The sequence below is a fragment of the Rhizobium sp. UFLA01-1127 genome (assembly GCF_059803845.1).
Window position 1 is genome coordinate 1 of the sequence record NZ_JAUQTZ010000021.1, and the last position, 55771, is coordinate 55771.

Here is a 55771-nt window from a genome sequence, read left to right on the forward strand (position 1 = left end):
GAGGCCGCCAATATGGTGCTGACACCGGAATTCCGGATGGGGCGGACGCCGCTTGCCATTAGCCATCTCTATATATCAGCGGTCGAACATCCTGCCGTGCGCGAAGGCGGGCGGTTTGCCAAAGACAACATCAGCGAAATACCCGTGACATCAGAGGGTGCCGTCGATCTTGCTGCGCTGGAGATCATGCTCGCCGCCCATGATAAGGCGAGCGGCCTGCCGATGGTCGCCATCATGCTCGCGAACAACGAAACCGGAATTATCCAGCCTGTCGGCGATGCAGCTAAGCTCGTTCAGGCAGCGGGCGGTCTCTTCGTGGTGGATGCTGTTCAGGCGGCCGGCCGCGTTCCGCTCGATATCAATGCGATCGGTGCGGATTTTCTGATCGTGTCGTCGCACAAGATCGGTGGACCAAAGGGGGTGGGTGCGCTTATCTCGCGCGGCGAGGTGCTGATGCCGAAGCCGTTGATCCACGGCGGTGGCCAGGAAAAGGGCCATCGTTCGGGCACGGAAAACACGCTTGCCATCGTCGGATTCGGTGCCGCCGCCGAGGCCGCAGCCCTAGATCTCGATGCTCGCAATGCGGCGATCGCTTCATTGCGCGCCCGGCTGGAAGAAGGCATGGAGCTTGTAGCGCCGGATGTCATTATTCACGGCAAGGGCGGCGCACGTGTTCCCAACACCAGCTTCTTCACCTTGCCGGGCTTGAAATCCGAAACCGGCCAGATCGCCTTCGACCTCGAAGGCGTGGCGATTTCTGCCGGTTCGGCCTGCTCGTCGGGCAAGGTAGGCGAAAGCCATGTGCTCGTGGCGATGGGATGCGATCCCAAGCTTGGGGCGCTGCGCATCTCGCTGGGGACGACCACGACCGAAGCGGATATCGATCGCGCAATCGCTGCTTTTGCCCGCATCGCGGCAAGGCGCAAGCTGGCGGGTGCGGCGGCCTGACGGGCATAATTTTGCGGAAACCGAAATTTCCGCTTGCCAATCGGGGTGAAAAGTCCCTTTTGGCCGACTACATAGGGGGCAGACATAAGTCTGCCGCAACGTTGACAAGCTGCCGGACCTTGGATCCGGCGAGATTGGAGAACGAAATGCCTGCAGTCCAGGAAACGGTCGATCAGGTTCGCCAGATCGACGTGGACCAGTATAAGTATGGTTTCGAGACTACGATCGAGGTGGAAAAGGCTCCCAAGGGCCTCTCCGAAGACATCATCCGCTTCATCTCCGCCAAGAAGCAGGAGCCGGATTGGATGCTGGAATGGCGCCTCGAGGCCTATCGTCGCTGGCTGACGCTCGAAGAGCCCAAGTGGGCGCGCGTCGATTATCCGAAGATCGATTTCAACGACATTCACTATTACGCCGCGCCGAAGAAATTCGCCGGCCCGAAGTCGCTCGACGACGTCGATCCGGAACTTCTGAAGACCTACGAGAAGCTCGGCATTCCCCTGCGTGAACAGGAAATTCTCGCCGGTGTCGAAAAGCCGAAGATCGCGGTCGACGCGGTGTTCGATTCCGTTTCGGTCGTGACGACCTTCAAGGAAGAGCTGAAGAAGGCCGGCGTGATCTTCATGTCGATCTCCGAAGCCATCCGCGAGCATCCGGAGCTGGTGCGCAAATATCTTGGTTCCGTCGTACCGACCTCGGACAATTTCTATGCAACGCTGAATTCGGCCGTCTTCACCGACGGTTCGTTCGTCTTCGTGCCGAAGGGCGTCCGTTGCCCGATGGAACTGTCGACCTACTTCCGCATCAACGAGAAGAACACGGGCCAGTTCGAGCGCACGCTGATCATTGCCGAAGAAGGAGCCTACGTTTCCTACCTCGAAGGCTGCACGGCGCCGCAGCGCGACGAAAACCAGCTGCATGCAGCCGTCGTCGAGCTGGTTGCGCTCGATGACGCCGAGATCAAGTATTCGACGGTGCAGAACTGGTATCCGGGCGACAAGCACGGCAAGGGCGGCATCTACAACTTCGTTACCAAGCGTGGCGATTGCCGCGGCCATCGCTCCAAGATTTCCTGGACGCAGGTCGAGACCGGCTCCGCAATTACCTGGAAATATCCGTCCTGCATCCTGCGCGGCGACGACAGCCGCGGCGAGTTCTACTCGATCGCGGTTTCGAACGGCCATCAGCAGGTCGACAGCGGCACCAAGATGATCCACCTCGGCAAGAACACGTCGAGCCGCATCATCTCGAAGGGTATCGCAGCCGGCGTCTCGCAGAACACCTATCGCGGTCAGGTCTCGGCGCATCGCCGCGCAACCAATGCCCGCAACTTCACGCAGTGCGACTCGCTGCTGATCGGCGACAAGTGCGGCGCGCATACGGTGCCCTACATCGAGGCGAAGAACTCGTCCGCGCAGTTCGAGCATGAGGCGACGACCTCGAAGATTTCCGAAGACCAGCTGTTCTACTGCCTGCAGCGCGGCATTCCCGAGGAAGCGGCGATCGCGCTGATCGTCAACGGCTTCGTCAAGGAAGTGCTGCAGGAGCTGCCGATGGAATTCGCCGTCGAAGCGCAGAAGCTGATCGGCATCTCGCTCGAGGGCAGCGTCGGCTGACGTCCACGAAACAGAATTAGCTTTGGCGCGTCAGGCGCGCCGCACACTCATTCCTGCGATAGGATACTAAAATGCTTGAAATCAAGAACCTGCATGCCCGCATCGCCGAAGACGGCACCGAGATCATCCGTGGTCTGAACCTGACCGTGAAGGCAGGCGAGGTCGCCGCCATCATGGGGCCGAACGGCTCCGGCAAGTCGACGCTGTCCTACATTCTTTCCGGCCGCGAGGACTACGAAGTCACCGAGGGCGACATCCTCTATAACGGCGAGAGCATTCTGGAACTCGACGCTGCCGAACGCGCTGCCAAGGGTATCTTCCTCGCCTTCCAGTATCCGGTGGAGATCCCCGGCGTTGCCACCATGCAGTTTCTGAAGGTAGCGCTGAACGAACAGCGCAAGGCGCGTGGCGAAGACGAGCTGACGACGCCGGATTTCCTGCGTCGCGTCAAGGACGCCGCTGCCAAGCTGCAGATCAACATGGACATGCTGAAGCGCCCGCTGAACGTCGGCTTCTCCGGCGGTGAAAAGAAGCGCGCCGAAATCCTGCAGATGGCACTGCTCGAGCCGAAGCTTTGCGTACTCGACGAAACCGACTCCGGTCTCGACATCGATGCGCTGAAGATCGTTGCCGACGGCGTCAATGCGCTGCGCTCCCCGGATCGCGCCGTGATCGTCATCACACATTACCAGCGCCTGCTCGACTATATCGTTCCGGACACCGTTCACGTCCTCTACAAGGGCCAGGTGATCAAGTCCGGCGACAAGACGCTGGCGCATGAACTTGAAGCCAACGGCTATGCGGACATCATCGGAGCTGCAGCCTGATCGAGGCGGAAAGGACACGTCGATGAACATTCAGACGACGAACCGCCTGACATCAGCCGAAACGGCGCTGATCGAGGCGTATAACGACCAGATGGGCGATCTGCCCGGCGACGGCGAGGTTTTCGCCGTTCGCGATCGCCTGCTGGACGAGCTGAAGACGGCCGGCCTGCCGACGCGCCGTGTCGAGGCCTGGCATTATACCGATTTCAAGAACCTGCTGCGGCTGGTGCCGAGCGATATCGGCAAGGGTCTGGTAGAGGCACTGCCGGCGACGGTCGAAGGCTCTTCCGTTCTTGCCGTTCTCCAAGGAAAGGCAAGCGAAAAGGGTGCCGTCAAGAATCTGGCGGTGGGACCTTATGCCGACAGCCTGATCAACGGCACGGCTGCAGCCGGGCTCGAGGCGCTCGGCAAGGATGACGCTATCGGGCGCATCAATGCAAGCTTCGTCCGCGACGGCTATGTCATCGACTTCCCCGATGGCACGGAACTCGAAGCGCCGCTGGAAGTGCAGTTCATCCATGCCGGCGGACAGATCCATAGCCGCTTGCCCGTTTCCTTCGGCGCCGGCGTCAAGGCAACGGTCATCGAGCGTCACCAGGCGGTCGAAGGAGCTGCCGCGCTTGTATCGTCGGTGAGCGAAATCAAGATCGGCAAAGGTGCTGAAGTCACTTGGATCGTCCTGCAGAAGCAGGGGGCCGAGGACACGCATCTCGGCCAGATCCGTGTGGATCTTGGCGCCGACGCAAAGCTGAAGCTCTTCGTCATCAATGCCGGCGGCAAGCTGGTGCGTCAGGAACTGCATGTGAAGGTGACGGGCGAGGGCTCCGATCTGACGGTGCGCGGCATCAACCTGCTGGGCGGCGATAGCCATACGGATGTGACGCTGGTGCTCGGCCATGACGTTCCGCATACCGGCTCGACCGAGATCGTCCGCAACGTGGTCTTTGATCGTGCTCGCGGCGTGTTCCAAGGCATGATCCGTGTGGCGCCCGATGCGCAAAAGACCGACGCTCGCATGGCCTGCAACACGCTTTTGATGTCGGACGAGGCAGAATTCTCCGTCAAGCCGGAGCTCGAAATCTTTGCCGATGACGTTCAATGCGGCCATGGTGCGACGGTCGCCGATATCGACGAGAACCATCTCTACTATCTGATGGCTCGCGGTATTCCGAGAAACAAGGCTCGGGCGATGCTGGTCAACGCCTTCGTGGCCGAGATCGTCGAGGAACTGGAAGACGAAGCCTTGGTCGAGGCGCTGGAAGGCGTTATCTCGGCCTGGCTGGAAAAGCACGCCTGATTGGAGGCAAAGCTCGTGGACAAGATCGTGCCGGCAACGGCCTATGACGTGGAAGCCATTCGCCGGGATTTCCCGATCCTGGCGAAGACGGTGCATGGCAAGCCGCTTGTCTATCTCGACAACGGCGCATCGGCACAGAAGCCGCAGGTCGTCATCGACGCCATCTCGCATGCCTATTCCAACGAATACGCGAATGTGCATCGCGGCCTGCACTTCCTGTCCAATGCGGCTACGGAAGCCTATGAAGCGGCACGCGAGAAGGTGCGCCGCTTCCTGAATGCGCCGTCCATCGACGATATCGTCTTCACCAAGAACTCGACGGAAGCGATCAACACGGTCGCCTACGGCTGGGGCATGCCGAAGATCGGCGAGGGCGACGAGATCGTCGTCTCCATCATGGAGCATCACTCCAATATCGTTCCCTGGCATTTCATCCGCGAACGGCAGGGTGCGAAGCTTGTATGGGTGCCGGTTGACGATGAAGGTGCATTCCATATCGAGGATTTCGAGAGGAGCCTGACGGACCGCACCAAGCTCGTCGCCATCACGCATATGTCGAACGCGCTCGGCACGGTTGTTCCGGTGAAGCAAGTCTGCCGCATCGCCCATGAGCGCGGCATTCCCGTCCTGATCGACGGTTCGCAGGGCGCGGTGCATATGCCCGTCGACGTGCAGGATATCGATTGCGACTGGTACGTCATGACCGGCCATAAGCTGTATGGTCCCTCGGGTATCGGCGTGCTCTACGGCAAGAAGGAGCGGCTCGCCGAGATGCGGCCTTTCCAGGGGGGCGGCGAGATGATCTTCGACGTCACCGAGGAAAACGTCACCTACAATGATCCGCCGCATCGCTTCGAAGCGGGAACGCCGCCGATCGTTCAGGCGATCGGCCTTGGCTATGCGCTCGACTATATGGACGGTATCGGCCGGGACGCGATTGCACGGCATGAGGCCGACCTTGCCGCCTACGCGGCGGAGCGGCTGCGCGATATCAATTCGCTGCGCGTCATCGGCACGGCCCCCGGCAAGGGCGGCATCTTCTCCTTCGAGCTTGCGGGAATTCACTCCCACGACGTCTCGATGGTGATCGATCGTCAGGGTGTAGCGGTTCGTGCCGGCACGCATTGCGCCCAGCCGCTCTTGAAACGCTTCGGCGTCACCTCCACATGCCGTGCATCGTTCGGCATGTACAATACGCGAGCCGAGGTGGATGCCTTGGCTGACGCACTGGAATATGCACGGAAATTCTTTGCCTGAGGAGGCAAGTGATGTCACTCGACGAAAGCGAACAGAAGATCGACGTACGCGAAGGGATCGTGCATTCCAGCATTCCCGAAGATGAACTGGCGCGCCTCAGCGACGACATCATCTCTGCGCTGAAAACGGTCTATGACCCGGAAATTCCCGCCGATATCTTCGAACTTGGCCTGGTCTACAAGATCGATATCGAAGATGACCGCATGGTGAAGATCGTCATGACGCTGACGGCACCCGGTTGCCCGGTTGCCGGCGAGATGCCGGGCTGGGTGGAAAATGCCGTCGGCGCCGTCGAAGGCGTTTCCGGTGTGGAGGTCAGCATGACTTTCGACCCGCCGTGGACGCCGGATCGCATGTCGGAAGAAGCGCAGGTTGCCGTCGGCTGGTATTGAAGCCTCAGGCCGCCGGCTTTACATTGAGACTCGAAGCACCGGATCTTGACCCCGGTTGCGGAAGGAGAATGAGCCCATGGGCTTTTCAGTCATGAGCATGACGGACGCGGCAGCAGCCCGCGTCAAGGCAATCGTCGAAAACTCCGGTCCCGATGCCAAGGGCGTTCGCGTCGGCATCAAAAAGGGCGGTTGCGCCGGCATGGAATATACCATCGACCTGGTGACAGAGCCGAACCCAAAGGATGACCTGATCGAGCGCGATGGCGCGAAGGTCTGGGTCGAGCCGTCGGCAGTGCTTTATCTGCTGGGTACGGAAATGGATTTCGAAACCACAACCTTGCGCTCGGGCTTTATCTTCACCAATCCGAACCAGACATCCGCTTGCGGCTGCGGCGAATCCGTCGAGCTGAAGCCCGCCGATCTCGCTGCCCTCGCGGCTCAGCGTCGGGCCGCCCAGCCCGCTTAAAGCAGATATCGCTGTATTTCCCCTCGCAGCGTTTCCTGCTCTGAGCGCCGCAAGGCTAGGTTTCTGCCCCTTCCTGATCAACCGGCTGAGCTGGACAAAGCCGACAGGCGAGCGAGGGGATTTTATGGCGACATCGGGCATGGGTCTTATACATTGATCACAGTGATGGCGGCTAATGCTGGCGCTGTGGCTGCAGTAAACACGCGGCCGGCACCGGCGTCAGCCTGAGGCCGAGCGCTTTAACGACTTTCAGGATTGTTGCGAATTCCGGATTTCCATCACCGCTGAGCGCGCGATAGAGCGCCGAGCGGTTCATACCGACGTCCTTGGCGAGCTTGCTCATGTTGCGCGTGCGGGCGACTTCGCCCAAAGCCTTGGCGATCGACGCCGGATCGTCCGTTTCGAAGGCGGCTGCGATATAGCTGTCGGGGTTGTCCGGGCTCAGGGAATTCTCTTGGTCCATGTCATATGCCTTTCCGTATGAGCCAATCGCGGATGATGCACGATCTCGTGCTGATGAAGATCGTGACCGGTCGCCAGCAAATGCGCGATGACATCCGCGCCGGCATTTTCAAATTGATTTTTCATGATTTTCGCATCGCCAAGCTCGCCGCTGATGGAGCTCGTCGGAAATGCCCAAGCACGGGCTCATCCCTGCCGTTCCCATGCAGGAGAAGCAGCTGTGCGAAAGAACGTTCCGCTCGTCCGGCAACGAAATGAAATTCCGGCTGTTCCGGCATAAGTCTGAATTCCAAGGCCCCATTGTCGCGTCATCAAAAACGCCGCGCGTCCTTTCGGACGCGCGGCGTTTTCATAGACAAGTTTCGCGATAGATTTATGTCTATTGCAAGCGAAGCGACTGAACCGCTTCGCTTTTTCAAAAAATCCTATTCCGCGGCCTCGGCGTAGGATTCCAGCGGCGGGCAGGTGCAGATCAGGTTGCGGTCGCCATAGACGTTGTCGATGCGATTGACCGGCGACCAATATTTGTCCACGCGGAAGGCGCCGGGCGGGAAGCAGGCCTGTTCGCGCGAATAGGGACGATCCCATTCGCCGACGAGGTCTTCCACCGTATGCGGAGCGTTCTTCAGCGGATTGTTGGCCTTGTCCATCCGTCCCTGTTCGATGGCGCGGGCTTCCTCGCGGATTGCCAGCATCGCTTCGCAGAAGCGGTCGAGCTCGGCCTTGGTTTCCGATTCGGTCGGCTCGATCATCAGCGTGCCGGCGACTGGCCAGCTCATGGTCGGCGCGTGGAAACCGCAGTCGATCAGGCGCTTGGCGATATCGTCGACCGTCACGCCGGCGCTTGCGACCAGCGGGCGCGTGTCGATGATGCACTCATGCGCGACGCGGCCGTCCTTGGACTTGTAGAGCACGTCATAGGCGCCCTTCAGCCGCGCGGCGATATAGTTGGCGTTGAGGATCGCCACCTTCGTCGCTTGCGTGAGACCTTCGCCGCCCATCATCAGGCAGTAGCTCCAGGAGATCGGCAGGATGGAGGCCGAACCGAAGGCTGCCGCCGATACGGCACCGCTGCGGCCGTCCGTTTCCGGGTGGCCGGGCAGGTGAGGCGACAGATGCGCCTTGACGCCGATCGGACCCATGCCGGGACCGCCGCCGCCATGCGGGATGCAGAAGGTCTTGTGCAGGTTCAGATGGCTGACATCGGAGCCAATATCGCCCGGACGCGAGAGGCCGACCATGGCGTTCATGTTGGCGCCATCGAGGTAAACCTGGCCGCCATGCTTGTGCACGAGATCGCAGATCTCCTTCACCGTCTCCTCGAAGACGCCGTGCGTCGAAGGATAGGTGATCATGCAGCAGGAGAGGCTATCGGCGTATTGTTCAGTCTTGGCGCGAAAATCCGTCATGTCGATATCGCCATTGTCGCTGACCTTGACGACCACGACCTTCATGCCCGCCATCTGCGCGGACGCCGGATTGGTGCCATGCGCGGAGGTCGGGATCAGGCAGATGTCGCGGTGACCCTGGCCATTGGCGATATGGTAGTTGCGGATGGTCAGCAGGCCGGCATATTCGCCCTGCGCGCCGGAGTTCGGCTGCATGGAGAAGGTGTCATAGCCGGTGATGGCGCAGAGCTTGTCCGTCAGATCGTCGATCATTTCGCGGTAGCCGACCGCCTGGTCGGCCGGCACGAAAGGATGGATGTCGGAGAATTCCGGCCATGTGATCGGCAGCATTTCCGCCGTGGCGTTCAGCTTCATGGTGCAGGAGCCGAGCGGGATCATCGAACGGTCGAGCGCCAGGTCGCGGTCGGAGAGACGACGGATGTAGCGCGTCATCTCGCTTTCGGCACGGTTCATGTGGAAGATCGGATGCGTCAGGTATTCGCTGGTGCGCAGCAGAGCCTTCGGCAGGCAGTAGGACGGTTCGAAATCGGCGATGCGGAAATTGCCGCCGAATGCGCGCCAGACGGCTTCCACGGTCGCCGGGCGGGTCCGCTCGTCGAGGCTGATGCCGATCTTCGTTTCGCCGACCTTGCGCAGGTTCACGCCTTCGGCAACGGCCGCGCGCAGGACGAGGCCTTGCATATGGCCGACTTCGACCGTGATCGTGTCGAAGAAGTTTTCCGGTTCGACGGTGTAACCGAGCTTTTCCAGGCCTTTGGCCATCAGGACGGCCTTTTGGTGTACCTGCTGGGCAATGGCCTTCATGCCCTGCGGACCGTGGAAGACCGCGTACATGGAGGCCATGACGGCGAGCAGCACCTGGGCGGTGCAAATGTTCGACGTCGCCTTTTCGCGGCGGATATGCTGTTCGCGGGTCTGCAGCGACAGGCGATAGGCGCGATTGCCGCGCGCGTCGATGGAAACACCGACGAGGCGGCCGGGCATGGAGCGCTTGTAATCGTCCTTGACGGCCATATAGGCCGCGTGCGGCCCGCCATATCCAACCGGAACGCCGAAGCGCTGTGAGGAGCCGATGGCAATATCCGCGCCCATTTCGCCTGGGGATTTCAGCAGGGTCAATGCCAGGAGATCGGCTGCCATGACGGCGATGGCGCCGGTCTGGTGCAGGCGCGAGATCAGGCCGCCGAAGTCGTTGATATGACCATGCGTGCCCGGATACTGGAAGATCGCGCCGAACACGTCGACCGGATCGAGATCGGTAAAGGGATTGCCGACGATGACGGTCCAGCCGAGAGGCTCGGCGCGGGTCCTGATCAACGCGATTGTCTGCGGATGGCAGGCGGCATCGACGAAGAAGGCCTTCGCCTTGGACTTTGCGACGCGTTCCGCCATCGCCATGCCTTCGGCCGCAGCGGTTGCTTCATCGAGCAAAGAGGCGTTGGCGACATCGAGACCGGTGAGGTCGCTGATCATCGTCTGGTAGTTCAAGAGAGCTTCGAGGCGACCCTGGCTGATCTCCGGCTGGTAGGGTGTATAGGCCGTATACCAGGCTGGGCTTTCCAGAATGTTGCGCTGAATGACGGGTGGCGTGATGGTTCCGTAATAGCCCTGGCCAATGAGCGAGACGAGAACCTTGTTCTTGTTGGCGGTCTCTCGCAGCCTGTCGAGCGCCTCGCGCTCCGTCATCGGGGCGTCCCAGGCGAGCGGTACCTTCTGGCGGATCGCCGGCGGCAGCGTCGCGTCGATCAGCCCGTCGAGGCTCTTGTAGCCGATCACCTTGAGCATATCGGTCATCTCCGAAGGAGACGGGCCGATATGGCGGCGATTGGCGAAATCGTATGGCTGGTAGTCGGTGAACGTGAATTCCGTAGGCGTCGTCATTACCCGATCAGCTCCTTGTAACCGGATTCATCAAGAAGAGCATCGATATCGCTCGCATTCTTCAGCTTGAGCTTGAAGAACCAGCCCGCACCCATCGGATCGGAATTGACGAGCGCCGGATCGGCGGTGATGGCTTCGTTGACTTCGGTGATCTCTCCGTCGAGCGGACAATAGACCTCTGAGGCTGCCTTGACGGATTCGACGGTTGCGGCGTCGTCGCCTTTGGAGAAGCTGGCGCCGACTTCGGGCAATTCAACGAAAACGAGATCGCCGAGCTGCTCGGCGGCATGCGTCGTGATGCCGACGGTTGCGACATCGCCTTCGACCTTCAGCCACTCATGTTCTTCAGTGAATTTCAGCATGGGAATCCTCTCTGGGAAAAAACGTTCAACGCTTGTAGGTAGGCTTGATGAAAGGCAGGGCGCTGACGGCGACGGGCAGGTATTTACCGCGTACCTCGGCGTAAACGGTGGTGCCGGATGCGGCGAATTCGGTCGGCACGTAACCCATGGCTACCGGAGCTTCGACACTCGGGCCGAAACCGCCTGACGTGACCTCGCCGATCTCCGTCTTGCCTTCGGCATCGGCGTAGAGCTTGGCATGGCCGCGCACCGGCGCCTTGCCCTCGGGCTTCAGCCCGACGCGGCGGCGTGAGGCGCCGCCGTCGAGTTCGGTAAGAATACGGCTTGCGCCGGGAAAGCCGCCTGCGCGTGCGCCGCCGGTCTTGCGGGCCTTTTGGATGGCCCATTCGAGCGCAGCTTCGGTCGGCGTCGTCGTCCGGTCGATGTCGTTGCCATAGAGGCAGAGGCCGGCTTCCAGGCGAAGTGAATCGCGGGCGCCGAGGCCGATGGGCTGCACGTCCGGATGCTCCAGCAGCCGTTTGGCGATATCCTCGGCCTTGTCGGCCGGGACGGAAATTTCAAAACCGTCTTCGCCGCTGTAGCCGGAGCGCGATACAAGGCAGGAGACATCGTGAAGGCGGCAATGGCGCACGTCCATAAATTTCATATAGGCGATATCGGCCCAGAGCTCGGCAAGCACGTCGACGGCGCGCGGCCCCTGCAGCGCAACGAGGGCGCGATCAAGTAATGTAATTTCGCAGATATCGCCGATATGGTCTTGAAGATGTTTGAAATCCTGCTCTTTGCAAGCGGCATTCACGACGACGAAAAGATAATCGTCCATATGGGCGATCATCAGATCGTCGAGGATGCCGCCCTTGTCGTCGGTGAAGAAGCCATAGCGCTGGCGATTTTCGGCGAGGCCGAGAATATCGACAGGCACCAGGCTCTCGAGTGCCAATGCCGCATCCTCATATTTGCCGGAACGGGCGCGGATGGTCACCTGACCCATGTGCGACACGTCGAACAGGCCGGCAGAGGATCGTGTCCAAAGATGTTCCTTCAGCACGCCCGGCGCATATTGCACGGGCATGTCGTAGCCCGCGAAAGGCACCATGCGGGCACCGAGCGACACATGCAGGGCATGAAGGGGGGTGGTCTTGAGGGCAGCGGTCTCGTCCAAATGACGCCTCCGGGGTTTGCGCTCGTTTCGAAGCGCAGAGCTCACAATTTCGGCGCAAACGCGCCTGACGATGAGCCCCCTCTGTCTGTTTGCCTGAGATTGTTATCCCTTCGGCGAACGCTTGCGCGCTTCTCTCCAGAGTTCCGTCTGCCCCTTGCTGGTCCTTTGGCCTGAGAGTTTCCGGGGCGGTTGCTCCTTCGGCACCGGCTCGCGCCGGATTCTCCCAACAAGGTCGATAGCCATTATCCGGTCCCGGTCAAAGATGGCAAGGGGCAAATGTCGCCGCTGAACAAATTTTTGTCGCGCCGATCAATCCTGCGTTTGGCAATGGTTGCGGGCCTTTGCAACAACCATCAGAGCGGTTATCCCTTTTTGCTCGATCAAAGAGCCGGGCAGGAGATGAAGATGAACCACAACCATATCGCCGCATTGCTGATTTCCATCACCGCATTTTCTCTGTCCCTTGATCGGGCAATGGCACAGGACAGCGGCGCGATGAAATCCATGCCGGGGATGCGTACGGATGCGGCTGCGGCACCTTCCGGCTCTGCTGGCGCCAAGCTCGGCGATCTCGACATCAGCGGCGGTTATGTTCGTGCCATGCTTCCCGGCCAGCCGGTCGGCGGCGGTTACATCACCATCCACAACGCGGGCAAGAGCGACGACAAGCTGACTTCCGTGACCTCTTCGTCCGCCGGCAAGGTGGAACTGCATGAGATGAAGATGGAGGGCGAGATCATGAAGATGCGCGAAATCAAGGGTGGCATCGCCATCCCCGCCGGCGCCACGGTGATGCTTGCGCCCAACACGATGCACATGATGTTCAAGCAGGTGAAGATGCCGTTCAAGCAGGGCGGCACGGTGCCGGTCATGCTGATGTTCGACAAGGCAGGCATGGTCGACATCAATCTGCCCGTCGTCTCGGCCAAGGGAAACTGAGCCAGAAAATCATTCGCCCCTACAATTCCGGTTTCCACTTTTCCTCGAAATGCTCTAAAGCCACGTCAAAAGGCCGGGAAATCTCCGGCCACGGGGCCAATTGTCCCGTCGTTTGAATTCGCATGATCCCGCCGAACGAGGTTTGGCGATGTCCGGGACGTGCTGCGGTATTTGAAAGAAGAAGAATGGCCGGGATTGAACATATACAGGTCGAGCCTGACGAGGCCGGCATGCGCCTCGACCGCTGGTTCAAGGTGCATTTTCCAGGGCTTGGCTTCGGGCAATTGCAGAAGCTGCTGCGCTCCGGCCAGGTGCGTGTCGATGGCGGCCGTGTGAAGACGGATGCGCGTGTGCAGCCGGGACAGATGGTGCGCGTGCCACCTCTCGATGTCGATGCCAAGGCTCTGAAGAGCGGCCCGATCGCCGGTAGCGACCTTAAACATGGTGGCGATGCCGAGCTTCTAGCGCGCATGCTGCTTCATGAAGACGACAAAGTCTATGTGCTGAACAAGCCGGCCGGCCTCGCCGTGCAGGGTGGCTCCGGCCTGACCCGTCATATCGACAAGATGCTTGAGGCATGGACGAACAAGAAAGGCGAGAAGCCGCGTCTGGTGCATCGTCTCGACCGTGATACGTCCGGCGTGCTCGTGGTCGCGCGCACTCGTGGCGCAGCGCAGAAGCTGACGGCAGCCTTTCGCGAGCGCGACACGAAGAAGACCTATTGGTCGCTGGTCAAGGGCGTGCCGCGCAAGCATGAGGACAAGATCTCCACCTGGCTGGTGAAGGAAGCGACGCCGGACGGCGACCGCATGCGCATCGCCAAGCATGGAGAGGAGGGCGCCGATCACGCCATCTCCTACTATCGCGTACTCGAGACCGCAGCGCAGAGCCTCGCCTGGCTGGAAATGGAGCCCTATACCGGCCGTACCCATCAGCTACGTGTCCACGCGCTGCATATGGGGCATCCGATCATCGGCGATCCCAGATATTTCGATGATGATCCTAACTGGGATTTTCCCGGCGGCGTCCAGAAGCGTCTGCATCTGCACGCGCGGCATATCGATATTCCGCATCCGAGTGGTGGACGCCTGCGCGTTACCGCGCCTCTGCCGCCGCATATGGTGCAGACCTGGAACCTTCTCGGCTTTGATATGGAATCGGCGGGGGAGCCGGACGACGAATGAAGCTGGTACTTTTCGATTGCGACGGCACGCTGGTCGACAGCGCGCGGCTGATCCATGAGGTTATGGCGCGAACTTTCGTCGCCTTTGGCTATAAGCGCCCGGACGTTTCGGCAACCAAGTCGATCATCGGCCTGACGCTCGATATCGCCATTGCGCGGCTGCAAGGCAAGCCGCATGTCGATGACGAAGCGATCGCGATGACGGCGCATTATAAATCGATCTTTCCCGACGTGCGGGACGAAGCCGACATGCAGACGCCTCTTTTCGACGGCATCAAGTCGCTGATCGAGACGCTTGCTGCCCGCGATGAGCTGCTGATCGGCGCGGTGACGGGCAAATCCCGCCGCGGCTTGACCCATATCCTTGAGGTCAACGATTTCACGCCCTATTTTATCGTCTCGCGCACCGCCGACGATTGCCCGTCGAAGCCGCATCCGGCGATGGTGACGGAATGCTGCGGCGAGACCGGCATGGATCCGCATAATACGATCGTGATCGGCGATGCCATCTACGACATGCAGATGGCGAAGGCGGCGGGTGCGACTGCTATCGGCGTCTCCTGGGGTTATGCTTCCGTCGAGGAACTGCTGGCAGCCGGGGCCGATGCCATCGCCCACCATCCGAACGATTTGTTGAGCCATATTCTCTGAGGTGACGCCATGCGCGACCTGTTGAACGATCTTTCCGAGGGTCTCAGCCATCCCGATCCGATCCGCCGCGCGCAGATCCAGATGAAGAAGCCTCTGCCCAAGCGCTTCTACAAGGATGTGACGATCAACGAGGAAGAGGGCGGCCGCGCCATCGCGCTTGACGGCAAGGTGATCAAAACGCCGGCAAGGCGTCCGCTGGCCCTGCCGACGGAAGCGCTTGCCAGGCTGGTGGCTGCCGAATGGGCACGACAGGTCGATGTCATCGATCCGGCGACGATGCCGGTGACGCGCCTGGTCAACACGGCGATCGATGGTGTTGCGGCCGAGAGCCAGGCTGTGTTCGGCGAAATCGTCCGATTCTCAGGCAGCGATCTCCTCTGCTATCGTGCCGACGGGCCGGAACGGCTCGTCGAGCGGCAGTCGGAGCGCTGGAATCCGGTGATCGAATGGGCTGCCCGGGATCTCGGCGCCCGCTTCATCCTGGCGGAAGGCGTCATGCATCAGGAACAGCCCGCGGAAGCAATTGCTGCCTTCTCTGCTGCCTTGCGAAAATACGATACGCCAATGGAGCTTGCGAGCCTTCACACGGTCACGACGCTGACCGGGTCGGCGATCCTGGCGCTCGCCTTCGCCGAGGGCTTCCTGCCGCTGGCCGATGTCTGGTCGCTCGCTCATCTTGACGAGGATTGGACGATCGAACATTGGGGCAGCGACGAGGAAGCCGAACACCGCCGCGCACAGCGCTTTGAGGAATTTCAGGCAGCAACCGACGTTTTTTCCGCGCTCCGCAGTTGAATATTGTTGATTTCCAGTCCTTTATATCGGTCTTCGCATCTTGCAGGTTCGAAAGTCGGGACAGGTATCATGTTGTTGTTGAGGTCGGGCGTCGCGTTGGCGCTCGCGGGATGTTTGGCACTGGCGGCATGCTCGAGCTGGTCCGTTGATCCTCCCGCTCCAACCTATGACGTTCGCAGCGCGACCGTCGTGGCCGACGAGGCCTTGCCGCCGGTTTCGCCGGCATTGGTTGCCGCAGTCAATGACCGATTGAACGCTTCGATAGCCGCAACCGGTCACAACGCGACATTGCCGCCCGTTGCGCTTACCGTCCGCCTGACCGATGTGCGCAAGGCGCGCGGTTTCAATCGTGATCGCAACAGCGCGAAGATCAATATCGATGCCGCGGCGGTGAACGGCGGCGCGGTCGTGGCCATGGCGTCTTTCGAGACCAGGACCGTCGCTCCCGATCCTGCCACGGCCGACGAGCTGATGGCGGAAGACATCGCTGCCCGCGTCCGTTCCATCTTTTCGCTGACTATGCCGCGGCTGGCGGATTGAACCGGCGGCTTCAAAGAGAGCTCGCGCCGTGCTAAGCCCGGGCAGCCATGGAGAGAGGGCAGCATGAAGGAAATCCTGCAGGAACTGGAACGTCGTCGCGACATCGCAAGGCTCGGCGGCGGGCAGGCGCGGATCGATGCGCAGCACGCGCGCGGCAAGCTGACGGCGCGCGAGCGGATCGATATCTTCCTGGATGAAGGTTCCTTCGAAGAGTTCGATATGTTCGTCGAGCATCGTTCGATCGATTTCGGCATGGATAAGAGCAAGATCGCCGGCGACGGGGTGGTCACCGGCTGGGGCACGGTCAACGGACGCACCGTTTTCATTTTTGCCAAGGATTTCACTGTTTTCGGTGGATCTCTTTCGGAAGCGCATGCGGAAAAGATCATCAAGATACAGGATATGGCGCTAAAGAACCGGGCGCCGATCATCGGCATCTACGATGCCGGTGGCGCCCGCATTCAGGAGGGCGTGGCCGCACTTGGCGGCTATGCCGAGGTGTTCCAGCGCAATGTGCTCGCCTCCGGCGTCATTCCGCAGATTTCCGTCATCATGGGGCCTTGCGCAGGCGGCGACGTCTATTCTCCAGCCATGACGGATTTCATCTTCATGGTGCGGGATACGTCCTATATGTTCGTCACCGGGCCGGATGTCGTAAAGACCGTGACGAACGAAACCGTGACTTCCGAGCAGCTCGGGGGTGCCTCGGTGCACACGACGAAATCGTCGATCGCGGATGCCGCCTACGACAATGATGTCGACACGCTTCTGCAGGTACGCCGACTCATCGACTTTCTGCCGCAATCGAATACGGGGGCACTGCCCGAAATCGAGTGCTATCAATCGGTCACCGAACCGGATAATTCGCTCGATACGCTGATCCCGGCCAATGCCAACAAGCCCTACGACATCAAGGAATTGATCCTGAAGGTTGCGGATGAGGGTGACTTCTTCGAGATCCAGGAGAGCTTCGCCAAGAATATCGTCTGCGGCTTCGGCCGCATCGAGGGTGCGACTGTCGGCTTCGTCGCCAATCAGCCTATGGTGCTTGCAGGCGTGCTCGACAGCGACGCATCGCGAAAGGCCGCTCGCTTCGTGCGCTTCTGCGATTGCTTCAATATTCCGATCGTCACCTTCGTCGATGTGCCCGGCTTCCTGCCGGGGACGGCGCAGGAATATGGTGGTCTGATCAAGCACGGCGCCAAGCTGCTCTTCGCCTATGCCGAGGCGACCGTGCCGAAACTGACTGTCATCACCCGCAAGGCTTTTGGCGGCGCCTATGACGTGATGGCCTCGAAGCATTTGCGCGGCGACCTTAATTATGCCTGGCCGACGGCGCAGATTGCCGTCATGGGAGCCAAGGGCGCGGTCGAGATCATTTTCCGCAAGGACATCTCCGAGCCGGAGAAGATCGCAGCGCATACGAAGATGTACGAGGATCGCTTCCTGTCCCCCTTTGTCGCGGCCGAACGCGGCTATATTGACGAAGTGATCATGCCACACTCGACACGGCGGCGGTTGGCGCAGGGCCTCAGGATGTTGCGCAACAAGGACCTGACCAACCCCTGGAAGAAGCACGACAATATCCCTTTGTGAGCATGTGACAACAAGTCACGGATTTCACACGGAAAATTGATTGAGTGTCAGAAGCCGTGTTTTCCCGTTTCGGGCAGGTGGCACTATTGCTTCCTTCCGGAGTCAAAACTGGAGTTCAAAATGGCGCTTTCCGATCGGCTGAATCAATATCAGCCCTATGCTCTTACTGTATTGCGTGTCATGACCGGCCTGCTGTTCATCGAACACGGCTTGCAGAAGCTTGTCGGCTTTCCGGCCGGTGGTCAATTTCCAAGCCCGCTGCCGACCTTGATCCTGGTTCAGGGAATCATCGAGGTTGTCGGCGGATTGGCGACGATCGTCGGCTTCTTTACCCGCCCGGTTGCCTTCATTCTCTGCGGCAACATGGCAGTCGCCTATTTCATGGCGCATTCGCCCAAGAATTTCTTCCCGGCCAACAATGGCGGTGACGCAGCCATCCTCTACTGCTTCGTCTTCCTGTTCCTGATCTTTGCAGGCCCGGGTCTTCTGGCGATCGACAATAGCAGGAAGTGATCTGCTTTTCGCCGGGCTCGGCTGATGTTGGGTCCGGCGAATAAATTCGTGTCTCGCGTGTTGATTCCCTTGTCGGCGCAACGGGAGCACTTTCGACAGGATCTCGTTCGCATTGCCTTTTGGAGCGGAGATCTTCATGTCACTTTTCGAGCGCTTGTCGCTTTATCAGCCCGCAGCCCTTGCAATTCTGCGAATCATTACGGCCCTTTTGTTCATCGAGCATGGCACACAGAAGCTATTCGGCTTTCCGCCAGCGCCTTTCACTATCACAACGCTGTTCTTCGTCGCGGGGATAATCGAACTCGTTGGCGGCCTCCTCATCCTGTTCGGTCTGTTCACCCGGCCGGTTGCATTTCTCCTCAGCGGTGAAATGGCGATCGCCTATTTCTTGGTGCATATGCAGATCGACTTCTTCCCGGCCAACAATCAGGGCGATGGCGCGGTGCTGTTCTGCTTCGTCTTCCTGTTTCTGGTATTTGCGGGTCCTGGAAAGTGGGCGCTGGACAATCGCCAGCGCCAATGACCTCGGTCAGGCCGTGAGCTTGAGACCGGCGATGCCTATGACGATCAAGCCGATGCAGAGCAGCCGCACCAGGGTCGCGGGATCGCCGAGCAACCATATGCCAAGCAGAACAGTACCGACGGTGCCGATGCCGGTCCAGACCGCATAGGCCGTACCCATCGGCAGGGTCTTTACGGCAAGGCCGAGCAGCACGACGCTGATGACCATGAAAATGACGGTGAGAATGGTCGGCACGGGCCGCGTGAAGCCATCGGTATATTTCAGGCCGACGGCCCAGCCGGTTTCGAACATGCCCGCGAGGAAAAGCAGGAACCACGCCATTTTGCGCTCCTTTGCGAAGAGCGAGGCCGTCCCCGCGATATCTGCGGCAGGCAAGGAGTGCCGGCCGCCGCAGTCGTCTGCGTATTTCCTATATGCCTGTGCCGACTTGGTATTTCAAGGCGGCGGGTATGCCACTTCTACTTTTCGAGCCGTTCGGCATGCCACTTCAGGTGATCGTCCATGAAGGACGAGATGAAGTAATAGGAATGGTCGTAGCGCTCGTGCATGCGCAGCGTCAGGCCTATGCCCGTGTCTTTGATCGCGTCTTCGAACAGCCACGGACGCAGGCCGTTTTCGAGGAAACCGTCAGCCTTGCCCTGATCGACGAGGATTTCGGGGAAGCGAGCGCCATCTTCGACAAGCGCACAGGCGTCATATCGGCGCCATGCGGCCTTGTCGCTGCCGAGATACTTCTCGAGGGCGGGAGCCGACCAATCGGCCGTCGATGGCTGTACAATAGGAGCGAAAGCGGAGCAGCTCTTGAAGCCTTCCGGGTTCTTCAGTGCGATCGTCATGGCGCCGTGGCCGCCCATGGAATGGCCGAATATGCCCTGCCGGCTCATGTCGGCCCGGAACTGCTTGGCGATGAGCACAGGCAGTTCCTCCGTGATGTAAGTATACATCCGATAGTTCTCGGCCCAGGGCGTTTCGGTAGCATCGAGATAGAATCCGGCGCCTTTGCCCATCTGCCAATTGGTCAGCTCGTCCGGCACGTCGTTGCCGCGTGGGCTGGTGTCCGGGCAGACGACGATCAGGCCGAGTTCGGCGGCCATGCGGCGATATTCACCCTTTTCCATGACATTGGCATGGGTACAGGTGAGGCCGGACAGATACCAGAGAACCGGTCGAGGTTCCTTGATCGCCTGTGGCGGCACGAAAACGGCAAAGGTCATCTCGCATTTGCAGGCTTCAGACTCATGCGAGAAGACACCCTGCATGCCGCCGAAAGCGGTGTTCTGGGAAATGATATTCACGGCTGGCCTCCAGGCGTCTGGTGAGTTTTTGAACGCCGGCAGAGCCGGTCGAAGGTTTCGAGAAAGGCGGAGCGGTCGCGCGGCGAGAAGGCGGCATTGTAGCCCTTGCTCTCGCCGGTTTCGCGAAGGTGTGCGCCGAGGTCGCGCATGGCGGTTGCCATGCCGATATTGCTCTTATCGAAAATGCGGCCGGTCGGTCCTGTCACCAGCGCTCCGGTCGCGACGCAGCGGCCCGCAAGCGGCACGTCGGCGGTGACAACGATATCGCCAGCGCCCGCGTGTTCGGCGATCCAGTTGTCGGCGGCATCGAAGGCGTTGGAGACGATGACGTTGTGCACCATCGGGTCCCGCGACGGACGCAATCCCGAATTGGCGACGAAGGTCACCTCGATGCCGTGGCGTTCGGCAACCTTCAGGATCTCCGGCTTGACCGGGCAGGCGTCGGCATCGACATAAATCATGATATCAAATCTTTTCAATTATATGCGGCGCTTTTCTCATGCGCCGCATACATCTTGTCGGGTGGCTTTCGGCCTCAATACAGCACGACGCTGCGGATACTTTCACCCGAATGCATAAGGTCGAAGCCCTTGTTGATGTCTTCGAGGGGCATGGTGTGGGTGATCATCGGATCGATCTGGATCTTGCCCTCCATGTACCAGTCGACGATCTTCGGAACATCGGTGCGGCCGCGGGCGCCGCCGAAGGCAGTCCCCATCCACGAGCGGCCGGTCACCAGCTGGAACGGACGCGTCGAGATCTCCTGGCCGGCGCCGGCAACGCCGATGACGACGGACTTGCCCCAGCCGCGATGGCTTGCCTCCAGCGCCTGGCGCATCACCTTGGTATTGCCGGTGCAGTCGAAGGTATAGTCGGCGCCGCCGATCTGGTCGGCCCCGCGCTTCGTCATGTTGACGAGATAGGGCACGATATCGTCGCCGACCTCCTTCGGATTGACGAAATGCGTCATGCCGAAGCGCTCGCCCCAGGCCTTCTTGTCGTTGTTGAGATCGACGCCGATGATCATGTCGGCACCGGCAAGCCTCAAGCCTTGAATGACGTTGAGGCCGATGCCGCCGAGACCGAAGACGATCGCGGTTGCCCCCATCTCCACCTTGGCGGTGTTGATGACCGCACCGATGCCCGTCGTCACGCCGCAGCCGATATAGCAGATCTTGTCGAAGGGGGCGTCCGGGTTGACCTTGGCAACGGCAATCTCCGGCAGCACGGTATAGTTGGCGAAGGTCGAGCAGCCCATATAGTGATGGATCCTGTCCTTGCCGATCGAGAAGCGCGAGGTGCCGTCCGGCATCAGGCCCTGGCCTTGGGTCGAGCGGATCGCGGTGCAAAGATTGGTCTTGCGCGACAAGCACGACGGGCATTCGCGGCATTCGGGCGTATAAAGCGGAATGACGTGATCGCCCTTCTTGACCGAAGTCACGCCTGGTCCGACATCGACGACGATGCCGGCACCCTCATGGCCGAGGATCGCCGGGAACAGCCCTTCCGGATCGGCACCCGAGAGCGTGAAATCATCGGTATGGCAGATGCCGGTCGCCTTGACCTCGATCAGCACTTCGCCGGCCTTTGGCCCCTCGAGCTGAACCGTCATCACCTCGAGCGGCTTGCCCGCCGCAACCGCAACCGCTGCTCTTACGTCCATGGTCTCGTCCCTTGCTGCTATGATTTGGTCCGCGCGACATTGCCATGGCCACACAGGGCGACTCAAGCCAAAATCAGACACTTAGCGTCGCAATTGTGAGGTTTTAGCCGAACAACCGCCGGACACTTTTCGGGAATTTACCCCGATACCCCGATTTGATCAGGCGAATTCCATGATCACAGCATCGACGGCTAGGCTTTCGCCCGGCTTGGCGTTGATCTTGCCGATAACCAGATCACGTTCGGCGCGCAGGACATTTTCCATCTTCATCGCCTCGACGATGGCGAGCGTCTCGCCTGCCTTGACCTCCTGACCCTCGGCAACGGCGATTGACACGACAAGGCCAGGCATGGGGCAGAGCAGTAGTTTCGACGTGTCGGGCGGCAATTTTATCGGCATGAGCTTGTCGAGCTCTGCCTGGCGCGGCGTAAACACCTTGGCTCTGACGGATAGGCCTTGCCAATCGATGCGCAAGCCGTTCAAGACGGAACGGATCTGCACAGTCAGTTTGCGGCTGCCCACCGTACCGGTCCAGACAGCGTCGCCGGGGCGCCAGTCGGTTGCAACAGTCATGGTCTTGCCGTCTATCCGCATGTCCATCTCGAAGGGAATGGTTACTACACCTTCGAGCAGCGCGACCGGCAGGTAATCCGCGCCGAGTTTGACGATCCAGTTTTCCCGCAACGGTCCGGCCGCGGGACGCAAACGGTCGCCATAGCGCTCGCGGCGGCTGGCTTCGATCAGGCCGCAGGAAAGAGCGACGGCTGCCAGCAAGGCTGTCTGCTCCTCGTCCGGAGCCACAGGCGCGAAACCATCAGGATATTCCTCGGCAATGAATCCGGTGGAGAGGCGGCCGTCACGCCAGCGTGGATGCTTCATCAGCGCCGAGAGGAAAGGCATGTTGTGCTCGATTCCATCGACGACGAAGCCGTCCAGGGCTTCTCCCATCGCTTCGATCGCTTTCAGCCTGGTTGGAGCCCAGGTGCAGAGCTTGGCGATCATCGGATCGTAATACATGGAGATCTCGGCGCCTTCGAAGACGCCGGTATCGTTGCGCACGACCGACGTTTCCGTCTTGCCCTCGCGCGGCGGCCGATAGCGCGTCAGGCGGCCGATCGACGGCAGGAAGTTGCGATAAGGATCCTCGGCATAGAGGCGGCTTTCGATCGCCCAGCCATCGAGCTTGATATCCGCCTGCTTGAACGGCAGCCTGTCACCCGCGGCGATGTGGATCATCTGCTCGACCAGATCGATGCCGGTCACCAGCTCCGTTACCGGATGCTCGACCTGCAGGCGGGTGTTCATTTCGAGGAAATAGAAGTTTCTGTCGCGATCGACGATGAATTCGACCGTGCCGGCACTTTGGTAATCCACGGCCTTGGCCAGCGCCACGGATTGTTCGCCCATGGCTTTGCGTGTCGCTTCGTCAAGGAAAGGCGAGGGCGCTTCTTCTACGACCTTCTGGTTTCTGCGCTGGATGGAGCACTCGCGTTCGCCAAGATAGACGACATTGCCATGGGAGTCCGCCAGTACCTGGATTTCGATATGGCGGGGATCGACGACGAATTTCTCGATGAAGACGCGGTCGTCGCCGAAGGAGCTTTTTGCCTCCGAACGGGCGCGCTCGAAGCCGTCGCGCACTTCGTCCTTGCTCCAGGCGATGCGCATGCCCTTGCCGCCGCCGCCGGCAGATGCCTTGATCATGACCGGATAGCCGATTTCGCCGGCGATCCTCTCGGCGTGATCGGCGTCGTCGATAATGCCGAGATAGCCGGGAACGGTCGACACCTTGGCGGCATTGGCGAATTTCTTCGATTCGATCTTGTCGCCCATGGCTTCGATCGCCTTCGGCTTCGGGCCGATGAAGACGATGCCTTCCTTCTCCAGCGCTGCGCAGAAGGAGGCGCGCTCGGAGAGAAAGCCGTAACCCGGGTGAACGGCCTCGGCGCCCGTCTGTTTGCAGGCGGCGATGATCTTGTCGGCAACGAGATAGCTTTCGGCGGCGGGAGGTGGGCCGATATGGACGGCTTCATCGGCCATTTCGACATGCAGGGCATCCCGGTCGGCATCGGAATAGACGGCGACCGTGAGGATGCCCATCCGGCGCGCGGTCTTGATCACGCGGCAGGCGATCTCGCCGCGGTTGGCGATCAGGATTTTCTTGAACATGCAATCTCCGCCCAAATACTCTATTCAGTCAGTGTTTTAGCCATAAATTGCGTCGGCGGTCCATGCGCAAGATATTTGCGCTCACGCCGCCTTCTCCAATCTTGACTGAACGCGTTCCCGCCAGATGATGAAGAGGCCGGAGCCGACGATGATTGATATGCCGATCCATTTGGAAAGATTGGGAAAGTCGCCGAAGACCGCATAACCGAGCAGGGTAGCGGAAATGATCTCGAAATATTGGAACGGGGCAAGCAGTGAGAGCGGCGCCAACCGGAAAGCCCTGACGACAAGCATGTGCGCATAGCCTGAAATCGAGCCCAGGATCAGCAGCAGGACAAGCCCGAGCGCCGAGGTCGGGAGGGAAGGTTCAAAATCGGCGACGCCGGCGGATGTGCCGGCAAAGAGAGCGAATGCCATGAACAAAGTGCCGCCGGCACCCGCCATGATCTGCATCGTCAGCGGCGAATCCGCTTCGCCGACGGCGCGGTTCATGAAGAGATAGAGCGCATAAAGAAAAGCGCAGGCCACAGGCAGCAATGCCTTCAGTCCGAAGATCGCAAAACTGGGCTGGATGACGATCAGCGCGCCGCCGAAGCCGATGACAATCGCAAGCCAGCGCCTCCAGCCGACCTTGTCGCCGAGAAACAGGGCCGAAAGTGCCGTCAGCATGAAAGGTTCGACGAAATAAATGGCAAAAACATCGGCCAGCGGCATGTATTTGACCGCCGCGAAGAAGAGCAGGCTGGCAGCGCCATGCAGGGCGCCTCGCAGCAGGTTCATCCATGGACGCTTTGCCGAGATTACCGACCTCCCGGCTGCGGTCACCAGCAGCGGCAGCATGCAGACGAGCTGAAAGAAGAAGCGATAGAAGGTCACCTGGCCGGGCGACATGGCTTCGAAACTCGCCATGTATTTGGCGATCGCGTCCATCGTCGGCAGCAGGATCATGGCGCTTGCCATGATCGTCATGCCTCTGAGCGGATTCTTTTGTGTGGGAACGGCGGAAGAGACGGGCATGCGCGAACATCAATCACAGGAAAGGCGTGCAATCAAGGCGCGATCAGGAGCGATGGCGAAGGGCGGAAGCGACCATCCAAAAATGTCACACTTTTCCAATTGGGACAGATCGCGAGGGCGGGATGACGCCCTTAGACCTATCTCGCGCTTTGGAAACGGCTAAAACATGAATGCGCCGCACAAAATCGCCGGCGCGACCAGGAAAGGGATCGCACCGATGTTCAAGCCAGAACAAGAGACGACCGTTTTTTCGGATGAAGGCGGCGACACGCTTGGCGGGCGCCTGTCCATGGCCCGCGATGCCGCGGGAATCAGTCTCGAAATGCTGGCCAGTCAGCTTGGCGTCAGCGAAGAGACGATGCTGGCGTGGGAATCCGACCGCGCCGAACCCACGTCATCCGCTCTCGTCAAAATGTCCGCTCTTTTCGATGTTTCTCCGGCGTGGCTCATGACCGGGTCGGGGGATGGACCGGGAGAGGACAGCGACCAGCGCGCGCTGGAAGCGGTCAGAAATGAACTTTCGCGGCTGCGGACGGCCTATCAGGAGATCGGGCGGCTGATCGAGACGACGACCCGACAACTGGAGCGGCTCGATCATCAGATCCGATTGCGAAATCTCAGCAAGGACGTGGCACACTGAGCCATGCGCAATTCGCGATGGCAGCGTCAAGTTTGCAAGCATTGGAGATAAAAAGAAAAAACCCGCCGAAGCGGGTTTTTCTGTGCCATTTGGTGCGGTCGAGAAGACTCGAACTTCCACGGGTTGCCCCACAGCGACCTCAACGCTGCGCGTCTACCAATTCCGCCACGACCGCATCGTGGTAGGCCGGATTGCTCCGGCGCGGCTGCATGTAGCAAAAGCATTCGGGGGGCACAAGAGCGATATGTCAGTTTTTTTAAATTCCTTCACAGCGCCTCCGATTGCACCCGTCAGAATACGGTGGAAACGCCTTAGATGTTTGAATTCTCGCCCGAATAGCGCCATATCTGGACAACCCGCCGGCACGCAGGATTTCCACAAGTGCGGCCTGCGGCGCGCAAAGGACCGCTGTATGCTTCGCACCGAACTTTCTCACCAAATGTTTCCCGTTCAAGGTACGCCCCCCGTTCGCTGGCGGATCAGCGACGGTCTCGTGCCCTATGAAGAGGCCGTTGCCGCAATGGAAGCGGAAGTGGCCGCGATTGCCGAGGGACAAGCGCCGGAGCTCGTCTGGCTGGTCGAACATCCGCCGCTTTATACAGCAGGCACCAGCGCCAACGCAGCCGATCTCATCGAGCCGGATCGATTTCCGGTTTTCGCGACCGGGCGCGGCGGCGAATATACGTATCACGGGCCGGGCCAGCGTGTGGCCTATGTCATGCTGAACCTGAAGTGTCGGCGGCAGGATATCCGCGCTTTCGTCGGCGCGCTCGAAGAAGTCATCATCCGCACGCTCGAATCGATGAATGTCCGCGGCGAACGGCGTGAGGATAGAGTCGGCGTCTGGGTCAGGCGTCCGGAAAAGCCGATCCTGCCCGACGGCACCATGGCGGAGGACAAGATTGCGGCGCTCGGCATCCGCGTGCGCAAATGGGTGACGTTTCATGGCCTGTCGCTGAACGTCGATCCTGATCTCGGGCATTTCACCGGTATCATTCCCTGCGGAATCTCGGCCTATGGCGTCACCAGCCTGGTCGATCTCGGTCTGCCGGTCATGATGGCGGATGTCGATATCCGTCTCCGCGACGCGTTCGAGCAGGTCTTCGGCGAAACGGCCCGCGACCGTTAAGGCAATTCCGGGAAAAGCTGGCAGATCCAGGCATTTTGCCCGATCGCCAAAGCGCCGGTTTGCATCGTGTCGCTCTCGACGGTCGCCAGGTTTCCACGACCATGATCGGCCGTCACGATGCATCAAGCTTTCACAGGATTGATTCTCGTGCTTCTTCTGTAGGCAATCCAGCCTCCGCCGGTCCGTCACGCTTCGATTCCGCCAAGCGCTCCATCTCGGCTTCCGCCTCCAGAAGATAGTGAAGCTCTTGGTCGCTGAGAATATTGTCGCGATTGTTATGCGAGGTCATCCGATTAGCTCCTTGACCTCTGCAGGCGAGAGTATGTCATCTCTCCCAGCCGTTGGCGCCTACGGGTTCGGGTAGCCAACGGTATATCGAACCTACGCCCTTCAGACAGTTCTGGCGAATCATTTCGGATCGCCGACGAGGGACAGCCATTTGCAGATCCGATAGCTGATTTTTCATTTGCCCAAGAAAAATGCCCTGGAAGGGAGAGCATCCAGGGCATAGAGAGGGGAACTGCCATAAGGAGAGTAGGGCGATGTGCCCGCACTTCAAGGTCCGAACTCACGGCAGGTTGCATTGCGCCGACAATCGCGCCTTCAACTCGCGAAACAGTGATCGTGAGTGGCAAACCGTCCCGTCCCCCGCTGCTTTTTCGGGCGGGATGACAAGAGTATCTTCATCGTGAGAAACCGGGCGAGCCGCAACTGCCTTGCCATCCGGGCGTGGAGCGTCCGCGAATCTGCTCTACGTCAGCGATACAAATTGGTGGCAAATGCATCGCTGGACCGCGAACAGCGGGACGAAGACTGGCGTCGGGCCACATCGAAGCCGTACCATTACCTGCGGTTGATTCCGGAGCGCCAATGGACCGCCACCAACGGTTGCCTATCAAGCCAAGTCACTCTTTTCGATCGCTATTTTTGTACAGTCTCCGTTCATCTTCGTCCGCATATGGTATGTTCCGTCGCCCCAAAAATCGCGCGTCGATTGACAATCGATAGGGACGATACGATTAATAGTTTCGACATTCGTCATAGAGCGGAGGAAATGCCAATGACAAGTCGTGCCATTCTGTTGATGTCTCTCGCGTCTCTCACAGTTGTAGGCTCGATGGGCCTCGCTTCTTCGGCTTCTGCGCTAACCATGAAAGAGTGCAGTGCCAAATATCAGGCCGCCAAAACCGCTGGTACCTTGAACGGCCAGAAGTGGAACGACTTCCGCGCAACACAGTGCAGCGCCGATGCCAGCGCTACGACTGCTCCGGCAACGACCGCACCAGCGGCCACAACGCCGCCCAAGACGGCGAAGACGACCGCTGCTGCCAAGGTCGACGCCAGCGAGCCTGACGCCACCAAGCCGCCGGCAGCAGAACCGGCAAAGCCTACAACGGCTGCTCCGGCCGGCGTAACCTTCCCCGCAAAGGTTGATCCGAAATATGCTACCGAGACGCCTGGCAAGGGCCGCTTCCACACCTGCGTGGACGCATACAATGCCGCCAAAGCCAGCAATTCGCTCGGCGGCCTGAAGTGGATCCAGAAGGGCGGCGGCTATTACAGCCTCTGCAATTCCAAGCTCAAGGGCTGATCTTGGATTGATCCTTTATGAGCGGGCGCCTTTCTGGCGCCCGTTTCCTTTTGCGGGGCTCAGTGCCGCATCTTCTCCCATTTCTTCACAAGTCGGTCACGCTTGAGCTTGGAAAGCCGCTGAAGCCAGAAAACGCCGTTCAGCTGGTCGATCTCGTGCTGGATGCAGATGGCCAGAAAGTCCTGCGCCTCTGCCTCGTGTACTTCGCCGGCAATATCCTGATAGCGGAAGCGGACGGATTTCGGCCTGACGACCTCTTCGGCCGATCCGGGCATGGAAACGCTGCCTTCCATGTGCCGCATGGTCTCTTCCGACGACCACAGAATCTCCGGATTGATGTAGGTGCGCACGCCGTCTTCCCGACTGAGTTCGATCACGACGACACGCTTGAGGACACCGATATGCGGACCGGTGATGCCGACGCCGGGCGCGGCCCTCATCGTATCCAGCAGGTCGCCGACGAGCAGACGCAGATCGTCATCGAAGACGGTCACCGGGGTACAAGCGGTTCGCAGCAGCGGATCGGGGAAGCGGATGATCGGGCGGGGCGGCACTTTGGTCTCCATTGGTGAAATAAAATGCGCTGAAGGAGCGGGAATACGAATGGCGCAGTCCCGCGATCGCCCGCGATAAATTGATAGGAAATATGAGCGGTTTCGTCTATCTGGTTGCTAATATTGATTTTCCTTTACAACGCCGTGCGTCACTGCAATGCGCAAAGGCGCTCCAGTATTTTAAAACTGCTGCATAATTTTATCCTTAAACTGCATTGTTAACTCTAGAATCGCCAGCCTTGGCCGTCGCCACGGATTGACGAAACGGACGCATCGCATTTGGAGATTCTGCGATGCCGGCGCGCGTCGGCCAGAAATTGACTATTACGTAAAAGTCAATATTATGCTGAGCGGCAGATAGGGGCAGATTCTTGGTTGACGGATATTATAGCATAACGGAGCTCACGCGGGAATTCGGGGTTTCGACCCGGACGTTGAGGTTCTATGAGGACGAGGGCCTCATCCATCCGGAGCGCAAGGGGCGCACGCGCCTGTTCCGGCCCGCCGACCGACGCCTTATCGCCGAAATCCTGCGCGGCCGCCGTATCGGCTTCACCATTGCCGAAATCCGCGAGATCATTCAGGTCTACAAAGAGCCTCCGGGCGAAATCGGCCAGCTGAAGCTGCTGATGAAACGTGTTGACGAAAAGCGCGATGAATTGCGTCAGAAACGCAAGGATATCGACGATACGCTGAGCGAACTCGATAACGTCGAGGAAGCTTGTCTCGGACGGCTGGCTGAAATCGGCGTCGGGACGTGATCGGCTACAGGCTTGTTGCTCGTCAAAGCCAGCGGCGCGTGCGCTTGCAGTAAAATTCGAATTCGCAGCCGAATCGCGACAGAAGATGCATCTCTTCACAGCGGATGACGAGCAAGGTCGTCAAAGCAGCTGCCACCGCCCCCATAGCGAGAAACCAGAGATTGCCGATCAGCAGGCCGAAGCCGGCGGTCAGCAGGGTATAGCCGAGATAGGTTGGATTGCGGGTGAAGCGAAAGGGGCCGGTGGTTACCAGATGGGCTGAACAGCGTTGTGTTAAGACGGTCGTGCGGCGTTCCAGCAGCGTCTTGACGGCCCAGACATTCAATGTCACCGCGAAGGCGGTCAGGAGCGCGCCAACCACCCAGGAAGCAAGCGCCCAAATGAAGGGCAAGGGCAGCGGATACGATCGCTGCAGGTACAGCGCCGCGACAACGGCGAGGCTATAGAGCAGTGGCGGCCACGGAAAACTCAGCGACTTCGAACGATAGGCATTCATAGAATAACCCTGTCATTGCGCTTCATCCGTGCATTGTATCGCGATTCGGCTCACGCGTTCATCGCTATCTGCTTTGATCGCTCCAGATTCCAGCGGCTTGAAGAGATTCTGGGCCTGCAGCTTGTCGAGCGTACATTGGCAGAAGCTGCGGCACATGGTTTCGCTGCCCGATCGCGTGCATGATGCCACGCATTGCCTGATGTAGCCGACGGTAGGATCCTGCGGCGGTGCGGGCGCGGCCAGCGACAGAAGATAGACAAGGCTGAACAGCACCGGCTGGTGGATCAGATAGAATATGAGGCTATGGCGGCCGGCGCGGGCGATGAGATTGCGGCCGGGACCGAATTTCGCCAGGCGCTCGAGCCAGCCGAAGGATGTGGTCAATTGCGCGATACCGAGACCGAACAGGAATGGCGTCAGCCACGGGAAGAGGGGCACATAATCGTTCGAACGCTGGATGTTTTCCGAAAGTCCGACCCACCACAGCCAAGGTGCGTCAAAAAACGTGGAGTGCAGCGACAGAGGTGCGATAACATTGTCGACCACGATGCCGGCCGCGAGCAATGCGGCGATCAGAAGCGTAGCAAATGCCGGCAAGCGCAGGAACAGAAGCCCGATGAAGCTTGCCGCCGCGATGCTATGCAATATGCCGAAGAATATCCATTCGTCGCGCATGCCGATGAAAGTGACGATCGAGATCGCGGCCGCGGCGGCCACGATCATGCCCAGGCGACGCCAATAGGACCGCCAGCGGATTTCCGGCGTATTGGCCAGCACGAGGCTGAAGCCAGCCAGGAACAGGAAAGTGCTGGCGATGGCGCGGGCGTAAAATTTCAGCCAGCCGGTTTCCGCCGTGCCGGAGTCGAGGTAGCCGAAAAACTCGAAATCCCAGGTGCAGTGATAGCTCGCCATGGCAAGGAGGGCGATGCCGCGCGCCGTATCCAGAATGCCGATGCGAGGTCTCTTTTGCGGAGCATCGGCGCTCTCGGCGATGGCGGCCATTACGGGGTCCTTCCAGGCATGAATTCAAATTTTACGCCGGTCGAGCCGGCGCGGCCCTGTCATGGCATATCGCCGTCCATGATGGCCAGACGGGCATCCGAAAAAAACTGCCGCCGGATCAGCACGACGATGATGAAGATCGTCGTCACCATGAACACGTAGGGGCTCAGGAACCAGCCGAGATAACCGATAGACAGGAAGATCGCCCTCAGGCCGGCATTGAAATTGCGGGCTGCGATGATGTTCATGCGCACCACCCGCTCTGCGGCTCGCTCCGCGCCCAGCGGATCGAGAATGGCTTCCTCGCGCATCGGCAGCGAACCGAAAAGAATGGTGCAATAGTTGAACAGGCGATAGGCCCAGCCGAATTTGAAGAAAGCATAGCCGAACAGGCAAGCAAGTCCCGCCACCTTGATCTCGAAAGCGGCGCGGCCGCCATTGAGGATGAACGGCAAGTCGGAGAAGAACGCATTGACCTTGTCGGTGGCGCCGAGCAGCGCAAAGCAGCTGCCGATGGCGAAGATCGAAGTGGAGGCGAAGAAGCCCGTGCCGTTCTGCAGGCCCGAGAGGATTTGGGTATCGATCATCTTCAGATCGCGGCGCAATGAATTGTGGATCCATTCGCGCCGGCGCTCGTTCATCGCCAGCGTCAGGCTGGTGCGATTGAAAAAGCGGGCGCTGGTAGTGATCCAGTTCAGCGCGACCCAGAGAAAGATGAAAAGGGCGAGGGCGACGTAGTCGGCAGTCGTCATATAGGGAAATTCTCCAGATCGGTCCGATGCGGACTCTATCTCAGGACGGGCGGCGCGCAATGGCCTTCTGTTTGCTTCCCCAATGCCTATATGTAATGTCGCTGCCATGAAATCCGATGTCGGCCAATCGCCATGCAAGCTTACTGCGATAGCGTAGCTTTGCCGGAAAACGATTTGCCTGGAGGCACCAAAGGTCCATGTTTCTTTCCGTTTTCGATGTGTTCAAGATCGGTGTGGGGCCGTCCAGCTCGCATACGATGGGGCCGATGTCGGCCGCGAATCGGTTCCTGGACCTGCTGCTGTCGAACGAGTGGCCGCGTCCGTCCTCGAACGTGCACGTCGAGTCGATCAAGGTCAGCCTGCACGGATCGCTGGCTCATACGGGCATCGGCCATGGCACGGGCAGGGCCGTCATTCTCGGCCTGATGGGCGAAAAGCCCGACAGCGTCGATCCGGACCATATGGATGGCATCATCGACGAGGTCGAGCGCAGCGGGCGCATAACGCCTCCCGGCCATCCGGCCTATCAATTCCAGCCCAAAACCGACCTCATTTTCGACAAGAAGGTGCCGCTGCCGGGCCATGCCAACGGCATGAGCTTCTCCGCCTTCGACAAGGACGATCGCCTGCTCCTCAAGCGCATCTACTATTCCGTCGGCGGCGGCTTTGTCGTCACCGATACGGAACTGGAGCAGATGAAGGCCGACAGGAAAAAGCCGGCTGCGGCGGGCGAACGCGTTCCGTTCCCCTTCGCCAGCGCCAAGCAGATGCTTGAGATGTCCGAGCGCTCCGGTCTTTCGATCGCGCAGATGAAGCGCGCCAATGAAGAGATGCACATGAGCGCCGAGGAGCTCGATGCGGGCCTCGACCGCATCTGGGCCGCAATGAGCAGCTGCATCGACCGCGGCCTCAAGGTGGACGGCATCATGCCGGGCGGCCTGAAGGTGCGCCGGCGAGCGCGCGCCATTCATGACAAATTACAGGAAGAGTGGCGCAGCAACCGCATCAATCCGCTGCTCGCCAACGATTGGCTCAGCGTCTACGCCATGGCCGTTAACGAGGAGAATGCGGCCGGCGGGCGCGTCGTGACGGCGCCGACCAATGGCGCTGCCGGCGTCATCCCGGCGACGATCCGCTACTATCAGCATTTCCATGAGGATTGGGATCAGGATGGCATCCGCAACTATCTGCTGACGGCTGCCGCCGTTGGCGGCATCATCAAGCACAATGCCTCGATTTCCGGCGCGGAAGTCGGCTGTCAGGGCGAGGTGGGCTCGGCGGCCGCGATGGCGGCTGCGGGCCTTGCTGCCGTGATGGGCGCGACGCCTGAGCAGATCGAAAATGCCGCGGAAATTGCGCTGGAACATCATCTCGGTATGACCTGCGATCCGATCGCCGGCCTCGTTCAGGTGCCTTGCATCGAGCGCAACGCCCTCGGTGCCGTCAAGGCCGTCACCGCCGCCTCGCTTGCGATCAAGGGTGACGGCCGGCATTTCGTGCCGCTCGACGCCTGCATCGAAACCATGCGCCAGACCGGTCACGACATGAGCGAGAAATACAAGGAAACCTCGACCGGCGGCCTCGCGGTGAATGTCGTTGAATGCTGAGTGTGGACGCCTGATCTAAAAGCTTGACGCTGCCGGCCAAAAGGACTTCAACGGCATCCATGGCTTTGCATCTCATCAAATTGTGCGTCGGCGCGGATTCGATCGAGGATCTGCGCGAATGGGTTTCCGAGCGGGCGATGAACGCCATTGCCGCCGGGCTGGAGCCGCATACGACCCATACGACGCGCATGGTGCCGAAACGGGTGGAAGAACTGCTGGACGGCGGCTCGCTCTATTGGGTGATCAAGGGGCAGGTGCAGGCACGGCAGAAATTGCTTGGCATCGAGACCTTCGCCGATGCGGAAGGCATTCAGCGCTGCCGGCTTATCCTCGACCCGAGCGTCATCGAGACGACGGGGCAGCCTCGGCGCCCGTTTCAGGGCTGGCGCTATCTGCCGCAGGAAGACGTGCCGCGCGATCTCGACAGCCTGGGTGCCGCGGCGGAATTGCCCGCCGATCTGCGGCGGGAACTTTCCGAACTCGGTCTGCTGTAGGGCACCTGCTCAGAGCGGTTCTGCTTGGAGCAAAACCTTATCGAACCGCTCCATCCCATTATTTTCACGCGATTTCAGATAGAAAGCCGCGCAGCGGTTTTCCAGGGCGGCCCTAACGCAGCCGCATCATGATCGGCGCACGGCCGGTCGGGGCCGCAATATGCAGATGAATGTTCGCTTCAGGCTGCGAATAACGCCATGCACGCGCACCGTGGCAAAGCAGTATGCCAATCAGATCTTTCGTCTTGTGGCGCGCGCGAGAACGGCTGAGACCCAGATCCGCCAGCCGCATTGCCGCTTCATGCAGCGGATGAAGAGCGAAGCCCTTCGGTTTCATCTTGCTCCCGCCATCGAGCGAGAAACCGGGAAAGTTCTCGTTCATTGCCATTTCAAAACCCCGTACACGTTACAAACTCAGGGCCGGCCCGTTTGACATTCGGTGCCGGAAGGTCGGGCACCCTTCGGAAAGGCCCGACCGGTACTCGGATCATGCCGCGCCGAATGGCTTGGCCGCATTCCTATTCCATGCTGGCCCAGCATTTCACGCCGGCTCGCTTGAGCGCCTTGCACGCATTGATCGCCTCGCTCTGATCTTCGAAACCGCCGAAACGGGCGCGATAACCGCCATCGAAGGCAACTGCATAGGGCTTGGCCGCGCGCAGGGCTTTGCCGCCCTTGTTCTTGGCCGTATCGAGCAGGTCGGTTGCGCCATCCTTGCTGGAGGCAACGCCGATCTGAACGACCCAGCCGGCCGGCTCGCGTTCAGCCTTCGCGGCCTTTTCGGACTTCTCGGCCCGCTGCAGCTTGACGAGTTTCGTATCGCTCTTGGTCGTCGATGCCGTCGTTACGGTATCGACTTCGTCCTCATCGGCATCGTCAGAAGATGCAGCCGATGCGGCTTCGTCATAAGCGGGATGTTGAGCAGGCTTTGCGGCAAGCAGCGGATTGCCGGACTGCGGCGTGACTGCCGCGAAGGCTGCAGCGCTGGACGGACGAGCATCGGCGATCTCCGCCGTCTCGTCATTTTTGACCTTCGCGGTGGTAACGTCCGCCATGCGCGTGCTTGCAGCCTGGACATCGGGCGCGGTGGCCGGCCCATGAGCGATCACGTTGTTTGCAATATGCTTCGTCGATGCAACGGGCAAATAGGTCGCGATCAGCTTGCGCATCTGGTTATCGCGAGCCGGTGTCGAAGCGCCGCCGAGGACGACACCGACAATGGAGCGTCCGTCGATCTTGACGGAGGTTGCGAGATTGTAGCCCGCAGCACGCGTATAGCCCGTCTTGATGCCATCGACACCGCGCACCGAACCGAGCAGATGGTTATGGCCCGGTATGACGCGATTGCCGAGTTTGAAGCTCGCTTCGGAAAAGAAGCCGTAATATTGCGGGAAATGCTCACGCAGGGCGATACCGAGGCGAGCCTGGTCACGCGCCGTCGTCATCTGGGCGGTATTCGGCAGGCCGTTGGGATTGCGATAAGTCGTGCGTGTCATGCCGAGCGCCCGCGCCTTGTCGTTCATCATGCGGGCAAAGCCCTCTTCCGAACCGCCGAGCATTTCGCCAAGCGCCATCGCGGCATCATTGGCAGACTTGGTAACGATGCCAAGGATCGCCTCGCGGACGGTCACGGACCGGCCGGCACCGATACCGAGCTTCGTGGGTGCCTGGGCGGCGGCATTCCTGGAAAACACGACGGGCGTATCGAGAGTGATGCGTCCGGCTTCAAGCGCTTCGAAGGTCAGATAGACCGTCATCATCTTGGTCAGCGAGGCGGGATAGTGCAGCGTGTCGGCATTTTCGCTGTAGAGAACATTGCCTGTATTGGCATCGATGACGATGCCGGCATATTTCGGGCCGGCGGCATTCGCGTCAATAACGGTCACGGTGACCGCCGCCGCCGCGATCGAAAAACCAAGGATCGCTCTCGCCAGAATCTTACCGGTTTGAGACGACGAAACGGAAAGAATGGATCTGGACACTAAATTACTCTCTGCTTGCATTTACATTCTCGATTATCAGGCCGCCGCCTCCATGAAGGGCCATTCCGTTCGAATGTAGAGGTTTAGCGTTACCAATCGGTTTATGATGAACAGTTGGTTTCAGGTTTCCGCGTCATTTTAGCGGCCGCCCGCAGCCGTCACCGCCAGCTCGGTATTATCTACAAGGCGCATCTTGACGAAATTCCGGACGGCGGCGTCCATGGCGCGCCAATCTCCGAGCTGATTGCTGGAAAAGCGATAGAGAACACTCAAATCCTTGCCGGCCTTGACGTCCCTTTGACAATCGCCGCTGGTCGCCATTGCCGGCGAAGGAGGAAGGAGGCAGCGCACCACGTAATCCGGCTCGCCGGGCCGCTGCGCCGTCAGGAGGACTTCGCCGTTATAGCCGGCATCCGCACGCAGCCGATGCGCCGTCAGGCCGAAGGGACCGGCATGGGCTGCCCCATCCATCAATTGCGAATAGATCGGCTCAAGCCGGCCGGACATGTCGCGGGACATCGTGCTCTGGCTGATCTGCAGGAAGATCAGCGAGGAGGATTGCGAGATATCGTCGAAACGCATCCGATCGGCCTCGCTGTAGCCCTGCATCTGGGGCCAGGTCAGATAGAGATCGACACGCTCAGCCGCGCCGTCCATGCGCTCGCTCGGGAAGCGGATGGTGTTTGCGGCCAGACGCATCGTGTCTTCGCCGACCGTAACGGAGATGGGCTTGGTATCCGTCGTGTGGCCGGCCAGCGAAATCTTACCGCCAATCCAGTGGCCGCCTATGGATATGGCGACGGTAAGGGCGGCCAGAACGACAATCCCTGCCACGAGCCGGTAGACAAAGCCGCTCGATATCAGCGGTCTTTCCTCGATCATTGCAGCGGATGACAGAGAGGGAGCCATACTCTTGCCTTCATTTCCTTGCGCCCCAGCTGCCATCATCGATGGCAAAGCTGCCCGGCGCCTGACTTTTTTGAGTCTTGCTGGAAATGATGATTGGCGCCGCGATGGTTAACCGGCAGTTAAATATGAATCGCAACGCATGCTAACGGCACACATAAATCTCAGGAGATTTTTTCCGACCCTCGGCCCTTCTGATGGTCGCACAACGAGAAAGAGCCGTTCCCGGGACAGTGGGAACGGCTCAGAGGCACCGGCCTGGACAGAAATCAGGGGACGAGACCGGGCCTCTGACTTTGATCATCGGCGCTAGGCCGCCGACGATCATGTATGTGGAATGCTTACTTCAAGCTGCCGACCGCGACGGCGCGGCCGTCCTGAATCTTGACCCAGCGGGCCGGATGATCGGCAGACTGTCGCTTGAGGAAGGTGTACTCGGTTTCCGACCAGAGCTTTACCTTGCTGCGCATGTTGTCGAGGATGAAGTCGCCGCGGTCCGTGCGAACGGTCAGCACCGCATGGCCTTCGCCGTTCGGCTGCAGCACCACCGTCATGAGCAGGTCGGACGGCGAGAAGCCGGCATCGATCAGCTGCTTGCGCTTCAGGAGCGCGAAATCCTCGCAATCGCCCGCGGTGGTCGGGATCGCCCACTTTTCCTCCACGCCGTAGAGCTCCATGTCGGTCATCGGCTTGATGGTCGTGTTGACGGTATAATTGATCTTCAGGATGGTTTTCCAGCTGTCCTGGTTGAGGATGATCGGACCCGCATCGCCGCCGGCATAGGCACACTCCCGCGGATTTTCCTTGCAGAACTCATAGTGACCGATCGGGGGAGCGGCGTCGCCGGTGATCGTCATATTGGCGGGTGCGGCCTGAGCGGGGCCGAAGATGCCGAGAGTGGAAAATATCAGAGCAGCGCAGCCGCGAAGTACGAATTGAAAGTTCATGTCCCTGTCCCTTTTTTATTGGGATCAGAATGACACGCATGATTTTATCCGACGCAAAATTGCACAGTCAAATTAAAGGCTTAGTTGAATCAAATCCGCGTCGAATTTTCATAAAATACGCAGAAAACTTGATTCAAGTTTGCGGCGAATTCGATTAAAATTTGAGTGATTTCGGTATCGGACGGAGGGAGAGGAAACACCGTATCCGGCTGCTTTACAATGATATCGGGCCAGGGAAGTTCTTAACGTCGGGGTGCCAATTCGAACGAAGGTCATGCCGCAATGAAACAAAGTGCGCATGCCGGCATCCGTTTCCGGCATCGATAGTGGCCGCATGAGCCCGAATCTGTGTCATTTTGGGAAAGCCGGCTCGAAAAATAATTTTGATTTTTATCGATGGATATCGCGACGAAGCCCGTCGGTTACGCGGATGATCGCGTCAGCCATCTCCGCGACGGCCGTTGAGTGGGCTGCGTTCGCAACGACCACCAGTTCCGCTTCCGGCCAAGCCTGCGACAGTTCCCAGGCGGTAACGAGCGGCGCCTCAAGATCCATGCGGCCCTGGATCATTGTGCATGGAATAGTGGCGAGCCGATGGATATCACGCAGAATCTGTCGGTCCTGAAGCCAGGCCAGATGGTGAAAATAATGGGTGATGATCCTGGCGCGTGCCGTCAGATAGCGCGGGTCTGACCAGCGTGGCGACAGCGCTGCGCGCGGATCGACTAGGATGGAGGCTGCTTCCCATTCGTGCCAATCCGTTGCAGCCCTGACGTGGATCGCCGGATTCGGGTCGAGCAAGAGGCGATAATAAGCGGAAACCAGATCTCCACTGCGATCCTCCTTTGGTACCGCGGCGCGAAAGCGCGCCCATTCCTCCGGAAAGAAACGGCCGAGGCCATGATAGAGCCACTCGATTTCCGATTGTCTTGTCATGGTGACACCGACAAGAAGCAAGCTCTCGATCCGTTGCGGATAGGTTTCGGCATAGGCGAGCGCCTGCGTGCAGCCCCAAGAGTTGCCGTATACGATCCAGCATTCCACGCCAAACAGCAATCGCAACCGTTCGATATCTTCCACTGTATGCCATGTCATGTTGGCGGTGAGATCGATCGCAGGCTCCGACGCATGTGGAAGACTGCCGCCGCAGCCACGCTGATCGAACTGGATGATCCGGTAGTATTGCGGGTCGAAATAGCGCCGCGTTCCCGCCGAGCTGCCCGATCCAGGCCCGCCGTGCAGGATAAGGACAGGATGGCCTTCGAGGTTGCCTGATTGCATCCAATAAATGCGCTGGCCGTCACCGACCTCAAGCAGACCCTCGGCAAAGGGCGTTGTATCCGGGTAGAGCATCTTGCCGCCACGCAATGAGAAGAAAGACAGGCGCCGCTATTTCGCGACAGCGCGTGACAGGAAGATGACGATATCAGAGAAATTCGCGCAAGGTTTCGCGCGACTGCAAGGAAAGGAATTCGATCGCCACGCCTTCCATGAAATGGCGCACGATGCGGCCGCGCATGTTGCCGAGGCGCACCGGCGTTCCGATCGCGGGGCGCACTTCGACATCGACCGCAGCACCCGAAAGCGAAAGATCCATGATGCGGCAGACATATTGCGAGCCGTCCTCAAGCGTAAGCTCGCTGCGGATGCTGCGCGGCGTCAGACGGTCGTGGCGACGATCCTCCGGCAGGCCAAGCTCATGCTTGTTGGCGAGCCATGTCAATTGCGCCGCGAGCTTTTCGCGCTTTCGTTCGGTCGCGTTGATTGACATGCTGAAGCCGCGGCCATCGACTGCAACGACGTTGCCTTCGACACGGCCGAGATGATCGATATAGGCGATAACGCGCTCGTCGGCGCGCGGACGTCCCGCACAGGTAACATAAAGATCACCCGGCGACATTTCTGTCACCAGACACTCGAATTCCTCATAACTGGCCAGCATCAGGCGGCCCTGCATGTTGATCGGGACCCGCTGGAAGGTCCGTTGATCATTGCGGATCGCATTGCTTGCCATCTGATTGGGCCGCGTCGCATGGGCCGGCTGGAATGAGTGCATGGAACCGTCTTGAACCCTATTGCAGTCTCTTCCAACTATTAGCCACAACTCCTTAAGGTAAGGTTGTCTTTCCGGAAGCATAATTCAGGAATGGTCGCCGATTCTGTCCCGTGCTGGATCAATCCCGGCACGATCGCGCCCATTCTTGGCCTGAATCAACTTGTGACGTATCCATTCACCCAGGTTGGAGCCTGCGCGAAGCGGCAGAAGATCGATCGGATCGGGGTGCGGCGGCACATCGACAAGCCGGGCAGGGCGTTCGTAGAGCAGGCGGCTGCGGTCGAGCGCCAAGAATTCCAGACGCTCGTTGCCCAGCGACGACGGATGCGCGGAGGGAGTCAGACAGCCAAGCAATCTATCGCAAGTATCGCTGGATGTGCGAACCGGCAGCAACATCAGCTCAAAAGCCATGCTGCGTCCGCTGATGCAATAGCCAGTGGCATTGATCGAAGCCGGAACGACATGCTTCATCACGCCGGCGGCAATATGCACCGGATCGTCCTGCTGGCTGCCGGCCCAGAGCGCTGCGAAATTCTCGCCGCGGATTTCACGTCCCATGAGATTGCAGATCGCGGTGCCGGCCAGCCGGAATCGCGGATTGTTGTCCGCGGTGTTTTCCAGGATGAACAGCTCCGGAAGGATATGGCTCACCGCGGATGGCTGTATCAAATTGCGCAAGGGGGCGTCCGCGTTGCCGCGTATATGCTCCCAATAGGTAAATATCTCTGTGCTCGTCTTCTGGCGCATGATGCGTCCGTGTCCCATTTCAGTTCAATTGCAAAGGCATTCATTGCCTCCACTTTGGACGTTGCGAAATCCATGCCAGAACCGGTTCGTTAGGGTTAATAAAGGGTTGTCGTTGCCTTTGGCGGCAGCGGATGAAAGAAATCGTACATCACTTCACGAAGTGACCTGCAGCACGAATTTCCGGGTGCCGGACAGGCCTTTGAGGCCAAATCCGGAGAAGAACACCCGATACGCCGCCCGTCTTTGCCGGGCGGCTTTTTTTTTGATTTTCGCTGCGCTATGTGTCGCTAACTTCTATCGAAAGCCGAGCAAGACATGGATGATGAACAGCCGCCGCGCCAAGAGCCGGAATATCCGCGGCCGCAGCAGGGTGCAACGGCATTCAATCTGCCTCCTGTCATTCTGGCCAGCCTCGCGGTTCTGATCGTCATTTTCGCGGTCATGAACCTGCCGTGGTGGTCGGACGATACGCTGAACTGGTTCTATTTCTCCTTCAGCTTCATCCCGGCGCGCTATGCCTTTCCTCTGTCGCAGCAGGGGCTGGAATGGCTTTGGACGCCGCTCACCTATTCGCTGCTGCATGGCGGGATCGAGCATATCGTCTTCAACAGCCTCTGGCTGATGGTTTTCGCCGCGCCCATAGCGAGGCGCATCGGCGCGCTTCGCTATGTCATTTTCTGGGTTTTCTCGTCTGCCGCTTCCGCCTTCATGCATGCTGCGCTCTATTGGGGTGACCAAACGCTGCTGATCGGCGCATCAGGCGTTGTTTCGGCGCTGATGGGGGCGGCTTGCCGCTTTGCCTTCCCGGCAATGGACGGCCGCCGGGCGTCGATACGGCAAGCGCATCTCAATCCGCGCCAGACCATTCTCGGTTCGCTTCGAAGCCGCACCGTCGTCGCCTATATCGTCATGTGGATTGCCGGCAATGCGCTCGTTGCTTTCGGCATCACGCTTGCCGGCGACAGTTCGCAACCGGTGGCCTGGGATGCCCATATCGGTGGCTTTCTCTTCGGATTTCTGCTTTTCGGATTATTTGATCGGCAGCCGCGTGCAGAGGCTCAGGAAGCTTTGCCGCTCGATGAATGAGCTGTTGCTTTCTCGCTGACACAAGCGCACCATTGCCGTCCGTGGGTCGCCGGATCGAGGAGACCGACACGACCGACGGGCAAGGCGCCGGTTTGAGCTCCGGGGGTAATTTCGGAACATATCGGACGCTTCAGGTGTTCACCATGCTTTCGAGATCGGAGGATCGAATGTCAGTTTCCGTAAAGGCAATACTTGAAGCCAAAGGCCGCGATGTCGTCACCACTGGGGGGAATACGACGCTTGCCGAGGCCGCGAAAATTCTCAATGAGAAACGCATCGGCGCCGTTGTCGTCGTCGGACCGGGCGCCAAGATTGCCGGAATCTTCACCGAACGCGATGTCGTCAATGCCGTCGCCAAGCATGGTTCGGAATGTCTCGACAAGCCGATCGCATCGTTGATGACCGCGAAAGTCCACCGCTGCAAGGAAGATACCACCACCGACGAACTGATGGAGCTGATGACCATGCGCCGCTTCCGTCACGTTCCTGTCGAAGATAAGGGCAAGCTTTCCGGCATCATCTCGATCGGCGACGTCGTCAAATGGCGCATCCGCGAGATCGAACTCGAGGCGGAGCAGATCAAGGCCTATATTGCCGGGTGAGGCGACGAACACGGCGACTCAATGCGAACGGCCGGATTGCAAGACATGGGCAGGACCTCTCTCCTTCTCGGCGAAGAGGTCCAAACCGACATGCCGATATTGATTTGCGTCCTAACGCGCGTAGGCTTCCTGCATGCGGCGGATTTCAGTCAATCTCGCCAATGTTTCTTCGTAGCCACGCTCTATGGCCTCGCCGGCGCGATGGAATTCCGAAAGGCCGATATCGCTGAGCCGGGGATGCAATGCGAGATCCGGCGGATCTCCGGCAAGGCGCGCGCGGGCGATCCTATCCTGTATGATATTGAAAGCCTGCACCATGACGCCGGTCATGCCGAGTTTCATGGAAGGCGGATCCTCCCGGCGCAACAGATCGCCGTTTGGCGAAGCGACATTGTGTTTGACGACGGCCGAACGGCCGAAGAGATCGTAATTCAGATTGACCGCGACCACCAGCGGCTGCTCATACGTGCGGCATACGGAAACCGGCACGGGATTGACCAGCGCGCCGTCGACCAGGGTGCGGCCGTTGGAGCGGACCGGCTCGAAAATGCCGGGCAGGGCATAGGACGCACGCAGTGCCGTGATGAGGGAGCCGTTGGCAATCCAAACCTCGTGGCCGGTGTTCAGCTCTGAAGCGACGGCAACAAAAGGATGCCCGAGATCTTCGATGGACAGCCCCTCAAGGTGCTCCTGCATGCGCTTGGTCAGCCGCATGCCGCCGAACAGGCCGCTGCCGCCGATCGTCAGGTCAAGGAGGCTCGCGATGCGGCGCATCGTCAGCGAACGGGCAAAGGCCTCGAGCTCATCCAGCTTGCCGGCAAGATAGCAGCCGCCGACCAGAGCGCCGATCGAAGTACCGGCGATCATGCCGACCGCGATATCTGCCTCATCGAGGGCACGCAGAACGCCGATATGCGCCCAGCCACGCGCGGCACCGCCGCCGAGCGCCAAAGCGATCTTGACTTTTTTCGGGGGAGCGGGAGGGAGAAGCGGAGTTGACGTATCCTGAGAGAGGCCTGAACCGGTCGAGTTCTGTCCGCCGATGTGACGATTCAACCCCCAATTCAGCATCTGACGCCTCCTGCGAGGCTCCGTATGCCTCGGCTAAAATACTGTCCCTTTTTCGTTTCCAAATCGTATACTGGTTGTGGCCTGCTGAAACACCAGCACCGATGGATCTACTGTTTGTAGACTTCTTCCGGGTTGAAATGCAGATGATCGTCGACCACGCTCAGCACCGGCTTGCCGTCTTCCAGCGCAACAGTGCGATAAAAGCAGGAACGGCGCCCAGTATGACATGTTGCGTCATGTCCGGCGACTTCCACCTTCAGCCAGATCGCATCCTGGTCGCAGTCCGTGCGAATTTCCTTCACCGACTGCAGGTTTCCGGAGGTCTCACCCTTCTTCCAGATCTTTCCGCGGGAACGGCTGAAATAATGCGCTATGCCGGTCTTGATCGTCAATGCGAGCGCCTCGGCATTCATATGCGCGACCATCAGCAGTTCGCTGTCATGAGCATCCGTCACGATCGCAGTGATCAGGCCGCGATCGTCGAAACGGGGCGTGAAATCGCCCGCATCCTCCAGCTCGGACTTGTCTTCTGAAGGAGCATTGAAAATCAGATTCATCCCCAGCTCTTTCGTTGAAGCCTGGCTAGAGCCTTTTCGCTTTTCCTCGGATCGCGAACACGCTCCATCCCTCTGCTTTTACCCAATTCCGAACGGAAAGCCGCTGCGCACTTTTCCTGGAATTGCTTTGGAGCATGATGCCGAAAAGTGTGATCGGTTTTCGGACGACATCATGCTCCACTTCCTTTGTTCCACAACGGATTCAGATTTCTGGTCGAACAGACGTGAAATCATCCGGCTCTAGCGACCCCGGACCATCGACATGAAGCGTACCTGCTCGGCGGGATCGGCCTTGAAGGCGCCCGTGAAGGTGGTGGTCAGCGTCGAGGAGCCCTGTTTCTGCACGCCGCGCATCGCCATGCACATATGCTCGGCGTCGAGCATGACGGCAACGCCGCGCGGGCGCAGTGTCTCGTCGATCGAATTGGCGATCTGCGCCGTCATGGCCTCCTGCGTCTGCAGGCGACGGCCGAAGATCTCGACGACGCGGGCGATCTTGGAGAGCCCGAGGACACGGCCCTTCGGCAGATAGGCGACGTGAGCCTTGCCGATGATCGGCACCATGTGGTGTTCGCAATGAGAGAAAAACGGAATGTCGCGCACGAGGACCATGTCATCATAGCCGGAGACCTCTTCGAAGGTGCGGCCGAGCACGTCCTCTGGATTCAAGTCATAGCCGGAAAAAAGCTCACGATAGGCCTTCGCGACGCGCGCGGGCGTATCCAGCAGGCCCTCGCGCTGCGGATCGTCGCCGGCCCAGCGCAGCAGGACGCGGATCGCATCTTCGGCTTCCTTCTGGGTTGGGCGTTCAGAAACAACGGTTTGCGGAAAGTTCTTTACAATGGCGTCCATTACCTGTGGTTCTCCTGACCCGCTCTGCGGATATCATTTTGTCGGACTCGCCACTGGCATTCCCCGAGGGTACGGAGTTTTGTACCTTTGGCGGGCTCCGGGGCGTTCTGGCTGGCGGACAAGCCTGCCGTCCTGCACGGTTTCCCATCAAACTTACATAAGACCATTGCATTTCGATGGCCTTCGAACGACATACATATAGTATGGCATCGTCCCTGTGGAAGTGTCCTGAATGGACACGCTGTGTTTTTTGTTACGAAACACTAGAGCCGGATGATTTTTAGGTCTGCTCGACCTAAAATCCGGATCCGCTCTAGATTAAATAAGTAGAGCATGATGTCATCCGAAAACTGCCCACACTTTTCGGCATTATGCTCTAACAAGTGCATCGGAGCAAATCTGTGATGGACGACATCTATAACAGCAAAATCCTGGAGTTTGCCGGTAACATCGGCCGTATAGGCAGTCTTCCTGACGCCGATGCCAGTGCCCAGGCCCATTCCAGACTATGCGGTTCCCGCGTAAAAATCTGGCTGAAAATGGACGGCGATGTCGTGACCGATTTTGCGCATGACGTCAAGGCCTGTGCGCTCGGCCAGGCATCGTCGTCGATCATGGCCCTTCATGTCGTGGGTGCTTCGGCGGATGAGGTGCGCAAGGCTCGCGAGGATATGCTCGCCATGCTCAAGGCCGATGGCGAAGGGCCGGACGGCCGCTTCGAGGATATGCGCTATCTGAAACCGGTCAGGGATTACAAGGCGCGCCACGCCTCCACCATGCTGACCTTCGATGCCGTTGTGGATGCGATCGGGCAGATCGAAGCCGCGCGCGAGAGTGAGGTTGTCGAGGCCTTATCGTGAGTCCTTTTATGTGGAGCGCGCATATCCCCCTCTGTCACTTCGTGACATCTCCCCCACATGGGGGGAGATCGTTGGGAGTTTGCCGCGATCTCCGCTTAGCCCCACCAATTACCAAGGGATAGTGAGTTATGTGCTATCTCTGCTCAATACAAGATGATGATGAAGAAGAGGGTGGAGCTGCGGCAAGCTCCAAACCGATCTCCCCCCATGTGGGGGAGATGTCACGAAGTGACAGGTATGCCGCACGGCAAGTCGGCCGAAATTACTCCGGCCCTTTCCGCAAGACGCCGGACCGGCTTTTGGGCATGGGTCTCATTCGCTTGTATCAGCTCACGCTTTCCGGTTTTGTCGGCAATGCCTGCCGCCATATCCCGACCTGCTCGGAATATGGCTATGAAGCCGTCGCTCGCCACGGGCTTTGGGCCGGTGGCTGGATGACGCTGTTTCGCGTGGCCCGCTGCGGACCGGGAGGTACAAGCGGGCTCGATCCGGTCCCCGGCGAGCTGGAGAAGCGCTATCATTGGTGGACGCCCTGGCGCTATTTCCGCCACGGACAGAAGGTCGCCTGATCCGCATGGCTCGCTACGTGGCGTTGCTCCACAGCATCGTGCTCGGCGCCGGGCGCAGGGTTGTCATGAGCGATCTCAAGGCCATGGCGGAGAGTTTGGGCTTTCGCAATGTCCGCACTCTGGTGGCGACCGGCAATCTCGTTTTCGAAGCCGAGCCACAGCTGATCGCATCGGTCGAGGCACAGTTTGAAGCCGGTTTTGCTGCCGCTTTCGGCAAGCATGTCGATATCATCGCCCGCGATGCCGATGCATGGTTGAGGCTTGCCGAGGGCAATCCCTTTCCCGAAGGGATCGGCAGCGAAGTCATCGTTCGGGTGATGAGGCAGCCGCTTGAACCAGATGCTCTCGATAGGCTTGCGAAATACCGTCAAGGCGAGCGCATGGCCGTCGTCGATGGCGACCTCTGGATCGATTTCGGTCTCAAGGCCAGCGAGACGAAACTGCTGCCGGTCTTGACGACGAAACGCCTCGGCGTCGGAACGATGCGGAATTGGAACACCGTGCGTGGTTTGGCCGAGATGATCCGGTCCTAGCGCCGCTTTTCCTTTACTAGAATGCGAAATACCGTTATCAGGCGCGCGGACATAAGTACGCATTTACTTAGTCCTTATCTTTCGAAACCACCCGCATTCGTTGGCGGGACTGGACAAGGAGAATATCGATGTCCCAATCCGTTTCCCTGACATTTCCCGACGATTCCGTGCGCAGCTTCGCTGTCGGCACGACCGGTCGCGATGTCGCCGAATCCATTTCCAAGTCGCTCGCCAAGAAGGCTGTCGCCATTGCCATCGACGGCACCGTGCGCGACCTTTCCGACCCGGTGACCGACGGCAGGATCGAGATCATTACCCGCTCGGACGACCGCGCACTGGAGCTCATCCGCCACGACACCGCGCACGTTCTCGCCGAAGCCGTACAGGAACTTTGGCCGGGAACGCAGGTGACGATCGGTCCGGTCATCGAAAACGGCTTCTATTACGACTTCGCCAAGAACGAGCCCTTTACGCCCGACGACCTGCCTGTCATCGAGAAGCGGATGCGCGAGATCATTCAGCGCAACAAGCCGTTTACCAAGGAAATCTGGTCGCGCGAAAAGGCGAAGGAAGTCTTTGCCGCCAAGGGCGAGCGCTACAAGGTGGAACTGGTCGATGCGATCCCTGAAGGCCAGGATCTGAAGATCTACTTTCAGGGCGACTGGTTCGATCTCTGCCGCGGCCCGCATATGGCCTCGACGGGCCAGATCGGCAGCGCCTTCAAGCTGATGAAGGTTGCCGGCGCCTATTGGCGCGGCGACAGCAATAATCCGATGCTGACCCGCATCTACGGCACGGCATTCGCCGAGCAGGCGGATCTCGATAACTACCTGCACATTCTCGCCGAAGCCGAAAAGCGCGATCATCGCCGTCTCGGCCGCGAAATGGACCTGTTCCATTTCCAGGAAGAAGGGCCCGGCGTCGTCTTCTGGCACGGCAAGGGCTGGCGCATGTTCCAGACGCTGGTGTCCTATATGCGCCGGCGGCTGCAGGGCGATTACCAGGAAGTCAACGCGCCGCAGGTGCTCGACAAGTCGCTTTGGGAGACTTCCGGTCACTGGGGCTGGTACCGTGACAACATGTTCAAGGTGACCGTCGCCGGCGAAGATACCGACGATGATCGCGTCTTTGCGCTGAAGCCGATGAACTGCCCCGGTCATATCCAGATCTTCAAGCATGGCTTGAAGTCTTACCGCGAACTGCCGATCCGCCTTGCGGAATTCGGCGCAGTCCATCGCTATGAGCCTTCGGGCGCGCTGCATGGCCTGATGCGCGTGCGCGGCTTCACGCAGGACGACGCGCACATCTTCTGCACCGACGAGCAGATGGCGGCGGAGTGCCTGAAGATCAACGATCTCATTCTCTCGGTCTATGAGGACTTCGGCTTCAAGGAGATCGTCGTCAAGCTCTCGACCCGTCCGGAAAAGCGTGTCGGGTCGGATGAGCTGTGGGATCGCGCCGAAAGCGTGATGATGGACGTGCTGAAGATGATAGAGGCGCAGTCCGAAGGACGCATCAAGACCGGCATTCTGCCGGGCGAGGGCGCTTTCTACGGTCCGAAGTTCGAATATACGCTGAAGGACGCCATCGGCCGTGAATGGCAGTGCGGCACGACGCAGGTCGATTTCAACCTGCCGGAGCGCTTCGGTGCGTTCTACATCGATCAGCACTCGGAAAAGACACAGCCTGTCATGATCCATCGCGCCATCTGCGGCTCGATGGAGCGCTTCCTCGGCATCCTGATCGAGAACTTTGCCGGCCATATGCCGCTGTGGGTTTCGCCGTTGCAGGTCGTCGTCGCCACCATCACCTCCGAAGCCGACGCCTATGGCGAAGAGGTTGCGGAAGCGCTGCGCGATGCCGGTCTCACAGTGGAGACCGATTTCCGCAATGAGAAGATCAACTACAAGATCCGCGAGCATTCCGTTACCAAGGTTCCGGTGATCATCGTCTGCGGCAAGAAGGAAGCCGAGGAGCGCTCGGTCAATATCCGCCGCCTCGGCAGTCAATCGCAGACATCCATGTCGCTCGACGAGGCGATCGCATCACTCGCCCTCGAAGCCACTCCGCCGGATGTCCTGCGCAAGCGCGCAGCGCGTCGGTCCAAAGTCGCTTAACGGCCCTGATATCTGACGGCACCCTCGGGGTGCCGTCAGAGAACTGACATACAGCTTTCATATATTTGATGAATCAACGCGTTGCTGTGGCTGCAACATGGGGCGCGACTGAACCATAGGAGCGGGGCAGCCCCGTGGCGCACTTGGAATTCAAAGAATTATCCTACGCCAATGAACGGGATCCGCGCATCAAGCGTTGGTTCATCCGCTCGATCGAAGGTCTTTCCGGCCGTGACCGTTACGCCCGGCTCTACGACATCTGGCGCACCGATATCGTCGGCAAGAGCGAGCGGGTCTTTGGCAAGATGCTCGATCTCATCGATGTGCGTCTGCTCATCAAGGGTGAATGGCCGCCAAATCAGATTCCCGAGGCGCCGATCGTCATCGTCGCCAATCATCCCTATGGCATCGGCGACGGCATCGCCGTGCTGGCACTGGCCGAGCAATTGGGTCGCCCCTTCAAGGTCCTGATCAACAATGAACTGTTGAAGGTGCCGGAATTGCTCGATTATTCGCTTCCGGTTTCCTTCGAGGAAACCAAGGAGGCGATGGCGGTCAACATGAAGACCCGGCACGAGGCCGTTCGCCTGCTCAAGGAAGGCACCACCATCATCGTCTTCCCGGCGGGCGGCGTCGCGACGGCGAAGAAAGGTTTCGGGCGGGCAGAGGATCTGCCCTGGAAAATATTCCCCGCCAAGCTCATCCAGACAGCGCGCGCGAGCGTCATTCCCATCTATTTCGAGGGGCAGAACGGGCGGCTGTTCCATCTGGCGAGCCGCATCTCGATGACCTTGCGCATCTCGCTACTGATCCGCGAGTTCCGGCGTCTTTCCGGCAGCACCATTACCGCCCATATCGGCGCGCTTAGAAACTGGGAGACGCTCAGCGAGGGCAGCGACCGCAAGGATCTGCTCTCAAAGCTTTACGGGGCGGTTTTTTCCATGGCACCACCGAGAAAAGTGCTGCGGCGCAAGGCTGGGTGAACGGAGTGGGCGCTGCAATCCCCATCTGCGCTGGGCGACTATTGTCATAGCTTCAGCCGGCGGCCAAATGGGGAACGCCGGCGTCAATCCATGCTATCTCCGTCATCGCCGCCACCGGCCGGCGTCAATTGCTCGTAGGTCGGCAAAGGCTGCTGATTGGTGGTCGCCGGCGGCGTCTGGCTCTGGCGCATCGGCGGCATCTGGATCGGAAGCTGGCGGGCAGGCTGTTCGTCGTTGGCATCCTGCGGCTGCTGCTGCTTCATCAGCACCTCCACATCGGTATTCATGCCGGCGGCGACAGCGAAGTCGCGCTGATAGATCTTGTCCTTGTTGCGGGCAACGGCGGTATAGCGGCCCTCGGCAAGCACCATGGTCGGAAAGGCACTGACGCTTTCGCCGACGATATCGCCTGCGGATGTCAGGACCGACCAAGCCGTGTCGGCGATCGCTTCGCCGCCGGCGTCCGACACCAGCTTGAGTGTGATCTTTGCCGCCCTGTGCTGGATGGTCGCCTGCGTCACCTTGCCTGCTTCCACCTGGATATCGGCGCGGATGACGGCGTTGACGTCGCCATATTCGGAAACGATGTGGTAGGTGCCGGCGCTGAGGCCGACCAGCGTATTCGGCTTGACGTCGTCCATGACAAGACCGCGTTCGCCGTCTTCCTTGGCTTCGCTCGAATAGATCGAGAAACTGAGTTCATTTGGTGGAATTCGGACATCAGATCCGGATACGGCATTCAAAACCATGCCGCCGGCATCGAGAACCATCGTCTGCTTCTGCGTATCGCCCGTTTCCGGCACGCTCAGCCTCTTGGTGACGCCGGCGCGGCCGAAGGAGACGTTGACGAAGTAGTCGCCGGGCGGAAGGTGAAAGGAGGCAGAGCCGCCGCGCGAACTGGCAACCAAGGGCAGCTTGCCATCGGCACCGGCTATCGGGCTGAAGACATACCACGATAGACCCTGCTGCTGCGCACCGCTCTGAGGCGTCATCTTGGCTTCGAGGAAAACATCGCGCAGCGTCCGGGCAGCCGAGTTTTCACCATTCGGCGCCACGAAGGCGTTGAGCTTCGGCATCTTCACGCTGCCGTCGAGCTGCTTGAATTCCTTGAAGGCATCCTGCGCCGAGGCGGCCCCGCTCAAACCGGCAAGCATCGCGAAAGCCGCGCTCAATCGGCGAGCGGATGAAATGCCTGACATGGATACCCAACCGATTGACTTCCGATAAAACACACGCCACTTCAAAACCAATGCAGTGGCAAATTCAAGACCTACATCCTCCCGTAAGCCAAAATGAAAGCAGTCTCTCAATGAAAACCGATATCAAGCTGGTCGATTATCTCGCCGTGCGCCGATCGATTCCTGCATTTCAAATGTCGGAGCCGGGGCCGGAAAAGGCAGAGATCGAGGAGATCATCCGGCTGGCCTCGCGAGTGCCTGATCACGGCAAGCTCGCACCCTGGCGCTTCATCGTCTACCGCGGCAAGGAACGCGCACGCATCGGCGAAGAACTGCTCAAACTCGCACTGGAAACCAAGCCGGATCTTTCCGAGGAGATGATCCAGGTCGAACGGACCCGCTTCACCCGCGCCCCGGTCGTCATTGCCGTCGTCAGCAAGGCGGCGCCGCATTTCAAGATTCCGGAATGGGAGCAGCTGATGTCGGCCGGTGCGCTTTGCATGAACCTGCTGATTGCGGCCAACGCGCATGGCTGGGTCTCCAACTGGCTGACCGAATGGTTTGCATTCGACGAGCGCGCCTATCCGCTGCTTGGCGTCGCACAGGGCGAGAAGGTGGCCGGCTTCATCCATATCGGCTCCACGACCTTCCCGCCGGTGGAACGTCCGCGTCCGGAGCTATCCGAAACCGTGACCTGGGTCGGCGGCGAGGACGCGTGATGTTCTATACGACGGATACCAATCGCCACGGTCTCGCGCACGATCCTTTCAAGGCGATCGTTGCTCCGAGGCCGATCGGCTGGATCGGCAGCAAGGGCAGGGATGGTTCGCTGAACCTGTCCCCTTATTCCTTCTTCAATGCGGTCAGCGACCGGCCCAAGCTGGTGATGTTCTCATCGTCCGGCCGAAAGGACAGCGTGCGCAATATCGAGGAAACGGGTGTATTCACCGCGAACCTCGTCAGCCGCAATCTCGTGGAGAAAATGAATCATTCCTCGATTGCCGTGCCATACGGCGTCAACGAATTCGAGCTCGCCGGACTGACGGCAAAGCCCGGCAAGCTGGTCGATGCGCCTTATGTGGGCGAAGCTTTCGCTGTGCTGGAATGCCGCGTGACCGAGATGCTGCAACCCAAAGGGCTCGATGGCGAGGCGTCGGAAAACATCATGGTCATCGGGCAGGTCGTCGGCATCCATATCGACGAGGCGGTCATTCGCAACGGCAGGCTGGACATGGCACTTGCGCGCCCCGTCGCGCGCATGGGCTACATGGACTATAGCGAAGGCAGCGACGTTTTCGAAATGATGCGTCCGAAGACTCCGTGACGAGCGCCGGAGCGTGATGTCGAAAAGCGCAAGCGAATTCGGATTTTAGGCCGAACAGACCTAAAATCATCCGGCTCCAGTTGCGCCGATATGCGAAAAGTTAACAAGCAAGGTAAACGTCCCGTAAACCTTTCCTCGATAGCGTAGAGGATATGAATTTGCGGGGCAGGAATCGCCTCGTCGATACCGGGGCGTTACGTGATCATAGAAGCATTCCTTCGCTGGGCTGAAACCGCCAAGGCAGAAAGCAGAGCCCGGGCGGCCAACGCACTCGGCAGAGCCTATTTGCAGTCGAATATGCCGAAGGAAGAGCGTGACGCCGCGGAAATGGCGATGACCTATCTGCTCGACGATCCGTCTCCACGTGTGCGGTTGGCGCTCGCAGAAGCCGTCGCCCGCTCGGCCGGCGCGCCGCGAAACGTCATTCTGTCCCTTGCCGAGGATCAGCCCGAGATTGCCGGGCAGATCATCCTGTTTTCGCCCGTCTTCACCGACGCCGATCTTGTCGATCTTGCATTGCGTGGCAGCGACGTGGCGCGGGTTCTGATCGCCTCCCGCGGACAGGTGCCGCGCGCAGTTTGTGCAGCGCTTGCCGAGATCGGCGGAGAGGCCGAGATCCTGTGTCTGCTTGAGAACGACGGTGCGTTGCTTTCGCGGGCATCTCTGAAACGTATCGCGGAGCGGCTGGGCAGTTGCTCCGACATACGCGGACTGCTTCTTTCCCGCGATACGTTGTCTTCCGAAATCAGGCACCTGCTGATGCGTCAGGTCACTGAAGCGCTATCGGAATCGATGCTCGTTCAGGCTGTTATCGGCAGTTCCAGGCTTCAGCAGGTGACGCGTGAGGCGAGCGAGTCCGCAACCGTCGCGATCGCGGGAGCGGCGCAGCATGAGCAACTGCCCGACCTGGTCGAGCATCTGAGGCAAAGCGGATGGCTGACGCCTGCCTTCCTCATGCATGCGCTTTGCTCCGGCAAGGTGGATTTCTTCGCCTGTGCGATCACCAATCTCTCAGGCTGCGATGAACGGCGCGTGCGCTCGATCATTTCAAGGGGCCGCGTCTATGCCATCCGGGCACTTTACGAGAGCGCCGGACTGAGCAGGGACATCAGCACGATCTTTGTCGAGGCGACAATGATATGGCGCGAATCCTCGCGCAGGAACGGTGCCGCGCTGCTGGAAGACGTTTCTTCGCGCCTGATGCGCAAATTCCGCCTCACGGAGCAACCTCCCGCCGCCGCGACACAGCTCCTCGACATGGTGGAGAAGCTTGCGAATGCCGAACGCCGACAGGCGGCGCGCAGCTTTGCTGCACTGGCGACGCTCGCTGCTGCGTGATATCCAGCGGCCGATCTTATCTTTTCGAGGTTCATCTTGCTGCTGACGATCTCTGCCGAATCCCCGCGTCAGGAAGGCGTCATTCGTCTTCTGGACATGTCGAGCGCTTATGTGGAAGCGCTTTATCCGCCTGAAAGCAACCATATCCTCGACCTTGCCGCACTGGAGAAGCCTGAAGTGACCTTCTGGGTCGCCAGGATCGAAGGGGACATTGTCGGATGTTGCGCCCTTGTGGAATCGGACGACGGCACTGCCGAGATCAAGCGCATGTTCGTCGATCAGGCCGCCAGGGGCCGCAGCGTTGCACGCAGGCTGATGGAGACGCTCGAGGCGGCGGCGCTCGAAAGAAATCTTTCCGTAATCCGGCTGGAAACCGGCATATACCAACCGGAGGCGATAAGCCTCTACCGGAAGTTCGGATACATCGAGATTGCGGCTTTCGGCGACTACCAGCCGGACCCGCTCAGCCTGTTCATGGAAAAGCGGTTGACGCGGGAGTAACCCGGTGATCAGCGCTCGTTAGCGTCCCGGACATGCAGCTGCAGCTCCGGTTCCTGAGTTTGATGCTGCTCTTCTGTCAATTCGGCTTCACGAATCCATTCCCGCCAGATTGCCACCATGATCGCCATCAAGACCGGGCCGATGAAAAGGCCGAGAAAGCCCATGGTCTTCACGCCGCCGACCAGGCCGAAGAAGGTCGGCAGGAAGGGCAGTTTGATCGGGCCGCCGACGAGCTTGGGGCGAAGCGTCTTATCGACGATGAAAAGCTCGATCGTGCCCCAGAGGAAGAGCGCGATACCGGCCCAGAGCGCACCACTGGCGACGAGATAGATCGAGACGAGCGACATCGAAAGCGGCGCACCGCCCGGCACGAGCGCCATAACGCCGGTGAGTACGCCGAGCGTAATGGCAGAAGGCGCACCGGCGAGCCAATAGGCCACGCCAAGAACGATGCCTTCACCGATAGCGATCAGCGTCATGCCCATGACGGTCGAGCTGATCGTCGCCGGCACGACGCGGGAAATGCGCTCCCAGCGATTGGGCAGGATGCGCTCGCCGAGCAGATCGACCTGCCGAACGAATGTCGAGCCGTCGCGATAGATGAAGAAGAGGGCGATCAGCATGAAGAGCAAGGTCAGAACGACGTGGAACGCGCCGCCGCCGGCCGCAAGCACCGCCCTGTAGATATTGCCGATATGCGCGCCGCTCACGAGCTGCGCCAGCTCGCCGAGCGAGCCCGGGCTGCCGACATATTGCGTCCATTGATCGCCGAGCCACGAGCCGATGACGGGCAAAGCCAGAATCCATTGCGGCGGCGGTGCGCCGTCTCGGTTCACATGGATGGCCCAGCCGAACCAGTCACGCACCTCTCCGGCCATGTAGAGGGCGGAGAGGACGATCGGCAGGACGAGAAAGGTCACGATGAACGCAATGGCGATGCTGGCGGCAACTGTCGTATTTCCGCCGGTTCGGCGCACGATGTCGCTATAGAGCGGCCAAGTGGCAAAGCCGATAACTGCTGCGGCCAGAACCGGAACGAGAAAGCCATAGAAGAAATAGATGCCTGCAACGGCAATCAGGATCAGCAGCCAACGCGCAGCGGAGATAGAAGGTATCAGCGGCATGCGCGCATGCGCGCTCGGCCCCAGCCACCGATGTTCTCTCGGCTTTTGACGTTCAAATACACCCACCGGACTTACTTTGCCCCTTTTTCGTAAGATCAACCGGTTATGGGGTATGATCTTGGCCGTTTCAAGAGCGACGGCCTGAAAGCCTCTTTATTCCGCTGCCGTGACAATAGCACGACTGAAGCGTAAACCAGAGCAACGTTGCCGGAAGGAATGCCGGATTATCTTGAAGGCGAAAACTGTGTTTTCCGCGTCGGATCGAAACTATTGTCAGCGACAAGCATCAGCAGGTCGGCGCCACCCTTTGCCTTGCCGCAGACAATACCTTCGATATTTCCGGGAAAACCGCCGAACGCACACAAATCCATGATCCGTGTCTTGCGTACCGGCAGGATGCCCTGAGTAGCACTCGATCGACAATTGTCCGAAAGTCGGCTGTGCCAATC

General features: G+C 59.6%; 60 protein-coding genes, 1 tRNA gene and 1 riboswitch. Of the genes, 33 read left to right on the forward strand and 28 right to left on the reverse strand.

Annotated elements, in window-relative coordinates; genetic code table 11:
- The 7 genes from Q4Q11_RS07465 to sufA form a co-directional block, all read left to right on the forward strand.
- Positions 1-948: cysteine desulfurase family protein (locus tag Q4Q11_RS07465; RefSeq protein ID WP_498569107.1), on the forward strand; the 948-nt coding region annotated here is incomplete at its 5' end.
- Positions 949-1094: 146 nt separating this feature from the next.
- Entirely contained in the window at positions 1095-2564 is a 1470-nt protein-coding gene (sufB, locus tag Q4Q11_RS07470; RefSeq protein WP_112510873.1) for a Fe-S cluster assembly protein SufB, read from the forward strand.
- A 71-nt stretch (positions 2565-2635) separates the two neighbouring features.
- Entirely contained in the window at positions 2636-3391 is a 756-nt protein-coding gene (gene sufC, locus Q4Q11_RS07475; RefSeq protein ID WP_106997979.1) for a Fe-S cluster assembly ATPase SufC, read from the forward strand.
- Between the two features lie 22 nt (positions 3392-3413).
- On the forward strand, positions 3414-4688 hold the full coding sequence (gene sufD / locus Q4Q11_RS07480) for a Fe-S cluster assembly protein SufD (RefSeq protein ID WP_498569108.1): 1275 nt from the start codon (positions 3414-3416) through the stop codon (positions 4686-4688).
- Positions 4689-4703: 15 nt separating this feature from the next.
- A complete protein-coding gene (locus Q4Q11_RS07485) occupies positions 4704-5945 on the forward strand; it encodes a cysteine desulfurase (protein ID WP_113215511.1) in 1242 nt (413 codons plus the stop codon).
- Positions 5946-5956: 11 nt separating this feature from the next.
- Positions 5957-6337 carry an SUF system Fe-S cluster assembly protein gene (locus Q4Q11_RS07490; RefSeq protein ID WP_112510877.1) on the forward strand — a complete coding sequence of 127 codons (381 nt, stop codon included), beginning with the start codon at positions 5957-5959 and terminating at the stop codon, positions 6335-6337.
- Between the two features lie 76 nt (positions 6338-6413).
- Positions 6414-6803 carry a Fe-S cluster assembly scaffold SufA gene (gene sufA / locus Q4Q11_RS07495; RefSeq protein WP_498569109.1) on the forward strand — a complete coding sequence of 130 codons (390 nt, stop codon included), beginning with the start codon at positions 6414-6416 and terminating at the stop codon, positions 6801-6803.
- Positions 6804-6975: 172 nt separating this feature from the next.
- On the opposite strand, the gene Q4Q11_RS07500 is transcribed toward sufA, so the two are convergent.
- Positions 6976-7266 (reverse strand): addiction module antidote protein, encoded by a 291-nt coding sequence (locus tag Q4Q11_RS07500; protein ID WP_112510881.1) that lies wholly within the window; start codon positions 7264-7266, stop codon positions 6976-6978.
- Between the two features lie 32 nt (positions 7267-7298).
- Between Q4Q11_RS07500 and Q4Q11_RS07505 the strand changes: the two genes are divergently transcribed.
- Positions 7299-7523, forward strand: a complete 225-nt coding sequence (locus Q4Q11_RS07505; RefSeq protein ID WP_162735707.1) for a hypothetical protein — start codon at positions 7299-7301, stop codon at positions 7521-7523.
- 167 nt (positions 7524-7690) lie between these two features.
- Here the strand turns inward: Q4Q11_RS07505 and gcvP are convergent, their stop codons facing one another.
- From gcvP to gcvT, 3 genes are read right to left on the reverse strand one after another with little or no spacing between them, the layout of a single operon-like run.
- Entirely contained in the window at positions 7691-10555 is a 2865-nt protein-coding gene (gene gcvP, locus Q4Q11_RS07510; protein WP_498569110.1) for an aminomethyl-transferring glycine dehydrogenase, read from the reverse strand.
- Positions 10555-10917: a glycine cleavage system protein GcvH gene (gene gcvH, locus Q4Q11_RS07515; RefSeq protein WP_112510887.1), complete on the reverse strand. Its 363-nt coding sequence runs from the start codon at positions 10915-10917 to the stop codon at positions 10555-10557. Before gcvH ends, gcvP begins: the two co-directional genes overlap by 1 nt.
- A 25-nt stretch (positions 10918-10942) precedes the next feature.
- A complete protein-coding gene (gcvT, locus tag Q4Q11_RS07520) occupies positions 10943-12079 on the reverse strand; it encodes a glycine cleavage system aminomethyltransferase GcvT (RefSeq protein ID WP_113215501.1) in 1137 nt (378 codons plus the stop codon).
- A gap of 148 nt (positions 12080-12227) precedes the next feature.
- Positions 12228-12315, reverse strand: a riboswitch (glycine riboswitch).
- A 169-nt stretch (positions 12316-12484) separates the two neighbouring features.
- On the opposite strand from gcvT, the gene Q4Q11_RS07525 reads away from it, so the two are divergent.
- The 8 genes from Q4Q11_RS07525 to Q4Q11_RS07560 all read left to right on the forward strand — a co-directional run bounded on the left by Q4Q11_RS07525 (position 12485) and on the right by Q4Q11_RS07560 (position 18819).
- Positions 12485-13018 carry a copper chaperone PCu(A)C gene (locus Q4Q11_RS07525; protein ID WP_498569111.1) on the forward strand — a complete coding sequence of 178 codons (534 nt, stop codon included), beginning with the start codon at positions 12485-12487 and terminating at the stop codon, positions 13016-13018.
- Positions 13019-13203: 185 nt separating this feature from the next.
- Complete coding sequence (locus Q4Q11_RS07530) at positions 13204-14202, forward strand: RluA family pseudouridine synthase (protein ID WP_498569112.1); 999 nt, start codon at positions 13204-13206, stop codon at positions 14200-14202.
- Entirely contained in the window at positions 14199-14852 is a 654-nt protein-coding gene (locus tag Q4Q11_RS07535; protein ID WP_112510893.1) for an HAD-IA family hydrolase, read from the forward strand. Before Q4Q11_RS07530 ends, Q4Q11_RS07535 begins: the two co-directional genes overlap by 4 nt.
- Before the next feature lie 9 nt (positions 14853-14861).
- Positions 14862-15647 (forward strand): ATP12 family chaperone protein, encoded by a 786-nt coding sequence (locus Q4Q11_RS07540; protein WP_498569113.1) that lies wholly within the window; start codon positions 14862-14864, stop codon positions 15645-15647.
- A 69-nt stretch (positions 15648-15716) separates the two neighbouring features.
- A complete protein-coding gene (locus Q4Q11_RS07545; protein ID WP_498569114.1) occupies positions 15717-16187 on the forward strand; it encodes a hypothetical protein in 471 nt (156 codons plus the stop codon).
- Positions 16188-16250: 63 nt separating this feature from the next.
- On the forward strand, positions 16251-17783 hold the full coding sequence (locus Q4Q11_RS07550) for an acyl-CoA carboxylase subunit beta (RefSeq protein WP_112510899.1): 1533 nt from the start codon (positions 16251-16253) through the stop codon (positions 17781-17783).
- Positions 17784-17903: 120 nt separating this feature from the next.
- Positions 17904-18296 (forward strand): DoxX family protein, encoded by a 393-nt coding sequence (locus Q4Q11_RS07555; RefSeq protein ID WP_112510901.1) that lies wholly within the window; start codon positions 17904-17906, stop codon positions 18294-18296.
- A gap of 136 nt (positions 18297-18432) precedes the next feature.
- Positions 18433-18819, forward strand: a complete 387-nt coding sequence (locus Q4Q11_RS07560; protein ID WP_113215507.1) for a DoxX family protein — start codon at positions 18433-18435, stop codon at positions 18817-18819.
- Between the two features lie 6 nt (positions 18820-18825).
- Here Q4Q11_RS07560 and sugE read toward each other — a convergent pair whose 3' ends face one another.
- The 6 genes from sugE to Q4Q11_RS07590 all read right to left on the reverse strand — a co-directional run bounded on the left by sugE (position 18826) and on the right by Q4Q11_RS07590 (position 24963).
- Positions 18826-19140 (reverse strand): quaternary ammonium compound efflux SMR transporter SugE, encoded by a 315-nt coding sequence (sugE, locus tag Q4Q11_RS07565; protein WP_498569115.1) that lies wholly within the window; start codon positions 19138-19140, stop codon positions 18826-18828.
- Positions 19141-19277: 137 nt separating this feature from the next.
- On the reverse strand, positions 19278-20114 hold the full coding sequence (gene fghA / locus Q4Q11_RS07570) for an S-formylglutathione hydrolase (RefSeq protein WP_498569116.1): 837 nt from the start codon (positions 20112-20114) through the stop codon (positions 19278-19280).
- Positions 20111-20575 (reverse strand): YaiI/YqxD family protein, encoded by a 465-nt coding sequence (locus Q4Q11_RS07575; RefSeq protein WP_498569117.1) that lies wholly within the window; start codon positions 20573-20575, stop codon positions 20111-20113. The genes fghA and Q4Q11_RS07575 overlap by 4 nt, the downstream gene beginning before the upstream one ends.
- 74 nt (positions 20576-20649) lie before the next feature.
- Positions 20650-21777: an S-(hydroxymethyl)glutathione dehydrogenase/class III alcohol dehydrogenase gene (locus tag Q4Q11_RS07580; RefSeq protein WP_498569118.1), complete on the reverse strand. Its 1128-nt coding sequence runs from the start codon at positions 21775-21777 to the stop codon at positions 20650-20652.
- A gap of 159 nt (positions 21778-21936) precedes the next feature.
- Positions 21937-23946, reverse strand: coding sequence for an acetyl-CoA carboxylase biotin carboxylase subunit (locus Q4Q11_RS07585; protein WP_498569119.1), 2010 nt, complete (start codon positions 23944-23946; stop codon positions 21937-21939).
- Between the two features lie 81 nt (positions 23947-24027).
- Entirely contained in the window at positions 24028-24963 is a 936-nt protein-coding gene (locus Q4Q11_RS07590; protein WP_498569120.1) for a DMT family transporter, read from the reverse strand.
- A 217-nt stretch (positions 24964-25180) separates the two neighbouring features.
- On the opposite strand from Q4Q11_RS07590, the gene Q4Q11_RS07595 reads away from it, so the two are divergent.
- On the forward strand, positions 25181-25603 hold the full coding sequence (locus Q4Q11_RS07595; RefSeq protein ID WP_112512451.1) for a helix-turn-helix transcriptional regulator: 423 nt from the start codon (positions 25181-25183) through the stop codon (positions 25601-25603).
- Positions 25604-25693: 90 nt separating this feature from the next.
- Here Q4Q11_RS07595 and Q4Q11_RS07600 read toward each other — a convergent pair.
- A tRNA-Leu gene (locus Q4Q11_RS07600) sits at positions 25694-25778 on the reverse strand.
- A gap of 237 nt (positions 25779-26015) precedes the next feature.
- Between Q4Q11_RS07600 and lipB the strand changes: the two genes are divergently transcribed.
- Positions 26016-26732 (forward strand): lipoyl(octanoyl) transferase LipB, encoded by a 717-nt coding sequence (gene lipB / locus Q4Q11_RS07605; protein WP_112512445.1) that lies wholly within the window; start codon positions 26016-26018, stop codon positions 26730-26732.
- A 130-nt stretch (positions 26733-26862) separates the two neighbouring features.
- Here lipB and Q4Q11_RS07610 read toward each other — a convergent pair whose 3' ends face one another.
- The gene (locus Q4Q11_RS07610; protein ID WP_498569121.1) at positions 26863-27021 is read right to left on the reverse strand and encodes a hypothetical protein; all 159 of its coding nucleotides are present in this window, start codon (positions 27019-27021) and stop codon (positions 26863-26865) included.
- A 771-nt stretch (positions 27022-27792) separates the two neighbouring features.
- Here Q4Q11_RS07610 and Q4Q11_RS07615 point away from each other — a divergent pair.
- Positions 27793-28323 (forward strand): hypothetical protein, encoded by a 531-nt coding sequence (locus Q4Q11_RS07615; protein ID WP_112512444.1) that lies wholly within the window; start codon positions 27793-27795, stop codon positions 28321-28323.
- A gap of 59 nt (positions 28324-28382) precedes the next feature.
- Here the strand turns inward: Q4Q11_RS07615 and Q4Q11_RS07620 are convergent, their stop codons facing one another.
- A complete protein-coding gene (locus tag Q4Q11_RS07620) occupies positions 28383-28877 on the reverse strand; it encodes a peptide deformylase (protein WP_498569122.1) in 495 nt (164 codons plus the stop codon).
- 371 nt (positions 28878-29248) lie between these two features.
- On the opposite strand from Q4Q11_RS07620, the gene Q4Q11_RS07625 reads away from it, so the two are divergent.
- On the forward strand, positions 29249-29638 hold the full coding sequence (locus Q4Q11_RS07625) for a MerR family transcriptional regulator (RefSeq protein WP_112343126.1): 390 nt from the start codon (positions 29249-29251) through the stop codon (positions 29636-29638).
- A gap of 22 nt (positions 29639-29660) precedes the next feature.
- Here Q4Q11_RS07625 and Q4Q11_RS07630 read toward each other — a convergent pair whose 3' ends face one another.
- From Q4Q11_RS07630 to Q4Q11_RS07640, 3 genes are read right to left on the reverse strand one after another with little or no spacing between them, the layout of a single operon-like run.
- The gene (locus Q4Q11_RS07630; RefSeq protein ID WP_498569123.1) at positions 29661-30134 is read right to left on the reverse strand and encodes a methyltransferase family protein; all 474 of its coding nucleotides are present in this window, start codon (positions 30132-30134) and stop codon (positions 29661-29663) included.
- Positions 30135-30146: 12 nt separating this feature from the next.
- Positions 30147-31136 (reverse strand): acetyltransferase domain-containing protein, encoded by a 990-nt coding sequence (locus Q4Q11_RS07635; RefSeq protein ID WP_112512441.1) that lies wholly within the window; start codon positions 31134-31136, stop codon positions 30147-30149.
- A 59-nt stretch (positions 31137-31195) separates the two neighbouring features.
- Positions 31196-31888: a DUF599 family protein gene (locus Q4Q11_RS07640; RefSeq protein WP_112512440.1), complete on the reverse strand. Its 693-nt coding sequence runs from the start codon at positions 31886-31888 to the stop codon at positions 31196-31198.
- 197 nt (positions 31889-32085) lie between these two features.
- Here Q4Q11_RS07640 and Q4Q11_RS07645 point away from each other — a divergent pair, with 197 nt between their 5' ends.
- Together Q4Q11_RS07645 and Q4Q11_RS07650 are read left to right on the forward strand one after the other, a co-directional pair.
- Positions 32086-33495 carry an L-serine ammonia-lyase gene (locus Q4Q11_RS07645; RefSeq protein WP_112512439.1) on the forward strand — a complete coding sequence of 470 codons (1410 nt, stop codon included), beginning with the start codon at positions 32086-32088 and terminating at the stop codon, positions 33493-33495.
- A 59-nt stretch (positions 33496-33554) separates the two neighbouring features.
- Complete coding sequence (locus tag Q4Q11_RS07650; RefSeq protein WP_498569124.1) at positions 33555-33989, forward strand: DUF1489 family protein; 435 nt, start codon at positions 33555-33557, stop codon at positions 33987-33989.
- A 112-nt stretch (positions 33990-34101) separates the two neighbouring features.
- Here the strand turns inward: Q4Q11_RS07650 and Q4Q11_RS07655 are convergent, their stop codons facing one another.
- The 7 genes from Q4Q11_RS07655 to Q4Q11_RS07685 all read right to left on the reverse strand — a co-directional run bounded on the left by Q4Q11_RS07655 (position 34102) and on the right by Q4Q11_RS07685 (position 40627).
- Positions 34102-34377 (reverse strand): hypothetical protein, encoded by a 276-nt coding sequence (locus tag Q4Q11_RS07655; protein WP_112512437.1) that lies wholly within the window; start codon positions 34375-34377, stop codon positions 34102-34104.
- Positions 34378-34507: 130 nt separating this feature from the next.
- Entirely contained in the window at positions 34508-35992 is a 1485-nt protein-coding gene (locus Q4Q11_RS07660; RefSeq protein WP_498569125.1) for a serine hydrolase, read from the reverse strand.
- A 117-nt stretch (positions 35993-36109) separates the two neighbouring features.
- Positions 36110-36880, reverse strand: a complete 771-nt coding sequence (locus Q4Q11_RS07665) for a hypothetical protein (RefSeq protein ID WP_498569126.1) — start codon at positions 36878-36880, stop codon at positions 36110-36112.
- Positions 36881-37218: 338 nt separating this feature from the next.
- Positions 37219-37824, reverse strand: coding sequence for a transglutaminase-like cysteine peptidase (locus tag Q4Q11_RS07670; protein ID WP_113214038.1), 606 nt, complete (start codon positions 37822-37824; stop codon positions 37219-37221).
- Between the two features lie 390 nt (positions 37825-38214).
- Entirely contained in the window at positions 38215-39177 is a 963-nt protein-coding gene (pip, locus tag Q4Q11_RS07675) for a prolyl aminopeptidase (protein WP_498569127.1), read from the reverse strand.
- A 73-nt stretch (positions 39178-39250) separates the two neighbouring features.
- A complete protein-coding gene (locus Q4Q11_RS07680; RefSeq protein WP_112512433.1) occupies positions 39251-39880 on the reverse strand; it encodes a PilZ domain-containing protein in 630 nt (209 codons plus the stop codon).
- An 84-nt stretch (positions 39881-39964) separates the two neighbouring features.
- The gene (locus Q4Q11_RS07685) at positions 39965-40627 is read right to left on the reverse strand and encodes a PAS domain-containing protein (protein WP_498569128.1); all 663 of its coding nucleotides are present in this window, start codon (positions 40625-40627) and stop codon (positions 39965-39967) included.
- Between the two features lie 315 nt (positions 40628-40942).
- Here Q4Q11_RS07685 and Q4Q11_RS07690 point away from each other — a divergent pair, with 315 nt between their 5' ends.
- The gene (locus tag Q4Q11_RS07690) at positions 40943-41713 is read left to right on the forward strand and encodes a rhomboid family intramembrane serine protease (protein WP_498569129.1); all 771 of its coding nucleotides are present in this window, start codon (positions 40943-40945) and stop codon (positions 41711-41713) included.
- A 167-nt stretch (positions 41714-41880) separates the two neighbouring features.
- The gene (locus Q4Q11_RS07695; RefSeq protein ID WP_112512430.1) at positions 41881-42315 is read left to right on the forward strand and encodes a CBS domain-containing protein; all 435 of its coding nucleotides are present in this window, start codon (positions 41881-41883) and stop codon (positions 42313-42315) included.
- 111 nt (positions 42316-42426) lie between these two features.
- Here the strand turns inward: Q4Q11_RS07695 and Q4Q11_RS07700 are convergent, their stop codons facing one another.
- The 3 genes from Q4Q11_RS07700 to folE form a co-directional block, all read right to left on the reverse strand.
- Positions 42427-43386 carry a patatin-like phospholipase family protein gene (locus Q4Q11_RS07700; protein ID WP_112512429.1) on the reverse strand — a complete coding sequence of 320 codons (960 nt, stop codon included), beginning with the start codon at positions 43384-43386 and terminating at the stop codon, positions 42427-42429.
- A gap of 107 nt (positions 43387-43493) precedes the next feature.
- Positions 43494-43943 carry a phosphoribosyl-AMP cyclohydrolase gene (hisI, locus tag Q4Q11_RS07705; protein ID WP_112512428.1) on the reverse strand — a complete coding sequence of 150 codons (450 nt, stop codon included), beginning with the start codon at positions 43941-43943 and terminating at the stop codon, positions 43494-43496.
- Positions 43944-44183: 240 nt separating this feature from the next.
- Positions 44184-44795, reverse strand: coding sequence for a GTP cyclohydrolase I FolE (folE, locus tag Q4Q11_RS07710; RefSeq protein WP_498569130.1), 612 nt, complete (start codon positions 44793-44795; stop codon positions 44184-44186).
- 404 nt (positions 44796-45199) lie between these two features.
- On the opposite strand from folE, the gene Q4Q11_RS07715 reads away from it, so the two are divergent.
- From Q4Q11_RS07715 to Q4Q11_RS07735, 5 genes are all read left to right on the forward strand, one after another.
- Entirely contained in the window at positions 45200-45655 is a 456-nt protein-coding gene (locus Q4Q11_RS07715) for an iron-sulfur cluster assembly scaffold protein (RefSeq protein WP_498569131.1), read from the forward strand.
- 128 nt (positions 45656-45783) lie between these two features.
- Positions 45784-46224: a membrane protein insertion efficiency factor YidD gene (gene yidD / locus Q4Q11_RS07720; RefSeq protein WP_498569132.1), complete on the forward strand. Its 441-nt coding sequence runs from the start codon at positions 45784-45786 to the stop codon at positions 46222-46224.
- A gap of 5 nt (positions 46225-46229) precedes the next feature.
- The gene (locus Q4Q11_RS07725; RefSeq protein WP_112512424.1) at positions 46230-46757 is read left to right on the forward strand and encodes a DUF1697 domain-containing protein; all 528 of its coding nucleotides are present in this window, start codon (positions 46230-46232) and stop codon (positions 46755-46757) included.
- 128 nt (positions 46758-46885) lie between these two features.
- The gene (thrS, locus tag Q4Q11_RS07730; RefSeq protein ID WP_498569133.1) at positions 46886-48874 is read left to right on the forward strand and encodes a threonine--tRNA ligase; all 1989 of its coding nucleotides are present in this window, start codon (positions 46886-46888) and stop codon (positions 48872-48874) included.
- Between the two features lie 143 nt (positions 48875-49017).
- On the forward strand, positions 49018-49857 hold the full coding sequence (locus Q4Q11_RS07735) for a lysophospholipid acyltransferase family protein (RefSeq protein WP_498569136.1): 840 nt from the start codon (positions 49018-49020) through the stop codon (positions 49855-49857).
- An 83-nt stretch (positions 49858-49940) separates the two neighbouring features.
- Here Q4Q11_RS07735 and Q4Q11_RS07740 read toward each other — a convergent pair whose 3' ends face one another.
- Complete coding sequence (locus Q4Q11_RS07740) at positions 49941-51056, reverse strand: RgsD C-terminal domain-containing protein (RefSeq protein WP_498569134.1); 1116 nt, start codon at positions 51054-51056, stop codon at positions 49941-49943.
- Between the two features lie 110 nt (positions 51057-51166).
- Here Q4Q11_RS07740 and Q4Q11_RS07745 point away from each other — a divergent pair, with 110 nt between their 5' ends.
- The 4 genes from Q4Q11_RS07745 (at position 51167) to Q4Q11_RS07760 (ending at position 54198) form a co-directional block, all read left to right on the forward strand.
- Positions 51167-51754 carry a nitroreductase family protein gene (locus tag Q4Q11_RS07745; protein WP_112512420.1) on the forward strand — a complete coding sequence of 196 codons (588 nt, stop codon included), beginning with the start codon at positions 51167-51169 and terminating at the stop codon, positions 51752-51754.
- The gene (locus tag Q4Q11_RS07750) at positions 51754-52359 is read left to right on the forward strand and encodes a flavin reductase family protein (protein WP_112512419.1); all 606 of its coding nucleotides are present in this window, start codon (positions 51754-51756) and stop codon (positions 52357-52359) included. The genes Q4Q11_RS07745 and Q4Q11_RS07750 overlap by 1 nt, the downstream gene beginning before the upstream one ends.
- A gap of 183 nt (positions 52360-52542) precedes the next feature.
- Positions 52543-53697: a DUF2336 domain-containing protein gene (locus Q4Q11_RS07755; RefSeq protein ID WP_498569137.1), complete on the forward strand. Its 1155-nt coding sequence runs from the start codon at positions 52543-52545 to the stop codon at positions 53695-53697.
- A 96-nt stretch (positions 53698-53793) separates the two neighbouring features.
- Positions 53794-54198 carry a GNAT family N-acetyltransferase gene (locus tag Q4Q11_RS07760; RefSeq protein ID WP_498569138.1) on the forward strand — a complete coding sequence of 135 codons (405 nt, stop codon included), beginning with the start codon at positions 53794-53796 and terminating at the stop codon, positions 54196-54198.
- A gap of 8 nt (positions 54199-54206) precedes the next feature.
- On the opposite strand, the gene Q4Q11_RS07765 is transcribed toward Q4Q11_RS07760, so the two are convergent.
- Positions 54207-55388, reverse strand: a complete 1182-nt coding sequence (locus Q4Q11_RS07765) for an AI-2E family transporter (RefSeq protein ID WP_112512417.1) — start codon at positions 55386-55388, stop codon at positions 54207-54209.
- Between the last annotated feature and the right edge of the window lie 383 nt (positions 55389-55771).

Coding starts and splice junctions, on each gene's coding strand:
- Q4Q11_RS07505 (WP_162735707.1), top strand. CDS start 7,299: ATGATGCACGATCTCGTGCTGATGAAGATCGTGACCGGTCGCCAGCAA.
- Q4Q11_RS07650 (WP_498569124.1), top strand. CDS start 33,555: ATGGCTTTGCATCTCATCAAATTGTGCGTCGGCGCGGATTCGATCGAG.
- Q4Q11_RS07550 (WP_112510899.1), top strand. CDS start 16,251: ATGAAGGAAATCCTGCAGGAACTGGAACGTCGTCGCGACATCGCAAGG.
- Q4Q11_RS07615 (WP_112512444.1), top strand. CDS start 27,793: ATGACAAGTCGTGCCATTCTGTTGATGTCTCTCGCGTCTCTCACAGTT.
- Q4Q11_RS07645 (WP_112512439.1), top strand. CDS start 32,086: ATGTTTCTTTCCGTTTTCGATGTGTTCAAGATCGGTGTGGGGCCGTCC.
- Q4Q11_RS07750 (WP_112512419.1), top strand. CDS start 51,754: ATGTTCTATACGACGGATACCAATCGCCACGGTCTCGCGCACGATCCT.
- sugE (WP_498569115.1), bottom strand. CDS start 19,140: ATGGCGTGGTTCCTGCTTTTCCTCGCGGGCATGTTCGAAACCGGCTGG.
- thrS (WP_498569133.1), top strand. CDS start 46,886: ATGTCCCAATCCGTTTCCCTGACATTTCCCGACGATTCCGTGCGCAGC.
- Q4Q11_RS07635 (WP_112512441.1), bottom strand. CDS start 31,136: ATGGCCGCCATCGCCGAGAGCGCCGATGCTCCGCAAAAGAGACCTCGC.
- Q4Q11_RS07595 (WP_112512451.1), top strand. CDS start 25,181: ATGTTCAAGCCAGAACAAGAGACGACCGTTTTTTCGGATGAAGGCGGC.
- Q4Q11_RS07695 (WP_112512430.1), top strand. CDS start 41,881: ATGTCAGTTTCCGTAAAGGCAATACTTGAAGCCAAAGGCCGCGATGTC.
- Q4Q11_RS07530 (WP_498569112.1), top strand. CDS start 13,204: ATGGCCGGGATTGAACATATACAGGTCGAGCCTGACGAGGCCGGCATG.
- Q4Q11_RS07580 (WP_498569118.1), bottom strand. CDS start 21,777: ATGGACGTAAGAGCAGCGGTTGCGGTTGCGGCGGGCAAGCCGCTCGAG.
- gcvH (WP_112510887.1), bottom strand. CDS start 10,917: ATGCTGAAATTCACTGAAGAACATGAGTGGCTGAAGGTCGAAGGCGAT.
- Q4Q11_RS07665 (WP_498569126.1), bottom strand. CDS start 36,880: ATGGCTCCCTCTCTGTCATCCGCTGCAATGATCGAGGAAAGACCGCTG.
- Q4Q11_RS07670 (WP_113214038.1), bottom strand. CDS start 37,824: ATGAACTTTCAATTCGTACTTCGCGGCTGCGCTGCTCTGATATTTTCC.
- Q4Q11_RS07585 (WP_498569119.1), bottom strand. CDS start 23,946: ATGTTCAAGAAAATCCTGATCGCCAACCGCGGCGAGATCGCCTGCCGC.
- Q4Q11_RS07540 (WP_498569113.1), top strand. CDS start 14,862: ATGCGCGACCTGTTGAACGATCTTTCCGAGGGTCTCAGCCATCCCGAT.
- Q4Q11_RS07745 (WP_112512420.1), top strand. CDS start 51,167: ATGAAAACCGATATCAAGCTGGTCGATTATCTCGCCGTGCGCCGATCG.
- Q4Q11_RS07500 (WP_112510881.1), bottom strand. CDS start 7,266: ATGGACCAAGAGAATTCCCTGAGCCCGGACAACCCCGACAGCTATATC.
- Q4Q11_RS07655 (WP_112512437.1), bottom strand. CDS start 34,377: ATGGCAATGAACGAGAACTTTCCCGGTTTCTCGCTCGATGGCGGGAGC.
- Q4Q11_RS07680 (WP_112512433.1), bottom strand. CDS start 39,880: ATGCACTCATTCCAGCCGGCCCATGCGACGCGGCCCAATCAGATGGCA.
- Q4Q11_RS07760 (WP_498569138.1), top strand. CDS start 53,794: ATGTCGAGCGCTTATGTGGAAGCGCTTTATCCGCCTGAAAGCAACCAT.
- sufA (WP_498569109.1), top strand. CDS start 6,414: ATGGGCTTTTCAGTCATGAGCATGACGGACGCGGCAGCAGCCCGCGTC.
- pip (WP_498569127.1), bottom strand. CDS start 39,177: ATGCTCTACCCGGATACAACGCCCTTTGCCGAGGGTCTGCTTGAGGTC.
- Q4Q11_RS07610 (WP_498569121.1), bottom strand. CDS start 27,021: ATGACCTCGCATAACAATCGCGACAATATTCTCAGCGACCAAGAGCTT.
- Q4Q11_RS07640 (WP_112512440.1), bottom strand. CDS start 31,888: ATGACGACTGCCGACTACGTCGCCCTCGCCCTTTTCATCTTTCTCTGG.
- sufB (WP_112510873.1), top strand. CDS start 1,095: ATGCCTGCAGTCCAGGAAACGGTCGATCAGGTTCGCCAGATCGACGTG.
- Q4Q11_RS07525 (WP_498569111.1), top strand. CDS start 12,485: ATGAACCACAACCATATCGCCGCATTGCTGATTTCCATCACCGCATTT.
- Q4Q11_RS07560 (WP_113215507.1), top strand. CDS start 18,433: ATGTCACTTTTCGAGCGCTTGTCGCTTTATCAGCCCGCAGCCCTTGCA.
- Q4Q11_RS07725 (WP_112512424.1), top strand. CDS start 46,230: ATGGCTCGCTACGTGGCGTTGCTCCACAGCATCGTGCTCGGCGCCGGG.
- Q4Q11_RS07575 (WP_498569117.1), bottom strand. CDS start 20,575: ATGATTTATGTCGATGCCGACGCCTGCCCGGTCAAGCCGGAGATCCTG.
- Q4Q11_RS07685 (WP_498569128.1), bottom strand. CDS start 40,627: ATGCGCCAGAAGACGAGCACAGAGATATTTACCTATTGGGAGCATATA.
- gcvP (WP_498569110.1), bottom strand. CDS start 10,555: ATGACGACGCCTACGGAATTCACGTTCACCGACTACCAGCCATACGAT.
- Q4Q11_RS07545 (WP_498569114.1), top strand. CDS start 15,717: ATGTTGTTGTTGAGGTCGGGCGTCGCGTTGGCGCTCGCGGGATGTTTG.
- Q4Q11_RS07555 (WP_112510901.1), top strand. CDS start 17,904: ATGGCGCTTTCCGATCGGCTGAATCAATATCAGCCCTATGCTCTTACT.
- hisI (WP_112512428.1), bottom strand. CDS start 43,943: ATGAATCTGATTTTCAATGCTCCTTCAGAAGACAAGTCCGAGCTGGAG.
- Q4Q11_RS07690 (WP_498569129.1), top strand. CDS start 40,943: ATGGATGATGAACAGCCGCCGCGCCAAGAGCCGGAATATCCGCGGCCG.
- folE (WP_498569130.1), bottom strand. CDS start 44,795: ATGGACGCCATTGTAAAGAACTTTCCGCAAACCGTTGTTTCTGAACGC.
- Q4Q11_RS07740 (WP_498569134.1), bottom strand. CDS start 51,056: ATGTCAGGCATTTCATCCGCTCGCCGATTGAGCGCGGCTTTCGCGATG.
- sufC (WP_106997979.1), top strand. CDS start 2,636: ATGCTTGAAATCAAGAACCTGCATGCCCGCATCGCCGAAGACGGCACC.
- Q4Q11_RS07700 (WP_112512429.1), bottom strand. CDS start 43,386: ATGCTGAATTGGGGGTTGAATCGTCACATCGGCGGACAGAACTCGACC.
- sufD (WP_498569108.1), top strand. CDS start 3,414: ATGAACATTCAGACGACGAACCGCCTGACATCAGCCGAAACGGCGCTG.
- yidD (WP_498569132.1), top strand. CDS start 45,784: ATGTGCTATCTCTGCTCAATACAAGATGATGATGAAGAAGAGGGTGGA.
- Q4Q11_RS07490 (WP_112510877.1), top strand. CDS start 5,957: ATGTCACTCGACGAAAGCGAACAGAAGATCGACGTACGCGAAGGGATC.
- Q4Q11_RS07535 (WP_112510893.1), top strand. CDS start 14,199: ATGAAGCTGGTACTTTTCGATTGCGACGGCACGCTGGTCGACAGCGCG.
- Q4Q11_RS07660 (WP_498569125.1), bottom strand. CDS start 35,992: ATGCAAGCAGAGAGTAATTTAGTGTCCAGATCCATTCTTTCCGTTTCG.
- Q4Q11_RS07590 (WP_498569120.1), bottom strand. CDS start 24,963: ATGCCCGTCTCTTCCGCCGTTCCCACACAAAAGAATCCGCTCAGAGGC.
- Q4Q11_RS07630 (WP_498569123.1), bottom strand. CDS start 30,134: ATGAATGCCTATCGTTCGAAGTCGCTGAGTTTTCCGTGGCCGCCACTG.
- Q4Q11_RS07715 (WP_498569131.1), top strand. CDS start 45,200: ATGGACGACATCTATAACAGCAAAATCCTGGAGTTTGCCGGTAACATC.
- lipB (WP_112512445.1), top strand. CDS start 26,016: ATGCTTCGCACCGAACTTTCTCACCAAATGTTTCCCGTTCAAGGTACG.